This is a genomic window from uncultured Roseobacter sp. (assembly GCF_947493125.1).
In the GTDB taxonomy this organism is placed as follows: Bacteria; Pseudomonadota; Alphaproteobacteria; order Rhodobacterales; family Rhodobacteraceae; genus Roseobacter.
In genome coordinates this window covers 443,993-498,601 of sequence record NZ_CANLQB010000003.1, presented here as the reverse complement: position 1 = coordinate 498,601, position 54,609 = coordinate 443,993, and the positions used below count along the sequence as shown (strand labels likewise).

Below are 54,609 nucleotides of genomic sequence, written 5' to 3'. Positions count from 1 at the left end.
CATCATCCTTTTCGCCCATACCCCGGGAAATTTCTTCACCTCTTGGATCCCCGCCCGCTGGGGCTTTTCCGACGCGACGGAAATCTTCGTCTTCTGCTCCGGCATGGCCTCGGCCATCGCCTTTGGGCGCGCCTACGACACCGTCGGCTGGCGGCTCGGCTCGGCCCGGGTAAGCTTCCGCGTCTGGCAGGTGTACTGGGCGCACATCGGGCTCTTCTTCGCCATCGCCACCTTCCTCGCGGCCATCGACATGACCGGGCTTTACGAGAAGGAATACATCGGCACGCTCAACCTGTGGAAATTCTTCGAGGACCCGGGCCCGCAGCTCGTCGGGTTGCTGACGCTCACCTATGTGCCCAACTACTTCGACATCCTGCCGATGTATATGGTTGTGCTGGTGATGATGCCGCTGATCATGGCACTCTCGCGCATCCACCTCGGCCTCGTCGCCGCCTTCATCGGGCTGACCTGGCTCTTTGCGCAGGAAGGCCTGCTGGAGATCTTCTGGGCCGGACATCTGCATTTTGCCCTGCCCGCCGAGCCGTGGTCCGACCGGGACTGGTTCTTCAACCCCTTCGGCTGGCAGCTCATCTTCTTCACCGGGTTCGCCTTCATGCGCGGCTGGCTGCCCAAGCCGCCCGTGCATCCCGTCCTGATCGGGATCGCCCTGGCGCTGGTGCTCGCCAACATCCCGCTGTCGCACATCGGCATGCGCGAGCTGGGCTTTGACTGGGCCCGCGACTGGCGCATCGCCAACAACTGGCTGATCAACAAATCCGACTTCGGCCTGCTGCGCTATGCGCATTTCCTTGCGCTCGCCTACCTCTGCTGGGTGGCCGCGGGCGACAAGGGCGCGCGGCTCATCTCCGAAGGTGCGACGGTTCTGGGCCGCCTCTGGCAACGCATCCTCGCGATCATCCTGAAGGTGGGCCAGCAGTCGCTCGCCGTCTTCATCACCAGCATGTTCATCGCCCGCGTCAGCGGCTTTGTCATGGACAACATCGGGCGCGACACCTGGACCGTCGTCGCCGTCAACGTCGCGGGCATGGGCGTGCTTGTGCTCGTGGCCTACGGGGCCGGCTGGTACAAATCCCAACCCTGGCGCAGAAAGGCGGTGCCGTAATGCTGCGTCGCGATGTCCTGAAGTCCCTGGCGGCCCTCGCCGCCGTCCCAACCGCCACGTTCGCGGAGGAACCCGGCCTGCAACTGGGCGATGCCCAGCCCTTTGACGCCACGACCGTGCGCGCCCGTGCGAAAGCGCTCGCCGAGGTCGATTACACGCCGCGCCCGATGATCCCCGAGAGCTGGCGCAACCTCACCTATGACCAGTACCGCAAGATCTGGTTCGACGGGCGCAATGCGCTCTGGCAGGGCACGGACAGGCCTCAGCGCGTCGATGTCTTCCCACCGGGCCTCTACTTCCCGCAAGCGGTGGAGATCAACGTGGTCGAAGGCGGCACCGCCCGCCCGCTCGCCTTCGACATGGATGTCTTCGACAGCACCGACAAATTCCCCGAGGTGGAGATCGACGCCACGCTCGGCTACTCCGGCCTGCGCCTGCGCGCCGAGCTGGAACAGCCCGGCATCTTCCAGGAATACGCGGTTTTTCAGGGCGCAAGCTATTTCCGCGGCATCGGCACCGGCGAAATCTACGGGCTGTCGGCGCGTGGTCTGGCCCTGAAAACCGCCGACCCGATGGGCGAGGAATTCCCCGATTTCACCGGCTTCTGGCTGGAAACACCCCAGCCGGGTGCGGGCTCGGTGGTGCTGCACGCGCTGCTCGACAGCCCCAGCTGCACCGGCGCCTATCGCTTTGACATCACGCCCGGCGATACGCTGCGCATGGCGGTCTCGGCCGAGATTTTCGCCCGCACCGATCTGGAGCATGTGGGCATCGCGCCGCTCACCTCCATGTTCCTCTTTGACGAGACCATGCGACAGCGGTTCGACGACTTCCGCCCTGCGGTGCACGACAGCGACGGTCTCCTGATCTACAACGGCAATGGCGAGACCATCTGGCGCCCGCTTGCCAACCCGCTGACCCTGCAAGTCAGCGCCTTCTCCGACGAGAACCCCAAAGGCTTTGGCCTGATGCAGCGCCCGCGCAACTTCCGCGATTTCGCCGATCTCGAGGCCCTCTATCACGACCGTCCGTCGCTCTGGATCACCCCGCAGGAGGATTGGGGCAAGGGGGCGGTCACACTGGTCGAAATCCCCGCCGACCTAGAGATCTACGACAATATCGTCGCCTTCTGGCGCCCGTCCGAGGTCATCCCCGCCGGGCAAAGCCATACGATGCGCTACCTGATGGACTGGGGCCACGACCCCGCACCACACACCGGCAGGCCCCTGCGCGTGCTCGGCACCGCCCTCGGCGGGCGGCCCGAGGGCGGCAAGGTCGTGACCATCGATTTCGAGGATGGCGCGCTGGTGCCCCAGGATCTCTCGCGCCTCGACATCGTGCTGCGCAGCAGCGACGGATCGCTCACGCCCGGCCTGGTGCAAAGAAATCCGGAAACCAATGGGCCCCGGCTGGCGTTTACCTTCCAGCCTGATGAGGCGCGGTACATCGAATTCCGGGCGCAGCTGCGCCTCGATGGCGCGCCGCTCAGCGAGGTATGGCTCTACAGGTGGACAACTGGGTGACGACAACCGACAACATCATTTCCGACGCCGGGCGCAGCTTGATGCCGCCGCGCGCGCCCCTGCAGATGCAGGTGCAGGACCTAACCGCCTCGCCCGAGGCGCCGGTTGCCCCCACCCAGGGCCTCGCCCGCACCACCATCTGGCGCATGGCGCTCTTCATTCCCGCACTTCTCGGCACCGGCCTGCTGGTGTCAGCCATGTACGGCTGGCTCTCCGCGACCGGCATGACCCATCTGGAGTGGATCCTGCTGGTGCTCATCGGCATGACCTTCGTCTGGGTCACCCTCTCGGTCAGCACCGTGGGTGTGGCCATCGCAGGCCTTCTGGCGCGGGAAAAGGCCGACAGCCGCAGCCCGCGTGACGTGCCGCCCATGGACGTGGCTCTGCTGGTGCCAATCTACAACGAGGTGCCTAGCGACGTCTTTGGCAACGCCACGGCAATGCTCGACGACCTCGCCCGCCGTCACAGCCAGCACCGCTATACGCTCTTCGTGCTCTCCGACACCCGCGATCCGCAGATCGCCGAAGATGAGATGCGCGCCTACGCGGCCCTTGCGGCGCAGGCGCCCGAAGGCTTCGCCGTGCACTACCGCCGCCGCGATGCCAACACCGACAAGAAGGTCGGCAACCTGGTCGACTGGATCACCGGCTGGGGCGCGGCCTATGAGGCCATGGTCGTGCTCGACGCAGACAGCCTGATGACGGGGCGCGCCATCGACCGCATGGCCGATGAGCTGAGCGTCGATCCACAGGCGGGCCTGATCCAGACCTTCCCGATGCTGATCGGCGCCAAGACCGTCTTCGCCCGGCTGCAACAGTTCTCCAACATCGCCTACGGCTGGCTGCTCGCCGAAGGACTCGCCAAATGGGCCCGTACCGAGGGCAACTATTGGGGCCACAACGCGATCATCCGCACCCGCGCCTTTGCGGAGTCCGCCGGGCTGCCCTATCTCCAGGGCCGCAAGGGCAAGGCCGAGCTGATCCTGAGCCATGATTTCGTGGAGGCAGGCCTCTTGCGCCGCGCCGGCTGGCAGGTGCGCTTCCTGCCGCGCGTCTCTGGCAGCTTCGAAGAGACCCCCGGCACCCTCATCGACTACGTGCTGCGCGACCAGCGCTGGTGCCGCGGCAACCTGCAGCATCTGCGCCTGCTGGGCACCAAGGGGCTGCACCCGGTGTCTCGCTACCACCTCTTTCACGGCGCCGTCGCCTATCTGCTCTCGCCGGCGTGGTTCATCCTGCTGGTGATCTGGGCGTTGCTCGGAGTGGATTCCGAGACAAATGTGGTGCGCTATTTCAACGAGGCGAACCCGCTCTTCCCCGACTGGCCGCCCGAGATGAGCCACATCGACAGCGCGGTCTTCCTGATCATCATGTATGCGATGCTGCTGACGCCCAAGCTCGTTGGTGCGGGCATCATCGCGCTGCACCCCAAGGCGACGCGCGTCTATGGCGGGCGGGGTGCGTTCCTCACGTCCTTTCTGGTCGAAATCGTCCTCTCGATCGCCTATGCGCCGATCCTGATGATCCAGCAAACCCGCGCAGTGCTGCGCGCCCTGCTCGGCCGGTCCGACACCTGGGCCGCCCAGGCGCGCCACGCGAAGACCTATCCGCTGAGCACGCTGCTCCGCTTTCACTGGGTCGAAACGCTGCTGGGTCACATCCTCCTGATCGGGCTCAGCGCCGGGCTTGTGTCCCTGTGGCTGATCCCGATCATCGCGAGCCTCTGTCTCGCGGTGCCGCTCTCCGCGCTCAGCGGCTGGGCCATGCCACAGAGTCTGCCGCGCGGGCTCCTGATGCACTGCCCACAGACGGTGCGCGAACCCGCCATCGTGGGCCGCGCGCGCATGGAACGTCTGCGTTTGCAGCAGCTTCTGGGTGGGCCTCACGTTCCGGCAGAGTAAGGTCTCGTCCTGACATGGGAGAAGCGCCCTCACTCCCATCGAGGGAGTTCGGGCGCTGCCCGGCTTGTCAGCCGGGCCGGCTCCAGCAGATCGACGTAGCGCTCGGGCTCAAAGCCCCTCGTACCAGTCGAGCATCATCTCCGCCCATCCCTCAGGCACCACATGCCCGCCGGGAAACAGCGCAAACTCCAGCGCCGAGCCTTCGGCGCAACGGTCCCACGCCCGGCGCAGGAAGGGCCCTTCGGTCACAAAGCGATCCGCCCGCAGTTGGTTGCACGCATTCACCTCACGCCACATCCGCAGAGTGTAGAAGATATCCCCCTGCATCAGCGCCTCGGGGGTCGTGGCATCCCCACCCCGCAACACCCGGCCTTCCAGCGGCACCGTGCCATCGGTCCAGCCGTGCGTATGCAGCAGGCGCACGGGGCCGCTGCACCCTGTCGGATGCGGGCGCCAGAACCCGCCCGCCACCGGCGCATAGGCGGCAAAGCTGCCCGGCGCGTCACAGGCCATGTAGGACGTCATCGAGCCTCCAATGGAAAACCCGCTCAGGATCATCTGGTCGGCGTCAAACCCGAACCGCGCCGCCGCATCATCGCGCACCGATGTGAGAAAGGCTTCCTCGTCGCGCAACACTGGACGACCCGGGATGAACGACCAGCCACGCCCGCGCCCTTCGGCGTAGGGCAACCCATCCGGCGCCACCAGCACATAGCCGCGCGCCAGCGCCGTATTCACCCAGTCCCGTGAGGCCCGCAAGGCCCCTTCACCGGTGCCACCAAAGCCATGCAGATAGAGGATCGCGCCCTTGATCTCGCCCTCGGGCACCCGCGCGTGATAGCTGCCGAGGTCCACCTCGCAAGCCGCTTCTTCCGCACCGCAACCCGCCCAGGCCGTCTCGGCGCCCAGCATCAGCGCCAGCGCCGCCAGTGCCTGTCTCATCTCAGCTCACCTCTTGCACCGGCAGCCCGCGTTTGACCCAACCGGGCCCGGCGCCCGAGCCCAGCATGCCCTCCGGCACATCAATGATCCGGGTGAACCCCGCCTCGACCAGCCGCGCACCCAGATGCCGCGAGCGCACGCCGCGCGCGCAGATCAGCGCCACCGGACGGCTGGTGTCATTCTCCACCTGCGCCAGAAGCGCCACAACAAAGTCCTCGCGCCGCATGTCCAGCGGCACCGCCCCCTCGCCCACGCCCGTCCGCGCCCATTCATCGGGCCTGCGAATATCCACCAACAGGATGTCGCCCGCGAGCGCCGCCGCATACGCATCCGGCGCACTCAGCGCATTCTCGCCCGTGTCCGCCCAGATGTTGAACCAGCGCGTGGCAAAGGCACCCGCCGTGACCACGCCAATCCCGCCCAGTGCCAAAAGACCCCGGCGCGTCATCCGTGCCGGGGCCTCGCTGGAAGGGCCTGCCTTCTCAGCCATGATCAGTTGACCGGAGCAGGGCTCTCGAACTGCGGGATCGCGCGGTCAGAGGCCGGATCGTCCTCGATGTCGACCCAATTCGCTTCCGACAGCTGCAGGTTGCCGGGGATGTCCTCTTCCCAGAAGCCCACCACATTCTCGGTGATGTTGAGATAGAGCTTACCGTCGAGGATCCGCCACAGATGCGGGTTGCCCGGCACCTTGCCGCCCTTGGCCACGCCATAGGCACAGTGGCCATCGTATTGCGGCAGGTAAGCGTCAGGATTGGCATCGAACTTGGCCTTGTTTTCCTCGGACGAGAACGCAAACGTCGCACCATTGTAGGTCGAGGTGATGTCCTTGTCACCCGGAACCGCCTGCGGCTGGGCCGTGCCCACCGGGTTCTGCGCGAGGTCGAAATAGGCCACCACGTCATAGCCCGAAACGGCATAGCCCGTCGGGTCCACGTATTGGTCACCGGCAAAGGCGGAGGAGGCCATGGTCAGCGCAACTGCGATACCTGCGATTTTCAGAGGGAAGCGGTTCATAGGGGAAAACTCCAGTTCTTCAAGAGGATCGTAAGGGGCGGGCGTTCAGCTCCGGCACCGATGTAGACGCGAAACCGGCGCCTGTGCACCCCATGTGTCAGCGTCTCTCGCCCTTGTGAAAATCGCAGCTGTGTCCGTGAAGGGATCGTGAAGATCGCCCCCGATGTGTTTCAGCGCAGGCGCGGCGGTTTGTCCGGCTCGCTGCCCGGCGGTACAACCGGCTCTGCGCGGGGCGCCTGAGGTTGCGGCAGGTCGAACCGCAGCCCCACCTTGCGCAAACGCGCCACAATCGGATCGTTGCCGCGAAAAAAGCCCACGTCCATCGCCCCGGCCGCGATGCCCGAGAAGGTCAGCGCTTCGGAGGCCGCCCGCGCCAGCGCGCCTTCCGCCTCGGGCACCGCACCCACAAAGCCCAGCAGATGCCCGCGCGCGCCTGTCTCATAGGTCACGCCGACCAGATAGGCGCTCTCCGCCAGCCCCATCGCCGTGGCGAGCTTGCCGTCGAGCGCGGTGATCAGCGCCTCGGGCAGCCCCGTGGGCGCCTGTACCTGCGAGATCGCCGCCTCGACCTCGCGCGGGTCATGCCCCAGCGTCTCGTTCAGCCAGTCCACCGCCGCCTCGGGCAGAAGGATCGCCGAAGGCGCCACCTCCAGGTTCACGCCGAGCCCGATGCCCTGCCCGGCCAGCATCCCCGCAATCGCCCGCCCCGAGAGCGCCACATAGGGCACCTGCCGCCCGGCAAACGCCGCCAGCCGCTCTTCGCGGTCAAACACAAGCACATATTGCGCCTCGCCCACCTCAAAAAGCTCCGGAGTGATCTGGTCGCCCTCGCCCGCCTCCTCCTTCAGCATCAGAAAAAGCTCGCAATGTGCCAGCCGATCGTAAAACCGCAGCCGCGCGGCATCCTCCTCGGGGGCGGCCTGCATGGCAGCATGGGCCTGATCCAGCGCGGTCACCTCATCCATGTGGCCCCTCCTCTGCCCCGTGACCCGCATGACCCGCCGGTGCGTCGAGAAGGCGCCGGACGGTCGCCTGAATACGCGGCACAACCGTCTCCTCGAACCACGCATTCTGCCGCAGCCAGCGATTGTTGCGCGGGCTGGGATGCGGCAGCACAAAGACCTTGTCCTGTCCTTCGGCGGCACTCTGCACCGCCTGCACGACGGACTTGCCCTTCAGGTGCGGCAGATGCCAGGCGATGGCATAGGCCCCCAGAACGAGCGTCAGCTCAACCTTCGGCAGCCGGTCCAGAACCGGTTGCCGCCAGGTCCGCGCGCAGATCTCCGGAGGCGGCTTGTCGCCACCCGGACCGCCGCCGGGAAAACACAGGCCCATCGGGAAAATCCCGATCCGGGGGTCGGTGTAGAAGGTCTCACGGTCGAGCGCCAGCCACGCCCGCAACCGGTCTCCCGACGGATCATCGAAGGGCCGCCCCTTGCCATGGGTGATCCGCCCCGGCGCCTGTCCCACGATCAGCATCCGCGCGGCTGCACTGATCTGAAAGATCGGGTTCGGTCCGAGGGGCAGGTCCGTGCACAGCGCGCAGGCGCGCATCTCCGAGGTCAATGTTTGCAGGTCCACCGGCAAGCTGCCTCCCTCAAGGTCCGCGATCACGGGACTGCCCCGCCGTCTTGATTTCAACTTTTGCGCAGATCGGCAAGCCATCTGCAATCCACGCCTGCCGCGCTCGACCTGCGCGGCCCTTGCCCCCGGTGGCGTGACGGCCTCGGCCAATGCCAGATCCAAACACCGCGCGACCATCGCCACCGCGTCGCGACTGTCATCGCCGATCTTCGGCGCAGGAAGAGCGGCTTCGGGCATGAAAGCAGGACAGGCGCAGCCCGATTGACCCGGCCGCCCGATCGGCCTCGCAGGACCGGATGGCCCGCAGATCGTCGTTCATCAGTCTGCAAGCGAGGCGATGCCCCACCGGTCCCGCCGACCCTCGTCCGATGGCACGCGCCCCAATCCTTCGCCCCGCCAGCCATGTCTCCCAGAGCGACCAGGTGGGGGCGACGGCCCGAGTATTTGTTGCACTTGCAACGATCTGCAGCTACCTGTTTCTCATGCACAGAATACCGCGCCGCACCGATCTGGAGGCCCGATGACAGCCCCCCTGCCCGCCTTCGATCTGGAACGCTACCTGCCCTACCGGCTCACCGTGATCGCCAGCCAACTCAGCGCTGATCTGGCCACGCACTACAAGACCCAGTTCGGGATTTCGATGCCGGAATGGCGGGTGTTGCTGAATGTCGGCTACACCCAATCGCTGTCGGTCCGCGATATCGAAAAGCGGGTCAGCCTCGAGAAATCCAAGGTCAGCCGCGCCGCCTCCCGGCTCGAGGCGAAAGGCTACCTGATCAAGACCACCGACACCCGCGACAAGCGCCTGCTGAACCTCACGCTGACCGACAAGGGCCGGGAGCTGCTCCAGGCGCTGATCCCTCTGGCACAGGCGTTTCAGACCGAGCTCGAACAGACCCTGGGCGAGACACACGACGGGCTGCAGGACGCGCTGGACCGGCTGATGGAGCACGGCAAATGATCACCCTGCACCACGATCTGCGCTCCTCGGCGAGCTACCGGGTCCGGATCGCCCTGGGGCTTGCCGACGCGCCCTGGCAGAGCGTCATCGTCGATCTGAAGTCCGGCACGCAAAGGACGCCCGAACACCTGGCGCGCAACCCGCAGGGCCTCGTCCCCGTGCTCGAGATCGACGGCAATCGCCTGACGCAATCGCTGGCGATCATCGAATATCTGGACGAGACGCGCCACCTCGGCCTGCTGCACCGGGCCGCCCCGGCCCGCGCACGGGTGCGCGCGCTCTCCTACGCCATCGCCATGGAAATCCAGCCCATCTGCAACCTCAGCGTGGCGCAATGGGTGGCGCAGGCCAGTGACGGCGCGATCGCCACGCAACCCTGGATGCAGCGCTTCATCACCTCGGGCCTCACCGCCTACGAAGCGATGCTGGACGACGCCCCCTTCTCATACGGCGAGCGGATCAGCCTCGCCGACATCTGCCTGGTGCCGCAAGTCTATAACGCCGCGCGCTGGGGCGTGGATCTGGCGCAGTTCCCCAGGATCCGGCGCGTCCACGAGACCCTGCAGAGCCTTCCGGCCGTGCGCAGCGCCCACCCGGACAACACGCCGCCCGCCTCCTAAAGCAGCCCCACCCGGCGGTAGGCCCGCGGGCTCATCCCGAACCGCTTGCGGAACTGGGTCGAGAAACTCTGCAGATTGGAAAACCCGTAGCGAAAGGCGATCTGACCGATGGACAGCACCTGACAGCGCGGGTCCCGCAGATCGCGCGCCACAGCCTCCAGCCGCATGTGCCGGATGACCCGCGACAACGACCCGCCGTCCTTGGCGAAAATCCCGTTCAGCCGCCGCACCGACATGCCCAAGGCCTGCGCCACCATGGTACGGTCAAGGTCGGGGTGCCCGAGGTGCTCCGCAATCAGCGCCCTGGCGCGCAGCAGAATCTGCTGTTCGGGCGAGGAGAGCTCCAGCGCCGCTGCACTTTCAGCGGCCAGACCCGTGGCGATCAGGTCGATCAGCGTCTCCTGCACCATCTCTCTCAGCACCGGGCCCGCCGCTTCCAGATGCTCCGAGAAGGCCAGAATGTTGCGGCGCACCAGCTGGCCCAGCCCGGTGCTGCCATCCACACGCCGCGCAGTCAGCACCCGCGCGTTGGGCAGACGGTCCAGCAGCGTCTGCGCGGGCAGTTGCACCACCATCTGGCTGAAGTCGTCCGACAGATCCAGCCGGTAGGGCTCGGTGCTGGAGTAGAGCGCCATGTCCCCCGCCTTCAGCACCGCCGACTGCCCGAACTGCGACACCCGCGAGGTCTGCGCCGTCTGCAGGCTCAGCAGAAAGTAGGGCTCGGTGGCCGCGCGAATATCCCGCCTGCGCCGCGTCACCCGATGCGCCAGCCCCGACACCCGCGAAATGGAGAGGCTGCGATGCCGGGCGATGTCGATGGCGCCGCGGAAATTCAGCGGCGCATCCGTCTCACAGCCCAGTTGCACATAGCTGTCACAGACCGCATCGCGCCAGAAGGCAAACCGCTCGCGCGCCGCGACCGTCTCCGTGTCATAGCGGGTCCGCTGGTCCACGTTTCACCCCTCTCTTTGGCCCCCATTCTGCCCCCGCGCCCCAAAAAGACAAGTTTTTCCGCCCAAACGCGAAAGACGCGAGGCCCCGCATGGCGCAGACTGCGAGGATCAGCCGAGGAGCATCCCATGTCCCAGTTCAAAGTCGCCGCGGTGCAGGCCGCACCGTCCTTTCTCGATGTCGAGGCCGGCGTCGCCCGCGCCGTGGCCTTCATCGAGCAGGCCGCACAAAAGGGCGCCAGGCTGGTTGTCTTTCCCGAAACCTGGCTGCCCGGTTACCCCAACCACATCTGGCTCGGCCCCGTCGCCTGGCAGATGCAGTTCGTCGGGCGCTACTTCGAAAACTCGATCGAAGCCGGAAGCGCACATGACCAAGCCATCGCCCAGGCCGCCGCGGACAACAACATCCAGGTGTCGCTGGGCCTGTCTGAGCGCGCGGGCGGCAGCCTCTACATCGCGCAATGGCACTATGACGCCACCGGCGCCGTGATCAAACGCCGCCGCAAGCTGAAGCCCACCCATGTGGAACGCACCGTCTTCGGCGAAGGCGACGGCTCGGACCTGGTGGTCAACGACACGGCCCTTGGCCGGATCGGCCAGCTCTCCTGCTGGGAGCACCTGCAGCCGCTCTCGAAATACGCCATGTATGCGCAGGACGAGCAGATCCACTGCGCCGCCTGGCCCAACCTCAAGCTCTACGAGGGCGGCGCCTATGCGCTCGGGCATCAGGTGAACACCGCGGCCTCGATGATCTACGCCGTCGAAGGCGGCTGCTTCGTCATCGCCGCCTGTGCCTTGGTCAGCAAGGAGCAGCAGGACATCCTCTGCGAGGGCGATCCGCAGAAGGAGACGCTCTGCCCGGTGGGTGGCGGCTACACCCGCATCTATGCGCCCGACGGCCAGTCCATCGGCTCCGACCTCCCGGACACCGAAGAGGGGCTGGTGATGGCCGACATCGACCTGAGCATGATCGCCTACGCCAAGGCCGCCGCCGACCCCGCCGGCCACTACGCCCGGCCCGACGTCACGCGGCTGATGCTGAACAGCGCGCCGCAGCGCCCGGTCATGGCCTTCGATGACACCGCAGGCCTTGTCGCCGAGCCCACTCCGGCGGAGCCTGAGGCGCCCGCGCCCAACGAGCCCGCCGCCGCGGAGTAAACGCGCCCCCAACCCCGGAGCCCAGAGATGCCGACCCCTGATGAGTTCTACACCCCCGCCCAGCGCGCCCTGCAAAAGGAAGGCAAACACGAAGGCCTGTCCGAGGTGGTCGTGCACGCCATCGTCCGCGACGCGCTGGAGGAGATCCACACCGACTACATCCGCAACCGCGACTATTTCTTTCTCTCCACGGTGAACGGCAAGGGCGAGCCCACCGTCTCCTACAAGGGCGGCGACGTGGGCTTTGTGAAAGTGCTCTCGCCGAACCGGCTGATCTTTCCGAATTACGACGGCAACGGCATGTGGCTCTCCATGGGCAACATTGACGAGGCGGCCAAGGTCGGGATGCTCTTCATCGACATGGTCACACCCTGGCGCATCCGCGTCCAGGGCACCGCCACGCTCACCCGCGATCCCGAGAGGGTCGCACAGTTTCCCGGCGCCAATATGGTGGTGGATGTGGCCGTGGACGTGGTGTTCCAGAACTGCGCGCGCTACATCCACAAACACACCCGCGTCGAGACCTCGCCCTACGTGCCGGACAGCGCGGGCAACCAGCCCTATCCCGCCTGGAAACGTATTGAGCCGATCCAGCCCTTCCTGCACCCCGACGATCAGGGCCGCGCCGCGCAGGAAGGCGGCACCATCACCGAAGAGGAATATCTGGAGAAGGTGACGCAGGGCACCTCCTGACCCCGCGCGCCCGACCGGGCGGCCCAGACAGGCCCGCCCGCAAACCTGACGCGCGGCGCGTGAACGGCTCTGTCCGCCCCCACCAGAGGCTCCCCACCCTCACGCGGTCCAGGGCCTGCCCCCCCCCAAACGGCACGGCGGTCGATCACCTTTATTTCGATAATTATCGAAATAAAGCTTGCACGCGCCCTGAGCATTTCATATTTCTAGAATCATGGAAATGTCATCGACCCCACCCGATCTCACCGTCGCCGCCGCTCAGTTTGCGGCCCTCGGCTCCGAACAGCGGCTCGGCGTGCTGCGCACCCTGGTGCGCGCCGGGCCGGAGGGGCTGAGCATCGGCGAGCTGGGCGCGCGCTCCGGGGTCACTGGCTCGACACTCACCCACCATATGAAGATCCTCGCCTCCGCCGGGCTCGTCACCCAGGCCAAACAGGGGCGCAGCGTCATCTGCGCTGCGGTCGCCTATAAAGACGTGCAGGCGCTCTCGGACTTCCTGCTCAATGAATGCTGCGCCGACAGCGTCGCGCCAAACGGAGACCACGACCATGGCTGAGACCACCCAAAGCGCGCCGTCCCCCCGCAGGCTGCCCAAGCCGGGCGCCTGGGGTGCCGCCATCCTGCTGCTGGTGCTGATCGCAGTCTTCGACCTGCCCCAGCTCTGGCCCACCGTGGTCTTCGCCGCCAACGCCTTGCTGCATACGGCGCCCTTCATCCTCTTCGCGGTCGGCGCCGTGGCCTATCTCAAGGCCAGCGGGGCCGAGACCCTGCTCGCCCGCGCCTTTTCCGGCAATCCCGCCCGGATGATCGTGATGGCCGCGCTGCTCGGCGGCCTCTCCCCCTTCTGCAGCTGTGAAGTCATCCCCTTCATCGCCGCACTGCTGGCCGTCGGCGCACCGCTGAGCGCGGTCATGGCCTTCTGGCTGGCCTCCCCGCTGATGGACCCGGCGATGTTCGCTATCACCTCCGGCACGCTGGGGTGGGAATTCGCGGTGGCCAAGGCCGCCTTCGCGGTCGCGCTCGGCCTGCTGGGCGGCTTCGGCACTCTGCTCTTCGCCAAGACCCCCGTCTTCACCGACCCGCTGCGCGCGCGCCCCGCCGTGGGCGGCTGCTGTGGCGCGCAAAAGCCCTTCAGCGGCGCGCCCGTCTGGCGCTTCTGGCAGGACGACGCCCGCCGCCGCACCTTCCGCGACACCGGGGTCGAAAACGCCGTCTTCCTGCTGAAATGGCTCACGCTCGCCTATGTGATCGAAGCCATGATGCTCGCTTATGTCCCGGCGGAGCTGATTGCAGGGCTGCTCGGCGGCACCGGTGTCTGGCCCATCTTCCTCGGCGCGCTCGTCGGTGCCCCGGCTTATCTCAACGGCTATGCCGCGGTCCCACTCGTCGATGCGCTGCTGGCGCAAGGTATGGCACCGGGGGCCGCCATGTCCTTCGTCATCGCCGGGGGGGTCAGCAGCATTCCCGCCGCCATCGCGGTCTGGGCGCTGGTCAAACCGCGCGTCTTCGCCGCCTATCTGACCTACGCGCTGATCGGTGCGGTGCTGGCCGGGCTCGCCTGGCAGAGCATGGCATAGGCGCCACCGCAACAAGCTCCCGCCGGGGTTGAAACACCCCTCTTCCAGCCTCCTGGCGCCATGACATCTGTGGCAGAACGGCAAGTTTCTGCCCTTGTCCGCGCCCCAGCCGCCCCGTGCATGTTGTGCTTTTGTTTCCAATTAAGACATAATTATGCCGAGGGCGGTAAAATATTCCGCTGAGACACCCAGAACCCAGGCCTGGAAAACCCTGTCGGGGTCGAAGCAACCGGAGCGCAGATGCTGTCTTTCGAGAACGTGTCGAAGTCTTTTTGGACGGGATCCCAGCACAAGGTGATCCTCGACCGTGTCTCGTTCAAGGTCGAGCTGGGCAATTCACTCGGCGTGCTGGCGCCAAACGGCACCGGCAAGACGACGCTAATCAACATGATCGCCGGGCTCGAGAAACCGGATGAGGGCGAGATCCGCCGCGGCTGCAACATCTCCTTTCCGCTGGGGTTCATGGGCGGCGTGGTCAACAAGGTCTCGGCGATGGAGAACGCGCGCTACATCGCGCGGCTCTACGGGCTCGATCCCGACTATGTGGAAAGCTTCTGCCGCTGGCTCTGCGGTCTGGGTGAATACTTCGACCAGCCCATCGGCACCTATTCCGCCGGCATGCGCTCGCGGTTCTCCTTCGCGCTGATGCTGGCACTCGACTTCGACATGTACCTCATCGACGAGGGCATGCCCGGAACCACGGATGTGGAGTTTAACCGCAAGGCCGGTGAAATCCTGCAGGAACGCCTGCGCACCACCACCATCATTATCGTATCGCACCAGGCCCGGACGCTGGAGAAGTTCGCCCGCTCCGCCGCCGTCATGCTGAACGGCAAGGTGCATATGTTCGACACATTGGAAGAAGCGAAGCGGCTTTATGACTACGAAACCGACAGCTAGGAGGTTCCGCATCAAACGCGCGGGCCAGGCCTCGGGTGCGACGGACAAAAAGCCCGCCGACCGGGCGGAGGCGCCCCGGACGGAGGCGCCCGCCAAGGCCGCGCCGTCCCGCCAAGAGCCGCCCCGCGACACCGGCGACACCCGGGGGCCAGACGCCGCCCGCACCGAGCTCGACACCATCCGGAAGGAGGGCCTGACCGGCCGGCAGCTGCGCATGGCCCGCCGCGTGGCGCATAAGAACGGGCTCGAGCCCACCTCGGATTTCGATGCCGTGCGCCTCCTGCGTCAGCGCGGGATCGACCCCTTCCAGCGGTCCAACATGCTGGAACTGGTGGTGCCGAAAAACCCGGGCGACCCCGCAAGCGGCGGGTCGGCCGGCGGCGAGATCGGCGCGCAGGCCGGGCGCATCCAGCTGCCCCAGACCACGCCGCTCGACCGCGAAACGCTGCCCGCCACCGAGCACCTCAGCCCTGCGGAGCTGCGCGACCGTCAGATCTCCGAGATCCAGCAGGACATCACCCGCCGCAGGCGGCGCAAACTGGCGATGCTGCTCACCCGGCTGAGCTTTTTCGTCTTCCTGCCGACAATTCTGGCGGGCTGGTACTTCTACGCGGTGGCCACGCCGATGTATGCGACAAAGTCGGAATTCCTGATCCTGCAGGCCGACAGCGCAGGCTCGGGCAGCGGCCTCGGCGGGCTGCTCTCGGGCACCCAGTTCGCCACCTCACAGGACAGCATCGCGGTGCAGTCCTACCTGCAGTCCAAAGATGCGATGCTGCGCCTCGATGACGAGGTGGGCTTCAAATCCCACTTCACGCAGGACAGCATCGACCCGATCCAGCGGCTCACCGCCGATCCCTCGAACGAACAGGCCTACCGCACCTACCAGAAGAACGTGAAGGTCGGCTATGACCCGACCGAAGGTGTGTTGCGCATGGAGGTCATCGCCGCCGACCCGGGCGTCAGCGCCAATATCAGCCGCGCGCTCATCGGCTATGCCGAAGAGCGGGTCAACTCGCTCAGCGCGGAAAAGCGCGACGACCAGATGTCCGATGCGCAGGAGAGCTTTGAAAACGCTGCCGCCGAACGGCGCCAGGCGCAGGAGGCGCTCGTGACGCTGCAGCTGCAGGGCGACACGCTCGATCCCGAGGCGGTGATCGCGGGCCTGCGCGCCCAGATCAATCAGGTGGAACTGTTGCTGCTGGAGAAGGAGCTGGAACTGGCGGCACTTCTCGACAATGCCCGCCCGAACCAGAGCCGGGTCGATGGCGCGCGCGGCGATGTGCGGCGGCTCAACGACCAGCTGGACGAGTTGAATGCGCGCATGACCGATGCCAGCCAGGGCGAGAACTCACTGGCGCAGCTCAACGTCCGCATCCAGATGGCGCAGGCCGACCTCGCCACGCGCGACATGCTGCTGCAATCGGCGCTGCAACAGATGGAGCAGACCCGGATGGAGGCGAACCGCCAGGTCCGGTATCTCACCGTGAGCGTGAAACCCGTCCCTTCGGAGGAACCGAGCTATCCGCGCAAATTCGAAAACACCCTGGTGGCCTTTCTCGTCTTTGCCGGTATATATCTGATGGTCTCACTGACTGCGTCCATCCTCCGAGAACAGGTGACCTCCTGATATGACCCATGTGTCCGTCGCCGATCTGACGATCGGCAATGACCGCCCGCTGACCGTGATCGCCGGCCCCTGCCAGCTGGAAGGCGAAGACCACGCGCAGATGATCGCGGGCAGGATGAAAGAGGCCTGCGACGCCGCTGGTGCGCAATATGTCTTCAAGGCCTCCTACGACAAGGCCAACCGCACCTCGCTCGACGGCGCGCGCGGGCTCGGCATCGACGACGGGTTGAAGGTGCTGCAATCGGTGGGCCACGCCAACGGCGTGCCGGTCATCACCGATGTGCATTCCGAGGCGCAATGCGCGCTGGCCGCCGAGGCCGTGGACATCATCCAGATCCCCGCCTTCCTGTGCCGCCAGACCGACATGCTGCTCGCCGCCGGCAATACCGGCGCCGCGATCAATGTAAAGAAAGGCCAGTTCCTGGCGCCGTGGGAGATGGAGAACATCGTCGACAAGATCGAGTCCACCGGCAACCACCGCATTCTGCTGACCGAGCGTGGCACCACCTTCGGCTACAACACCCTCGTGGCCGACATGCGCGCGCTGCCGCAGATGGCGCAGACCGGCTACCCGGTGGTGATGGACGCCACCCATTCGGTGCAACAGCCCGGTGGGCGCGGCGGCTCCTCCGGCGGCCAACGCGAATTCGCCCCGGTGATGGCCCGCGCCGCGGTTGCTGTGGGCGTCGCCGCCGTCTTCATCGAGACCCATCAGGACCCCGACAATGCGCCCAGCGACGGCCCCAACATGATCTACCTCGAGCAGATGCCCCAGCTCATCGATACGCTGATGGCCTTCGACCGGCTCGCGAAAGAGCGCCCGCTCACCTTCTGACCGGTCACGAGAGGTGGCCTGAAAGCCCACCTCACCTGCCGGTGGCGGGCCTCTGGGCTGGCAGGTGGGGTGGGCTTTCAGGCCACCCCGGGTCACAGCAGCGCTCAGTCGAAAAGCTTGCGCAACAGCCGGTCCTTCACCGCATCTTCGACCGACTGGCCCTCCTCCCCGGAGATGCCCAAACGCTCGCCGATCTTCTCCTTGGCCTTCTGCTCCAGCTCATCCACCTTGGCATCCGCCTCGGCCTTCAGCGCCGCCTCCACGTCGGGCCGGATCGAGATGTCCGACCAAGGCCCCACAAACCGCACGGGGATCGACACGCCCTGCCCGCTGTTCGCGCGCAGCGCCACCGGCGTGACGGTATAATCCACCGTTTGCGCCCCCAGGCCCACCACGCCTTCGCCGCTTGCCCGGTAATTCGCCAGCTGCAGCAGCAGATCGCGGTTGCTCAGCACACCACCCGCAATCGTCCAGGTCCCGCCGAGGCTGTCGAACACCGTGGTGCCCGGCGAGGTATCCCCCGAACGCATCAACCGGTCCAGATCAATGCCCAGGATTGTCCCGCGCCCGATCTGCAGGGATCCGTCGCCCGAGAGCGATTTCATGATCGCATCGACCGAATTGCCCGAGCCCAGAAACGACAGGCGCGCCTCCCCCTGCCCGGTCAGCCGGTCGAGCCCCGCCGCATCAGCCAGCAAGGGCTGCATCTGGATGGCCGTCGCCGCCAGCTGCCCGCCCACCGACAGGCCGGAGCGGTTGTTGATCACGAATTCCCCCGTGACCCCGCCGCTATAGGCCGCCACCTCGCGCAGCTCGAAGACCATGCGCGACGTCTCATTGCGCAAGAGCGCCCGCGTGGCTCCCAGATCGAACTGCCCCAGATCAATACTCCGCGCCGTCAGCGCGATCTCACCGTTGAAGGCCGCCAGCCCGCTGGCATCAATCGGGTCGGTGGGCCAACCGCCGCCTGCGGACCCGCCTCCCCCTCCGCCGGAGCCACCCGACGCCGATGCGTCACCGCCTGACAGATCCAGATCACCCACATCGAGCTGCGCATTCACCTGCGGCACCCCATTGAGCCCTATATCCGCCGCCCCGGTGACCCGGTTGGCACCGAGACCTACCACCAGATCCCGCAGCGCCAACTGCCGGTCGGGCGTCAGCGTCAGCGTGGTCGACAGATCAATGCTGCGCCCGAGGTCAGGCGGCAAATCTGCACCAGGCAGCCCCAGCGCTTGCAGAAACGCTCCCGTGTTCGCCGTCTTCACCGTCAGCGCCCCAGCCACAGCCCCGGCGGTGCTCGCCCGCCCGTCAAAGCCAATGGCCCCGGCTTCTGTGTCAATTGACGCGCGCAGCGTGTGGGTCTCGCCAGTGATGAAGCCCGCAAACCCGTCGATGGTCGCCGCCACCTCCACCGGGTTCGCCGTCGGGCGCAGGGTCGCCGCGATCTCGGCAGGCCCCAGCCGCTCCGGCCAGTCGAGCGACAGGTCGACACCCTCGTAAGACACCAGATCGCTGCCCTCAGCGTCATAGATCAGCGTTGCATCGGTGACCTGCAGCCGCTCAATGCTGACCGACCGCGCGGGGCGATCAGGCGCCGTTTCGGTCTCGATCTGTGCCGTGCCACTGGCATCGGTGAACTGCCAGCTTGCCCGCCCGTCAGCCTTTTGCTCAAGACGAATGGTGGGGCTCTCGGCTTCGATGTTGGTGATCCGGATGTCACCGCTCAGAAGCGCCATGGCATCGACACCAATCGCCGTATTGGTCGCCTGCAGCATCGGGCCGTCGCTGGCCCACTCCGCATTGCCGACCTCCAGCCCGCCGACGCGTGCGCCCAAGACCGGCCAGAGCGTCAGCGACACATCCCCGGTGATCGCCACATCGCGCCCCGTGAGCCCGCGCAGCTGATCCGCGGCGATCTTCGCCACACGCTCCGCGGGCAGGAACAGCACCGAGACCACCGCCACCCCGATCAGCACCACCACGACACCCAGCAGTCGCACAACCCATTTCATCAGCGCACCTCGCCCTTTGCTCACGGCCCCTTTTCCGGGCCCCTCACTTCCACTATAGCGCAGATCATGAGCACAAACCCACCCAATCTGCGCCCCGATCTCGCACCGGGGGTGCGGCTGGACCGCACGCCGAACGCGACAGGGCGGGACACCGCGCGCCCCGGCCAGCCGACCATCGGCATGGTGTCCCTCGGATGCCCCAAGGCGCTGGTCGATAGCGAGCGTATCCTGACCCGGCTGCGCGCCGAAGGCTATGGCATCTCGCCCGATTACGCGGGCGCGCAGGCGGTGATCGTGAACACCTGCGGCTTTCTCGACAGCGCCAAGGCGGAAAGCCTCGCAGCCATCGGTGAGGCGCTGCAGGAGAACGGGCGCGTGATCGTGACGGGCTGTCTCGGGGCCGAGCCCGCGTATATCACCGGCGCGCACCCCTCCGTGCTCGCCGTGACGGGCCCGCATCAGTATGAACAGGTGCTCGAAGCGGTGCATGCCGCCGTCCCGCCCGATCCGGACCCCTTCGTCGATCTGCTGCCCGCCTCCGGCGTCAGCCTCACACCGCGACACTTCAGTTATCTCAAGATTTCAGAGGGTTGTAACCACAAGTGCAAGTTCTGCATTATCCCCGATATGCGCGGGCGTTTGCAGTCCCGGCCTGCCCATGCGGTGCTGCGCGAGGCGGAAAAACTGGTGGACAGCGGTGTGAAGGAACTGCTGGTGATCAGCCAGGACACCTCCGCCTATGGGGTCGATATCAAACACGCCGAAGACCGCAACCACCGCGCGCATATCACCGATCTGGCGCGCGATCTCGGCAAGCTGGGGGCTTGGGTGCGCCTGCATTACGTCTACCCCTATCCGCATGTGCGCCAGCTGATCCCGCTCATGGCGGAAGGCCTTGTGCTGCCCTACCTCGACATTCCCTTCCAGCACGCGCACCCGGCGGTGCTGCGGCGCATGGCGCGGCCCGCCGCAGCCGCCAGGACCCTGGACGAGATCGCCGCCTGGCGGGAAATCTGCCCGGATCTGACCCTGCGCTCGACGTTTATCGTCGGCTATCCGGGCGAGACGGACGACGAGTTCCAGACTCTGCTCGACTGGATGGATGAAGCCCGGCTCGACCGGGTGGGATGCTTTCAATACGAGAACGTCGCCGGCGCGCGCTCCAACGCCCTGCCCGGCCATGTGCCCGAGGATGTGAAACAAGATCGCTGGGATCGATTTATGGCAAAGGCGCAGGCCATTTCTGAGGATAAGCTGGCCCAAAAGGTCGGGTCCCGGCAAGAGGTGATCATCGACGACATCGATGAAGACGGCATCGCCACCTGCCGCACCAAGGCCGATGCGCCGGAGATTGACGGCAACCTGTTCATCGACGAGGGCACCGAGGGCCTGACCGTCGGCGATATCGTCACTGTCGAGGTCGATGAGGCGGGAGAGTACGATCTCTGGGGACGCCTGCGCGCCTAGAAACGCGCTTGCGCCCGTTTCTAGGCGCGCAGGCCCGCACAGCTCACAGGGCGTCGTCACACATCTCTCCCGGTGGTCAGCAGCGCGGTCCGAGCTAGAGTCTTGGCGGGCCATACAAAGGCCCGCTGACGACCAGCCATTCGCGTCGCCACTCTGTCAGAGAAAGCCCGAGCCCATGACCACACCTCCGAAAATCGCCCAGAAGGCCCCCTATCCCGTCGAAGTGACTGCCGGCAAAACCTACTTCTGGTGCACCTGCGGCCAATCCTCGAACCAGCCCTTCTGCGATGGGTCACACAAAGACACCGCATTCAACCCGATGCAATACGAAGCAACAGCCGACAAGACCCTGTTCTTCTGCGGCTGCAAGGCGACGTCGAAACCGCCGCTCTGCGATGGGAGCCACAACGCCCTCTGACCAGCAGGTCTTGAAAATGTTCTCTTTATGTTCTATTTTACCTGAACAGGGAAGGGAGCGCTCATGTCCGTTGAACCGCAATTGCCACACCTCGATGCCCCCAGACAGGGTGTGTTGCCGCTCGCGCCGCCTCAGGCGCCCAGCGCGAAGCAATTGCAATACGCCCACGCCATCGCCGCCAAGACCGGCGCCGTGATCCCGCGGGACCGCCGGCGCAACAGCACGGCGCTCTCCGCCTGGATCGACGCACACAAAGCGCGGGCCGACACCAGCCGCTTTGCGAACTACCCCTCCTCCAAGCAGGTGGCCTTCGCCGAACGGATCGCACGCATCAAACATCGCGACATCCCGCAGGAATGCTTTCGCGACAAACGGCTGATGGCCCGCTGGATCGACGGCAACAAGCCACGCTGATCTGCGACACTCTGGCCGCTGGGCACGCCGCAACAACAGCCTATCTCTGGCGCATGTCAAAGACAGATGTGCTTTACAACGCCGAGTGCCCCGTCTGCAGCCGCGAGATCGACCACTACGCCCGGCTGACCGAGGCGCAGGCCCTGCCGCTCAGCTACGACGACCTGAACGACGCACCGACGCTTGCGCGCTGGGGCGTCACCGCCGACGACGCGGCGCGGCGGCTGCATGTCCGCCGGAACGGTGCGCTCTACGTCGGTGTGCCGGCCTTCATCGTGCTGTGGCAAAGCCTGCCGCGCTACCGCTGGCTGGCGCGGCTCGTCAGCCTGCCGGGCCTTTACCGGCTCGCCCACTGGATATACGAAGGCGTGCTCGCCCCCCTGCTCTACCGCAGCCATCTCAGACGACAGGCGAAAAGGGCCTAGAGCCCCGCTGCCGTCCGCCGCACGATATCGATGCGCTGCGCGTTGGGCGGGTGCGTGCCGAGGAAGCGGTCGCCGGGATCGGGGATGCGGTTGAAAAATTCCGCCCCGCGCAGGGGGTCAAACCCGGCCCGCGCCGTAATGACCGTGCCCAGCGCATCGGCCTCCAGCTCGAACTCCTTCGAAAACGCGCGGGCGTTGATCCGGGCGCCCTGCCGCTGCGCGTTCTGCACAGCCTCGGCGTTGCCCCCCAACAGCACCGCGCCAAGGCCTCCGATCACCGCACCGGCCACCGCATTCTGCTGCTGGCGCGGAATATGCCCGGCGATGTGATGCGCCGCCTCATGCCCCATGACAAAGGCCAGCTCGTCCACGTTGCGCGCGTCATCAATCAGCGCCTGGGTGAAGGCAATGATCGGGCGGCCCGACCTGTCGAGCGTCTGGAAGGCGTTGGGAGGCTGGCCCGGGCGGTCGTCCACCAGCACCTTGAAATCGCAGTTCACGCCCGAGGTACGCGCCCGGCATTCGCGCTCGGCCACCGGCTCCACAATCCGCACGACCTGCGCGAAATTCTGTGCAGACGCGCGCGGGACAGTCCCGATGGGCTCAACCGTCAGCGGCGCAGAGGGCGCGCTCACGTCACAGGCTGCCAGGGTGATCGCGGCCATCACCGCAAGTAGGGTTTTCCAGGCCATAAAGACGCCTCCGCACTGATACTCGATCCGTATCTTAGCAGGTTCCCCGGCGGCGACCACCCCGCTCACGGTGCTTTGTCCCCCTTGCATCGGGACGCCTGAGCCGTAAGGTGACGCCATGTTTACCATCGAGCATGAATTCGACGCCACCGTGGTCACGCTGGTGGACGACGGCACCACCCCCTTGCAGGAAGATGTGACGGTCCACGCCACGGAAAGCGCGATCCTGCTCAACCAGTACGATCCGCGCACCGACAAGGTGGTGTCGATCACCCTCTCGCCGGAGCAATGGCGCGATCTGAACGCGGCGCTGAACCTGCCCGAAGGCGTCTATCGCGCCAAGTAACCTTCCCTGTCGGAGACGGATCCATGAGCGTCGGCACCCATATTCACACCTACCATGACGGACGCTGGCACGCGGGCGACCTTGCGGTGATCGGGGCGGCCGACCACGGCGCCTGGCTCGGCACCACGGTGTTCGACGGGGCGCGCTTCTTCGACGGGCGCGCGCCGGATCTGGTGGCGCATTGCGCGCGGGTGAACCGCTCCGCCGAAGCGCTCATGATCACGCCCACCGTCACCGTGGACGACATGGTCGAGATCATCCGCGAGGGGCTCGCCCATTACGGGCCGGAGGATGCGGTCTACATCCGCCCGATGTACTGGGCGATCCACGGCGATGCGACCGCGATCGTGCCACGAGAGGGGGCGACCGGCTTCGCCGTCAGCCTCGAGCAGATCCCCATGGCGCCCGCGGATGCCGCCGTCACGCTCGGGCGCACGCGGTTCCGCCGCCCGGTGATGGAGGATGCGGTGGTGAACGCCAAGGCAGGCTGCCTCTATCCCAACAACGCGCGCATGCTGACCGAAGTGCGGGCGCGCGGGTTCCAGAACGCGCTGGTGGCGGACGCCATAGGCAATGTGGCCGAAACCGCCACCGCCAACATCTTCATGACCCGCGATGGCGAGGTCTTCACGCCCGTCCCCAACGGCACCTTCCTCTCCGGCATCACCCGCGCCCGCCACATCGCACATCTCAAGGCGGAGGGGGTGCGCGTGCATGAATGCGTGCTGACCTTCGAGGATTTCGAGCGCGCCGACGAGGTGTTCATGACCGGCAACATGTCGAAGGTCACGCCGGTCACCGGCTTCGAGGACACCGCCTATCAGATCGGGCCCATCGCCCGGCGCCTGCGTGAGATGTACTGGGACTGGGCCGCGACCCAGCCCCTATGACACCGCCGATCTGACGAAGATCTCCCGGATGGCCAGCGCCGAGGCGGACTGCAGCGCGCCCATATGTACCTCGACGGGCGACCACATCCAGGAGACGGCGGGGTCGTGCTTCATGGCCCAATCCGGAAACAGCCGGTCCGGCACGTCCTCGGCGACCAGCTGCGTGACCTCCACATGCCGGTCGTCGTCGCAGATCCGCTCATAGGTGGCCTGCACCTTGCCTTTGGGCCCTTCGAGCAGTTGCAAGAACACATCGGCACGGCAGATCAGCGCGCCGGTGATGTCGTCCCGGGCATTGCGGCTGCGCGAGGTGGCCAGGATGTTGGCCAGCACGTTCAGATCGTAACCGAAGGGGCGCGATGTATAGATCAGTTGAAAGACACCCATCCCGGAGCCTCATGTCCCACCTGCTCTCTAGCATCGCTCCAGATCCCCGGTCTGTCCAGTCGCGCGGGCGGAGATTGCGATTGCGCCGCCCTGCAACTGAGGTCATGATCCGCGCAAAGAGGGGGACATCGGAAGATGCGGAAGTTTCTCGTCGTGCTTGATGACAGTCGTGAATGCCTCAACGCCATGCGGTTTGCGGCGATGCGGGCGGCGAACACCGGCGGCGGGGTCGAGATCCTCTCCGTGATCCCCCCGGACGAGTTCAACCACTGGATCGGCGTGGGTGCGGTCATGCGCGAAGAGGCGCGCGAGCGAATCGAGGTGCATTACGAGGTCTTCGCCAAGTGGATGCGCGACCGCCAGGGGATCGACCCCGAACTGGTGATCCGCGAAGGCCGCCCGGTCGATGAGATCCTCGCCCAGATCCATGAAGACCCCGAGATCGGCGTGCTGGTGCTGGGCGCCGGGACCGACAAGAAGGGCCCCGGCCCGCTGGTCACGGAGCTGACCAAGAGCGCAGGCACTTTGCCCATCCCCATGACCATCGTGCCGGGTGATCTGAGCAAGGAAAAGCTCGAAGCGATCACCTGAGGCACACGCAGGCCCGGCGGGCCGTTTGGCCCGCGCAGGCCAGGCGTGCGCCGCCGAGCGGCCCCCTTAAGCCTTTGGCAACCTTTGCGCCGAGCGGTCGGTTAACGGGGGGGGAGACCGACACCGGCACCGACGCAATACCGACGTGATACCGACACGATACCGACGCGGGTTTGACCAGGAAAACAGGCGTTAACCCTTGATTCGGGCCGCCCCACCGTACGCAGGCCACCGACCGTTGCGCGCCGCGGCCAATTTAGAACGATTCCAAACCTTGACTTGTGCCGGGCCGATCCGCATATCTGGAACAGCCTCAGGAGAGACCCGATGTTCATCCAGACAGAATCGACCCCAAACCCCGCCACCCTGAAATTCCTGCCCGGTCAGACCGTGCTGGAGATGGGGACCGCCGATTTCCCGACGGCGGACACCGCTGACAAATCACCACTGGCGACCCGGATCTTCGCGGTCGAGGGTGTGACCGGGGTCTTCTTCGGCACCGACTTCGTCACCGTGACCAAGGCCGATGCGGTCGATTGGGATCATATCAAGCCTGCGCTTCTGGGCGCGATCATGGAGCACTTCCAGTCCGGCCAGCCGGTGATGGCGGGGGATCACGCGCCTGCGTCGGGTCACGCCGAGCACGACGGTGAGGACGGCCCCATCGTCGATCAGATCAAGGAATTGCTCGACAGCCGGGTGCGCCCTGCGGTGGCCCAGGACGGCGGTGACATCACCTTCCACGGCTTTGACCGCGGTGTGGTCTACCTGCATATGCAGGGCGCCTGCGCGGGCTGCCCCTCCTCGACGCTCACGCTGAAGATGGGCATCGAGAACCTGCTGCGCCACTACATCCCGGAAGTGACCGAGGTGCGCCCGGTCGCCACCTGACCGTCCGCAAGTGCCCAGTCTCCAGACGATCACGGGCCGCTGCTATTGCGGCAAGGTGCAGCTGATTGCAGATGCGCTGCCGGAGGGTGTAAGTTATTGTCATTGCAGAGATTGTCGACGTCTCTCAGGTGCGCCGGTTGCTGCCTTTGCCGGGTTTGTTAAGGGCGTCATCAGCTTCGATCCCGACCCCGGGCCGCCCGTCACACACACCGCCGGCGTCACGCGCTGGTTCTGCCGCGCCTGCGGCTCACCGCTTGCCGCGACATACGACTACCTCCCCGGTCAGACCTACGTCCCGCTGGGGTTGCTTGATCAGGCTGCGGACCTGCCCCCCAGCCTGCATTCGCACGCAACCTCCCGCTTGCCTTGGCTGCACATCACGGATGATCTGCCCCGCGAAGACAAGAGCGCCCGCGACGCGCTGCAAAGCAAGTGACTGCGCCCGTGGCTCCGACGATCCTGGCCTTCGACACCGCCGCACCCTGCTGCGCGGCTGCCGTTCTTGTCGGCGGTGACGTCGTCGCACAGGCGGACGAGCAGATGCAGACAGGACAGGCCGAGCGGCTCATGGGGCTCTGTGACGAGTTGCTCAGACACGCCGGTCTGACATTCCAGGATCTCACGGCCATCGGGGTTGGCATCGGGCCGGGCAATTTCACCGGCATCCGCATCTCGGTTTCCGCTGCGCGCGGGCTTGCTCTGGGGCTGGGCGTGCCCGCGATTGGAGTGTCGGGCTTCGACGCGCTGCGCTTTGGCCATCAGGGGCCCTGCACCACCGCAGTTGCCGCGAGACGGGGGCACCTCTACCTGCAAGCCTTTGATGGCACTGAAACATCTCCGCCCATCATGGTCCCGGAGGACGCACTCCCCGAACACCCGACGCCGCTGATCGGAGCGACCGGCATCGTCCCGGCGCACCCAACCGCGGTTGCCATTGCATACCTCGCATCCGAACGCCATGGCACGCCTCAGCCTCGGCCCGCGCCACTCTACCTGCGCCCCGCCGACGCGGCACCGGCGCGGGACGTGGCGCCTGTCATCCTGCCGTGACGCCCCAGGATCTGGCCGCGCTGCACCGGCTGGCCTTCACGGCAGAGCGCCCCTGGTCCGCGGCTGAATTTGCAGACCTGCTGGCCGAACCCCATGTGAGCCTGCTGCAGCGTCCACAGGGCTTTGCGCTGAGCCGCACGGTCGCACAGGAGAGCGAACTCTTGACCCTCGCAGTGCACCCAGACCACCGCCGCCGGCACATCGCCGACGCGCTCCTGACCGAGTGGATGCAGACGGCGCAGGCAGATCATGCCTTCCTCGAGGTCGCCGCCGACAACCACGCCGCCCTCGCGCTCTACCGCAAACACGGATTCGCCGAAACGGGGCGCCGCACAGCCTATTACCGGCGCGCAGATGCACCACTGGCCGATGCGGTGCTGATGACAGCAGCATTGCCCCGTCGTCAGGCAGTGGAATCCCCCGGCATCCCCTCAAAAACCGGTTGACCCGGCCTGCGGCCTGGGTCCTAATTTGTGGGTATTGGACGGCGGTGGGCAGCAAGATGCTGATCGCACGTCCCAAAATCACAATCTGGGAGACCCCTGAATGACATTCCTGCACAAATTTCTCGGCGCGACCGCGGCCCTTGGCCTGTCAAGCGCAGCAGCGCTGGCCGAACCGGCTGTGATCTTCGACTTGGGTGGCAAGTTCGACAAATCCTTCAATGAAGCGGCTCACAACGGCGCCAGCCGCTGGGCCGAAGAGACGGGCAGCACCTACCGCGAGATCGAGCTGCAGTCCGAAGCGCAGCGTGAACAGGCCCTGCGCCGCTTTGCCGAGGCCGGTGCGAACCCGATCATCACCATGGGCTTTGCCATGGCCGATCCGCTCTCGACCGTGGCGCCCGACTACCCGGACACCAAGTTCGTCGCCATCGACGTGACCTGGCTCGATGCGCCCAACGTGCGCCAGATCGGCTTTGCCGAACATGAGGGCTCTTACCTTGTGGGCATGCTGGCCGGCATGGCCTCGGAGAGCGGCACCGTTGGTTTTATCGGCGGCATGGACATCCCGCTGATCCGTCACTTCGGCTGCGGCTATGCGCAGGGCGTGAAGGCGGTGAACCCGGATGCAACCGTGGTTGCCAATATGACCGGCACGACGCCTGCGGCCTGGAATGACCCCGTGAAGGGGTCCGAGTTGACCAAGGCGCAGATCAGCCAGGGCGCTGACGTGATCTATGCCGCTGCGGGCGGCACCGGCGTTGGCGTGCTGCAAACCGCTGCGGATGAGAACATCCTCTCCATCGGCGTGGACAGCAACCAGAACCATCTGCACCCGGGCAAGGTGCTGACCTCCATGCTCAAACGCGTGGACGTAGCGGTCTATGACGCGCTGACGGCTGGCACTGATCTGGAAACCGGTGTCTTCACCCTCGGCCTCGCCGAAGAAGGCGTGGGCTATGCTCTGGATGACAACAACGCGCCGCTCGTCTCCGACGAGATGAAAGCTGCCGTCGATGAGGCCCGCGAGAAGATCATCTCAGGCGATCTGGAGGTTGCCTCCTACTACGCCACAGACAGCTGCCCCGCGCTGGACTTCTAAGGCAAAACATCCGCAGGCCGCACCCGTGGGAGGTGCGGCCTGTGCAATACGAATAAGGGGGGTGCATGGGCGAGCAAGCACCAGCGATTGAGCTCAAGGGCATTTCCAAGGCCTTCGGGCCGGTTCAGGCCAACAAGGACATTTCGATCCGTGTGATGCCTGGCACGATCCACGGGATCATCGGCGAAAACGGCGCGGGCAAATCGACGCTCATGTCGATCCTCTATGGCTTTTATAAGGCCGATAAGGGTGAAATTTTCATCAGCGGCCAAAAGACCGAGATCCCAGACAGCCAAGCCGCGATTGCCGCGGGCATCGGCATGGTCTTCCAGCATTTCAAGCTGGTCGAGAATTTCACCGTGCTGGAGAACATTATTCTTGGCGCTGAAGATGGCGGCCTGCTGACGCCGTCGCTCGCCAAGGCCCGCAAGACATTGCTGGAGCTTGAGCACGAGTATGGGCTGAACGTCGATCCCGACGCGGTGATCGAAGAGCTGGGCGTGGGAATGCAGCAGCGGGTGGAGATCCTCAAGGCGCTCTACCGGCAAGCGGATATTCTGATCCTCGACGAGCCCACCGGCGTGCTGACGCCTGCCGAGGCCGACCAGCTCTTCCGTATTCTCGACCGGCTGCGCGAGGAGGGCAAAACGATCATCCTGATCACGCACAAGCTGCGCGAGATCATGGAAGCCACCGATACGGTGAGCGTCATGCGGCGCGGTGAAATGACGGCAACTGTAAAGACCGCCGACACCTCCCCGGCAGAGCTGGCGGAGCTGATGGTGGGCCGTAAGGTCTTGCTGCGCGTGGATAAAACATCTGCACAGCCGGGCGATGTGGTGCTCGACATCAAGGACCTCCGCGTGGTCGATGACAAAGGTGTTGAGCGCATCAAAGGCATTGATCTGCAAGTACGCGCTGGGGAAATCGTGGGCATTGCAGGCGTGGCGGGCAACGGCCAATCCGAACTGCTCGAAGTGCTGGGCGGTTATGCGGATGCCACAGGCGAGGTCCGGGTAAACGGCCAGCCGCTGGAGCTCAGCGGCAAACGCTCGGACGGGCGCGCGCGCCGGGCGCGGGGCATTGCCCATGTGCCCGAGGACCGCCAGCGCGAAGGGCTGATCATGGATTTCTCAGCCTGGGAGAACACCGCCTTCGGCTATCACCGCGACCCGGACTACCAGTCCGGCGTGCTTCTGAACAACACCGCGATACGCGCCGATACGGAAGAGAAAATGGGCCGCTTCGACGTGCGGCCTCCAAACCCGGCACTGGCGGCCAAGAACTTCTCCGGCGGCAACCAGCAAAAGATCGTCCTGGCCCGCGAGATCGAGCGCAACCCGGATCTGCTGCTCGTCGGTCAGCCCACCCGGGGGGTGGATATCGGCGCCATCGAGTTCATCCACCAGCAAATCGTCGCGCTACGCGACAAGGGCAAGGCCGTGCTGCTCGTCTCGGTGGAGTTGGAGGAAATCCTGGCCCTCTCCGACCGCGTCGCCGTGATGTTCGACGGCCACATCATGGGCGAACGGCTGTCCGCCGAAACGGATGAAAAAGAGCTTGGGCTGCTGATGGCCGGGGTCAACGCATGACCCCTTCTTCACCCTTCCCAAAATACTCTGGGGGAGGCGCGGCAGCGCCGGGGGTGAAACCCCCAAGCCCCTCACGTCTGCGCAGCAGGCCTTCAACGAAAGGAGCGTGCGCGTGGACATGATGCCAAAATGGGCCGAGGTCACCCTCGTCCCGCTGATCTCGCTGGTGCTCGCCGCGATCCTCTCCGCGCTTGTGATCCTTGCCATCGGCGAAGACCCGGTCGAGGCCGTCAACCTCATGGTCACCGGCGCCTTGGGCAGCACCTATGGCTGGGGCTACACACTTTACTACGCGACAAATTTCCTCTTCACCGGTCTGGCCGTCTCGGTGGCCTTCCACGCCGGGTTGTTCAATATCGGCGGTGAGGGCCAAGCGATGCTGGGCGGACTTGGCGTGGCACTGGCCTGTCTGCTGATCCCCTGGCCGCATTGGACATTGGCGCTGCTGGGTGCCGCAGGCGCGGCCGCTCTCTTTGGCGCTGCCTGGGCCGCAATCCCGGCCTTTCTGCAAGCCAAACGCGGCAGCCACATCGTGATCACCACGATCATGTTCAACTTCATCGGGGCAGCAGTTCTCAACTACGTGCTCGTGAACCTGATGCGACCGCCAGGCAGCATGGATCCGGCCACCGCCCGTTTCCCCGAGGCCACACATCTACCGACATTGCATGATATTTTACTGCCCCTCGGCATCAACTTCTCGAAATCTGCACCCGCCAACGTGACCTTCCTGATAGCGCTTCTCGCCTGCGTTCTGGTGTGGTTTCTGCTCTGGCGCACCTGGCTGGGCTATGAAATCCGCAGCTACGGCAAGTCCGAGCCCGGCGCGAAATACGCAGGCATCTCGCCCGTGGCCATCACCATGATCGCGATGCTGATCTCGGGCGCGCTGGCCGGGCTGATGGCAATCAACAACGTCATGGGCGAGGCGGAGCGGCTGGTGCTGAACGCAGTCGAGGGCGCTGGCTTCATCGGCATCGCCGTGGCGCTCATGGGCCGCAGCCACCCCTTTGGCGTACTGCTCGCGGCCATCCTTTTCGGGTTCCTCTACCAAGGCGGCGCGGAACTGGCACTGTGGACGTCGATCCCGCGCGAACTCATCGTGGTGATCCAGGCTCTGGTCATCCTCTTCACCGGCGCGCTCGACAATATGGTGCGCATGCCGCTGGAACGGCTGTTCCTGATGCTGCGTCGGGGGCGTGCCTGATGGATTTCCTGACGTTCATCCAACTGCTTGACAGCACGGTCCGTTTGGCGACGCCGCTCCTTTTGGCCTGCCTCGCGGGGCTCTTCTCCGAGCGCGCGGGCATCTTCGACATCGGCCTCGAAGGCAAAATGCTGGCTGCGGCGTTCTTCTCGGCGGCGATCGCGGCTGTGACCGGATCCGTCTGGCTGGGCCTGCTCGCCGGGATCGCCTCATCGATGGCGTTCAGCCTGCTGCACGGCGTGGCCTCGATCACCTTCCGGGGCAACCAGTTGATCTCCGGCGTGGCAATCAACTTCCTCGCCGCAGGTCTTACTGTGCTGATCGCTCAGGACTGGTTCAGCCAAGGGGGCCGCACCCCGTCGCTCATGGGCGGCGCCCGGTTCGAGCCCATCATCCTGCCCTTCGCAGACAGCCTTGGGGGTATTCCGGTCTTCGGCCCAATCTATAGAGAGTTGATCTCCGGCCATTCGATTCTCGTCTATGTCGCCTTTGCGATGGTGCCCCTGACCTGGTGGATCCTGTTCCGCACCCGGTTCGGCCTGCGCCTGCGCGCCGTGGGCGAGAACCCGGCGGCAGTCGATACGGCAGGTGTGTCGGTCGTGGGGCTGCGGTATGCCGCGGTCATCATCTGCGGTGTGCTCTGCGGGATCGCCGGCGCCTATCTGTCCACCGCACTGCAGGCTGGCTTCGTCAAGGATATGTCGGCGGGTCGCGGATTTATCGCGCTCGCCGCCCTGATCTTCGCGAAATGGCGGCCCTGGTACGCGCTCTATGCGACATTGCTTTTCGGCCTCTTCGGCGCGCTCGAAACCCGGCCCGACGTGATAGAAGCGCTCTTCGGTCTCAAGGTCCAAGGGGCCCTGCTCGGCGCGCTGCCCTATGTGATGACGGTGATCATCCTCGCGGGATTCGTGGGCAAAGCCATCCCACCTCGCGCAGGAGGCGAACCCTACGTCAAAGAACGTTGAACGCATAAGGCCAGTTGACCGAATTGTGTCAGTCCTGATTGCTGCACAGCAGCAACGCCCATTGATTTTGCAACACCCTTTGCTCTAACAGAGGACATGCAAATCTACCTCCCCATCGCCGAAGTCTCGGTCAACGCCTTCCTGTTGCTGGGCCTCGGTGGGATCGTGGGCATCCTGTCGGGTATGTTCGGCGTGGGCGGTGGGTTTCTGATGACGCCGCTGCTCTTCTTCATCGGCATTCCGCCCGCCGTGGCCGTGGCGACCGAGGCCAATCAGATTGTCGCCTCTTCCTTCTCGGGCGTTCTCGCACACCTCAAGCGAAAGACGGTCGACCTCAGGATGGGCACCGTGCTGCTCATCGGGGGGCTCATCGGCGCGGCACTCGGCGTGGTGGTCTTCAACTACCTCAAAGCGCTGGGTCAGGTCGATCTGCTGGTCAAGCTCTGCTACGTGGTCTTCCTCGGCGTGATCGGCGGGCTGATGTTCATCGAAAGCCTCAATGCCATCCGCAAGACGAAGTCCGGCAAACCGCCCGCGCGGAAGAAACACAACTGGATCCACGGGCTGCCCTTCAAGATGCGCTTCCGGGTCTCGGGGCTCTACATCTCGGTGATCCCGCCGCTGCTGGTCGGTGTTTCGGTGGGCATCCTCGCGGCGATCATGGGTGTGGGCGGTGGTTTCATCATGGTCCCCGCCATGATCTATCTGTTGGGCATGCCAACCAAGGTGGTTGTCGGCACCTCGCTCTTCCAGATCATCTTCGTGACCGCTTTCACGACCCTTTTGCACGCCACGACGAACTTCACGGTGGATATCGTGCTGGCGGTTCTGCTGCTGATCGGCGGCGTGATCGGCGCCCAGATCGGAACGCGGATCGGTGTGAAGATGAAGGCCGAACAACTGCGTATCCTGCTTGCCATCATGGTACTGGCGGTCTGCGGCAAGCTGGCGCTCGATTTGTTGTTGATGCCGTCAGAGCTCTACTCGGTCGGCGCGGCAGGCGGTCACTGATGCGTGCGCTGGCTTTTGTTCTCACACTGCTGCTCGCCCTGCCCGCTGCGGCCGAGGACATCGTGCTGGGGCTGAGCAAGGACACCGTCTCGATCAATACCAGCTTTGACGGCTCGGAAATCCTGGTCTTCGGGGCCGTCAAGCGCGAGGCCCCGATCCCGGATGACCCGCGGCTGCAGGTGATCGTGACAGTGGCTGGTCCTCACGAGACCTTCACCGTAAGGCGCAAGGAAAAAGTCCTGGGGATTTGGGTCAACACCGACGCGGTAGAGATCGACAGCGCGCCCAGCTTTTACGCCGTGTCGACCAGCACGGCACTGGGCCTCTCGCTGAGCGATACCGAGGATCTGCGCCACCGGGTGTCCATCCCCCGCGCCATCCGCTCGGTCGGTGCGCCGGACACCATCGAAGATGCGACCCGGTTCACCGAAGCACTCATCCGGATCAAGTCGCGCTCCAATCAGTACCAGCTCAACGAAGGCACGGTCAGCGTGGACGAGCAAACCCTCTTCCGCACTGCAATCGAGTTGCCCGCAGCGCTGACCGAGGGCGACTACCAGACCCGCATTTTCCTCACCCGCGGTGGTGAGGTGATCTCGAAGTACGAGACCAGCATCTATGTGCGCAAAGTCGGGCTGGAGCGCTGGCTCTTCAAGTTATCGCGCGAAAATGCGCTGCTCTACGGGATCATGTCCATTGCGATTGCAATTGCTGCCGGCTGGACCGCCTCTGCCGTCTTCCGTATTTTCCGGGCCTGACACAGGGGTGGCCTGAAAGCCCACCCTACCTGCCGGTACAGACGGTTTGGACAGGCAGGTGAGGTGGGCTTTCAGGCCACCTTTGGTCACCCTCTCCCGATATAGGGCATGGTCGTCGCCATCACCGTCATGAACTGCACGTTGGCCTCCGCTGGCATCTCCGCCATATGCAGAACCGACCGGGCCGCATTGCCGACATCCATGGTCATCGTGCCCGGCTGAGTCTTCTTCAACTGCGCCAGCAGATCCGTCTCTGCATTGCCGATGTCGATCTGGCCACACGCGATGCCGAAGGGTCGCCCATCCAGGGACAGCGTCTTGGTCAAACCCGTCACGGCGTGCTTGGTCGTCGTGTAGCAGACCGAATTCGGGCGCGGCACATAGGCCGAGAGAGAGCCGTTGTTGATGATCCGGCCACCCTGCGGCTCCTGCGCGCGCATCGTCGCAAAGGCCAGACGCGCGGCGATGAACATCCCGCCTATGTTCACCTGCATGACCTGTGTCCAGTCTTCGAGATCAACCTCGTCGATGGTTGCAGCCGGACCGAAGAGACCGGCGTTGTTGAAGAGCACATCGAGATGGCCGAAGGTTTCAAAGGCCGCGGCCATACCCTCTGCATCGGTGACATCGGCAGGCAGCGGCACGGCGGTCTCGTAGCGATCCGCCAACGCCTCCAACCGGTCCACCCGACGGGCGATCAGGCCAACACGCCAGCCCGCGTCAAGAAACAGTTCTGCGGTGGCATGACCGATTCCGGAACTCGCGCCGGTGATGATGATCGACTTCATAAGAACTCCTCCGGTTGGTCTTCTGCGAGGCTGAGAGGGGCTGCGGGCAGAGCACGCAGATCGTCGACCACAAGCGGTCCGGTCGGCACCGCCAGGCGATTGCGCACAACCCAGATCAAACGCTCCTGGGCTCGGGTGATTGCCACATAGGCCAAGCGCTTCCACAGCGGCTGGCCGGCCTCAGAGCGGCCCATGCGCGCGGCGGCATAGAGATCGGGGGCAAAGACCTGCACCGTGTCCCACTGGCTGCCCTGCGCCTTGTGAATTGTCACCGCAGCCCCGTGCAGGAACGTAGCCCCCATGCGCGCGGCGAAGGGGATGAACGGCTCTTCCTCGTCGGGCTTCTCAATCTTCACAATCGAGGCGGCTGAGACTTGCGGATCCTCGGCGCCCATCACATGCAACCGGCTGAAGCCGGGCTTGCGCCCAGCCCCGAGATAGATCACCTGCGCGCCTTTGATGAGCCCGCGCGCCTCCAGATCCAGTCGTTTCTTGCGGTGCTTCAGCGGCAGCTCCAACCCGTCACAAATGAGCGGTTCCCCTTCGAGCAGCGCATCCTCAGGCGCGCCGTGCACCTGACGGAACGCGTTGATCAGACGGATGCGCGTGGCGTTGCGCCAGACCAGCACCGGGCTGCGCGCCATCAAATCCACCTCGACCCGTTGGCCCCAGACCACCCGTTCATCCTTGGCCGCGGCCTGCTCCACCATGCGCTCGAATTGCTCGAACCCGATGTCCGGATCGCCGAGCGCGTGGGCGAGGTCGAGAATCGGATTATCCGCTTCCTGGCGGTGAATGCGGCTCAGCGACAGCGCACGCCGTTCGGGCAGTTTGTCGAAGACCATGGCACCCGACTGGTTGACAGGCGCCAGCTGCGCCGGGTCGCCAAAGAGCAGCAGCGTCGGGAAAATCTCGCGCAGGTCCTCGTATTGCTTGTCATCCAGCATCGAGGATTCGTCGACAAACCCGATGTCGAGCGGCTCCTCCCGCCGCTTCCAACCGGTGATGAAATCCGACCCGCGCAGCCCCGCCGCGGCCAGGGCGCCCGGAATGGACTTATTCGTCGCATAGAAGGCTGCCGCGCGGTCGAGCGCCTGCTCGGTCAGGCCCTCGATTTCAGGCCGCTGACCGTTGGCCGCAAGCCACTCGGCAATGCGCTCGTATTCCGGATCGTAAACCGGCGTGTAGAGAATGCGGTGAATGGTGGTTGCAGGCACCCCCCGCAACCGCAGGACACTGGCGGCCTTGTTCGTCGGCGCAAGGATCGCCAGGGTCCGTTTGTCACGCCGTTTCCGGGATTCGTAGTCGCCGGAGACGACCTCGACACCTGCCGCCTGCAATGCTTTGTAGAGCTCGGCCAGCAGCAGCGTCTTCCCCGATCCCGCCTTGCCGGTGATGGCCATGACCGTGGTGGCAGAACTCTTGGGTGGTGTCAGCAGCCGATCGTCAAGGTCGACCCCCGCCCCGCGCAAGGCCTCCGTCACGCTATCGTAAGCGGTGGCCTGATCATCGGAAAACGTAAGTGCGGAGACGGACATGGCGCGACCCTACAGGGGCCGCGCCGCAGGTGCCAGATATGGGGGGCGCGATTTATCCGACGCAGGCCAGTTGGCGCGCAACACCGCGCCCGAACGCGCGGTCGAACCACAGGCGGGACAGTTCCAGCGAGACCCCCGCCCGCGCTGCCACCTTGGCCTGGGCCTCCGGCGCGAATTCCCAGAGACCGACGCTGATCTTGTCGCGGCCTTTACCCTGGCTGCCCAGAACCTCCGGCGAGGAGCCGATCATGCGGTAGATCCGCACCATGCGGGCGTCAAAGACACCGACGAAGTGTTTGACCCCAAAGCCGTTCATGATTTCACCACCTCCCAGCATCAAGGCGGCGGCCACGCGGCTGAGGGCATCGCGATTGAGGCAAAAGCGTGTGCATTCCCAGATCAGCGGGCTGGTGATCGTCCCCCCGCCCATCAGGTCGGTGAAATGATCGTTCACCATGGTGCGCTCGGTGGTGGGCAGAAAGCGCATGGACCCTCCGTGCGTGCCGTCGGGCAGCTCCCAGATCACGTAAAGCGGGTTCATGTGATCATATTCGTCGCGCTCCGCGCCCGTCGCATCGACATTTACATCCCAGCCCAGCCGTGTCTTGAACTGATCCGCACGGTCCCTGAACATAGAAGCGGCAAGTTTTGGGTGACGGGACAGCTGGTCTGCGTAGATGTAGCGAAGCATGTGTTTTCCTTTGATCTGAGCAAGGCGTGACCAAAGGATTAGCGAGAGGATGTTTAACGACGCCGGACCAAGGCGTGCGTGACGTTAACGGATAGCCGCCCAAAATCGCGCCGTTTCAGACGACGATCAAACCTCGGCTGAGGGCGCGCGCGACGGCATGCGTTGTGTTGGACGCGCCCAATTTGAACCGCGCGCTTTCGATATAAACCCGGAGCGTGTGCTCGGAAATCGAAAGCGTTTCAGCCACTTGCGCCCGGCTGTATCCGATGGCCAGCAAGGTCATCGCATCGATCTCGCGCGGAGAAAGCGGTTGTGATTCCTCCGGCGCCCGGTTCGGTTCGAACTCGAGCGCCTTTTGGTTAAAATAATGCGCGATCAGGATCAGCTCGCGCCGGTTCTTCTCGGTAAAGGCTTCCCATTCCTCATCTTCACAGGTGTGATTCACGGTAAACAAGGCGAACTGCCCGTTAGGCCCGCGAATCGGAATGGAATATCCCTGATTGCCTATGCCGTATTCAACTGCCTCTGCCTTAAAGGCCCGAACCGCCTTGCCTGACCAGTCCAGCTTCTTCCAATCCACCGGGTGGAACCGCTTGTAGCAGCCCGCGATAACCGGATCGATCCTGATGTAGTTCTGCTCTTGATATCGTGCGGCCCACTCCAGAGGGTAGGTGCCATAGCCATACTGCTCTCCGGCACTGTCGACCCAGTGATAGACCATGTTCTGAACTTGAAAATGCTCCCTCAGCTTGAAGATGGCATGGTCGATGGATTCAAGCGTGTCCGCCTGCTCCAGCTCCGCCAAAACCTCCTCCACCATCGTGTTCGCTACCATGTGCCGTGCCCTGCGTCCTCTCGTGAAGGGCGGCGATCTCGGCAAGAGCAACAATTGCGGTATCATCCAACTGCTCGGCCAGCACCGGCAAGTCGTTTGCAGTCGCAAAAGTCTTCAAGTCCGTGAGAACGTCCAAAATCCAATCACTTCGCATAGCAGACTCGCCCCTTAAAGGTTAATGAAAGATTAACACAACTCTAACATGTATGAACGGCTGCTGAAAATTCGCGGGTTTGTACTCCCCAGAAATAGGGAGACCCAAAATTGTAAGTTGTTGATACTAAAGAGCGTCACAACCATAACGGGAAACGCTCGCGTAATACTTACGTGATTCGCGAGCGTTCGTCTTGTGTAAATGGTCTGATCGGCGGTTAACGGCCAGCCTCAAGCGCGTCCTCGAAGGTGCGCAGCCCGGTCGTCGGCGCCTGTACCAGCACCGACATATTGCCGGGCTTGTGCTCGTTGCGCATCATCTTCATGTGCGCCTGCGGCAGGTCGGCCCATGAGAAAACCTCGGACATGCAGGGATCAAGCCGCCGTTCCAGCATCAGCTTGTTCGCCGCGGAGGCTTGGGCAAGATGCGCGAAGTGGCTGCCCTGCAGGCGCTTCTGGTGCATCCACATGTAACGGACGTCGAATGTCAGGTTGAATCCGGTAGTGCCAGCGCAGATCACCACCATGCCGCCCTTCTTCACCACGAAGGTCGAAACCGGAAAGGTCGCCTCGCCCGGGTGCTCGAAGACCATATCGACATTCACGCCTTTGCCCGTGATATCCCAGATGGCCTTGCCGAACTTGCGGGCCTCCTTGAACCACTCGCCGTATTCGGGTGTGTTCACCGTCGGCAGTTGACCCCAACAGTTATAATCCTTGCGGTTCAGCACGCCCTTCGCCCCCAGATCTATGACGAACTGGCGTTTGCTCTCATCCGAGATCACACCAATCGCGTTGGCCCCGGCCGTATTGATGAGCTGGATCGCATAAGACCCAAGTCCACCCGAGGCACCCCAGACCAGGACGTTCTGACCGGGCTTGAGGTCATGGGGCTCATGGCCGAACAACATCCGGTAAGCGGTTGCCAGCGTCAGCGTGTAGCAGGCCGCCTCTTCCCAGGTCAGGTGCTTGGGGCGTGGCATCAGTTGCTGACTTTGCACGCGGGTGAATTGGCCGAAGGACCCATCGGGCGTCTCATAACCCCAGATCCTCTGAGTGGGTGAGTACATCGGATCGCCGCCATTGCAATGCTCGTCGTCACCATCGTCCTGGTTGCAATGGATGACCACCTCATCGCCCACTTTCCAACGCGTGACCTTGTCACCCACCGCCCAGACGATACCGGAGGCATCGGAGCCCGCGATATGATAGGGCTGCTTGTGCCCGTCAAATGGGCTGATCGGAACGCCAAGTGCCGCCCAGACGCCGTTGTAGTTCACACCTGCCGCCATAACGAGCACCAGCACATCCTGGCTGTCGAGTTCCGGCACCTCCACCACTTCCTGAACCATCGCCGTATCCGGGTCGCCATGCCGTTCGCGGCGGATCGCCCAAGCATACATCTGCTTGGGCACATAGCCCATGGGAGGCATTTCTCCCATTTCATAGAGGTCTTTCTCTGGCGCCTCATAGTGCGCGATGCTTGTGTCCAGTGCCATGTGAGCCTCCTGCTGAACGACATACCAATCAACCATGCCGCGATGCAGAATCGCGGCGTCTGGAGCTTGGATATGCAGAGTTGCGCAACATTGCAACATCTAGAGCGGCATTTTTGTAATTTTATGACTTCGCGAGCGCAGAAATTTATGCCGCGGATGCACTGCTGCCAAAGCGATGCGCGATGGAATTGGCGTAGTAGTCAATCACCGCCTCCTGATCCGGGCGGACCCGCCAACCCTCAGAGGTCTTTTCGACCACACCATGTTTGTCCAACTGGACCAGCGCGTCGCACACGGTCTCCGACACCGTCTCCAGATCCGCCGACGGCATGGTGTCCGAGAGGGGCCCGGTGAGGTCGCGCACGGCTTCGGTCAACGCAGCCTCGGAGACCGGGAGAGCCCGGTCGCGCAGCAGGTGGCAGACGACCGGAACAACAAGCACCGGCATCGCATCGGCGATCCGGTGCATAAGAGTGTCTGCCAGCTCTTCCACAGGGCGGTCTGCGCCGAACTCCCGCAGCGACAGCGGCTCGCCAAAGGCCATGGCCGCCATCCCAAAGCGGGTCACGCGCCCCCGCAAGCCCTGCCAGAACTTGCCGAGGATGAACTTCACCACCACGGAAATCCGCGCGCCAAAGCGCCTGTCTCCCCGCTGTCCCGCGGCGATCAGCACCCTGTCTTCCAGCACCCGATCATAGTTGATCGCAACCGGAACGAAGACGACATCCCGCGCCTCCGGATCATACCCCTCGCGCACATAGGTGAGCAGCCCGAGGCGCGGTGGCATGAGGCGCCCGTTGAGACTGAGCCCTCCTTCGGGGAAAATCCCCTGCGCCACGCCGCCGGCAATCGCCATCTGCACATAGCGGGCCAGGACCTTGCGGTAGAGACCGCCCCGAGACTTGCGACGGATGAAATAGGCGCCCATCATTCGGATCAACCGGCTGAGCGGCCAGACCCGTGCCCATTCCCCCACCGCGTAAGACAGCGCAGAGGTCTGCGCCGCCAGATAGGTCATCAGCACATAGTCCATATTTGAGCGGTGATTCATGATAAACACCACGGTCGCATCCTTCGGGATCGACTGGATCACCTCATTGTTGCGGGGCCCGGTCCAGACCGAATAGACCGAGCGCACCAACAGACGCGCCATCCGCGTCCCGAGACCGAAATAGGTGAAGGCACTGAAACTCGGCACGATCTCGCGGGCATAGGCACGGGCGCGTTCAAACGCCACATTCTCGGGCACATTGTTGGAACGGGCGTGGTTTGCGATTTCCCGGCTGACCTCCGGATCATAGATCAGCCTCTGGATCATATCGTAGCGCCGAGCCAGCTTGAACGGTTCGATGGGCCGGGTCAGCCGTTCATTGAGCCGCCTGACCGCGCGCTCCAGCCGGCGCCGAAAGAACCAGCGGACCGACGGAAAGAGGAAGTGCGACGCAAAGGTGACGGCGGCAAAGAGCACGATCAGCACAAAGAGCCACAGCGGTATTTCAACGACTTGCGTCATGGGCCGACCCTTGCAGGAGCCGGGACCAAGGACAATATCAAATCCATGAATGCCCGCATATCCACCAGGTTTGTGGCCGCCGAGCGGTTCCGCTGTCGCTGCACTCTACTGGCGGGCCTTGGTCAAAAACTGGGTGCCTAGGCGCGCTGCGCGGTTTCTTGAAGCACTCCTTGACCCGACGTGCGCCCCGGTTGCTCGTGACAGAAGTGGGCGGCTTCGTGACGTTGCCAGCTTCAAGACAGAAGGTGGCGCGATGATTGGGGCGCGATCTGCCAGATCTGCAGAGGGCCTATGGATGGGTCGGCGGGCTGTGGCGCCGGCCATTGCTGTCGAAGATTGAGAGGGACGTGGCCCCAGACCTGTCGCTGAGGGACGGCATCTGCATGTCAGAAGAGGCGCGCGGCTTGGGTCTCGGCAGCGCGCTGCGCGAGGCCATCAAGGTCGAGGCCGCGCAACGCGGCAAGCGAGTATTGCGGCTTGATGTGATTGACGCAGGTCCGCGGGCCAGAGCGCTCCATGAGCGGTAAGGCTTCATCTCCTCCAGCGCCGAGCACACCGGAATCTCAAAGATCACTTTTCGCCTTCAATCCGTGACGCAGATGCTCTGACATGCCCGGACGAATAGATCGGATTGCCGCAACGCAGCGAATTGACAAAGCCATAATATTCCAGATATCTACCTCTTAACGTAATAAAATTGCTTTGAACGATTCACGAGGTCCCCATGTCCGACGTCAAGAAAGACCGCCCCTGGTTGATCCGCACCTACGCCGGGCATTCGACGGCCAAGGCCTCGAACGCACTTTACCGCGGGAACCTCGCCAAAGGTCAGACGGGCCTGTCCGTGGCCTTCGACCTGCCGACGCAGACGGGGTATGACAGCGATCACGTGCTGGCACGCGGTGAGGTGGGCAAGGTCGGCGTGCCGGTCAGCCATCTGGGCGACATGCGCGCGCTCTTCGACCAGATCCCGCTGGAACAGATGAACACCTCGATGACGATCAATGCGACGGCGCCCTGGCTGCTTGCGCTCTATATCGCCGTGGCCGAGGAACAGGGCGCCGATGTCTCAAAGCTGCAGGGCACGGTGCAGAACGATCTGATCAAGGAGTACCTGAGCCGTGGCACCTATATCTGCCCGCCTGCGCCCAGCTTGAAAATGATCGCGGATGTGGCCGAGTATTGCTATACCAGCGTGCCCAAATGGAACCCGATGAACGTCTGTTCCTACCACCTGCAGGAGGCGGGCGCGACGCCGGAGCAAGAGCTGGCCTTTGCGCTGGCCACGGCGACGGCGGTTCTGGATGCGCTGAAGCCGCGTGTTCCTGCGGAAGATTTCCCGGTCTTGGTCGGGCGCATTTCCTTCTTCGTGAACGCAGGCATCCGGTTCGTGACCGAGATGTGCAAGATGCGCGCCTTCGTCGATCTCTGGGATGAAATCTGCGCCGAGCGCTACGGAGTCGAAGATCCGAAGTTCCGCCGCTTCCGCTATGGGGTGCAGGTGAACTCGCTCGGCCTGACCGAGCAACAGCCCGAGAACAACGTCTACCGCATCCTGATCGAGATGCTGGCGGTGACGCTCTCCAAAAGAGCCCGCGCTCGGGCCGTGCAGCTGCCCGCGTGGAACGAAGCACTCGGCCTGCCTCGCCCGTGGGACCAGCAGTGGTCCATGCGGATGCAGCAAATCATGGCCTACGAAACTGATCTTTTGGAATTTGACGACCTTTTTGACGGCAACCCAGCGGTCGATGCAAAGGTCGAGGCCCTGAAAGAGGGCGCGCGCCACGAATTGGCAAACCTCGACGGGATGGGCGGTGCTATTGAGGCGATAGACTATATGAAAGCGCGGCTGGTCGACAGCAATTCAGATCGGTTGGGCCGAATTGAAGCGGGTGAGACCGTCGTGGTTGGCGTGAACAAATGGCAGCAGGGCGAGCCATCGCCGCTGATGACCGGCGACGGCGGCATCATGGTGGTCGATCCGGCTGTGGAGGCGGACCAGATCGCACGCCTTGAGGCCTGGCGTGCGGAACGAAACGAGGCCGCCGTGACGCGGGCCCTTTCCGATCTGCGCGCGGCTGCTGCAGAGGGCCGCAACGTCATGCAGCCCTCCATTGCTGCGGCCAAGGCCGGGGTGACCACCGGTGAGTGGGCGGCCCAGATGCGTCAGGTGCACGGCGAATACCGTGGGCCGACCGGTGTGTCCGGCTCCCGCTCGAACAAGACCGAAGGTTTGGATGAATTGCGCAATGCGGTCGATGCTGTCAGCGACAAATTGGGCCGGCGTCTGAAATTCCTGGTTGGCAAACCAGGCCTCGATGGCCATTCCAATGGCGCCGAACAAATTTCCGTCCGGGCCCGCGATTGCGGAATGGAAATTGCCTATGAGGGCATTCGCCTGACACCGTCGGAAATTGTTGCAGCCGCCCAAGAGGACGCTGCCCACGTTGTTGGTCTTTCGATCCTCTCCGGCAGTCATATTCCATTGGTCGAAGACTTGATGGCGCAAATGCGCGAGACAGGACTGGGTCATATTCCGGTTATCGTCGGCGGTATTATTCCGGACGACGACGCGGAGCGATTGCGTGCCATGGGTGTGGCGCGGGTCTATACGCCAAAAGACTTCGAATTGAATACCATCATGATGGACATCATCACCCTGGCAGACCCACAGGCCGTGGCCGCGGAATAGACCAAAACTCGCTGAAACCGAGTAGACACAAATTGTCACCTTTGCTTTTGGTGGCAATTCATCTATGGACGGCGGCATTCAATTCCAATGAGAAAGCAGAATGTCCCAAAATCTGAAGTCTATGACGAAGAAGCAGTTGGAAAAGCTGCAGAAAGACGTGGAGAAAGCGCTGCAAACTCTGCGCAACAAAGAGTTGCGCGACGCGCGCAAGGCCGCCGAGCAGGCTGCGCAGAAATTCGGATATTCGCTGTCTGAATTGGCGGGCACTCAACCGGCAAAACGGTCGAGCAAAAGGAAGGCGCCAAAGCCGATTGGCGTCCCCAAATATGCGAATCCGGCCAACCCCGCACAGACCTGGACGGGAAAAGGCCGTCAGCCCAAATGGTTCAAGGAGGCGGTGGACGCGGGGAAAGACCCCAAATCCATGGCGATCTGAACACCGACCCTTATTGGGGTCGAAAAGGTGAGGAAACCGGTGCGTGCAACGCTCCGGTTTTTGGTGTGATTAGCCATGATCCAATGTCAAATAAATTTGCTGCGGCGACAGGAAGGATAGCCCAATGACCACGCATATCGGAGCCAAGCCCGGCGACATCGCGGAAACCGTGCTGATGCCCGGCGATCCCTATCGCGCAAAATGGGCGGCGGAGACGTTTTTGCAGGACGCGGTTTGCATCAATGAAGTGCGTGGGATGCTGGGATTCACCGGCACCTGGAAAGGTCATCGCGTCAGCATCCAGGGCTCTGGCATGGGAATGCCGTCTCTGTCGATTTACGCCAATGAACTGATCCGCGACTATGGGGCCAAGACCCTGATCCGAATTGGGTCCTGCGGCGCCATGCAGGAAAACGTTGCAATTCGCGATGTCATTCTTGCCATGACCGCGAGCACGATTTCGACGCCCTCCACCCATATCTTCCAGACGCTGAACTTCGCTCCATGCGCGAATTACGCGTTGTTGAACGCAGCGGCACAGGCGGCGGCGCACCGCGAGGTCGCAACCCATATCGGCGGCATCTATTCCTCGGATGTGTTTTATTCCGAGCATCCGCATCTCGATCAGGAAATGACGCGCCATGGTGTCCTGGCCGTCGAAATGGAAGCGGCGGAACTTTACACGGTCGCGGCGCGATACGGCTGTCGGGCGCTCGCCGTGCTTACGGTTTCGGATCATCTTCAAACCGGAGAAGCCCTGCCCGCTGAAGACCGCGAACGCAGCTTCGGCGATATGGTCGAGATCGCGCTGGAGGCGGCCTTTACCTGATCGTTAGGCCTGCGCGCGGTGCCGCGACGGCCGCCTTTCGGCCATTCCTGCTTAACTTATTGAAACCAAAAAAAATGCCATGTCGGTATTACGTCGGTATCGTGTCGGTATTGCGTCGGTGCGATGATCGGTGGAACGCCTTGGGACGATGAGTATTTGGGAAGAATGAAGTCAGAGGCCGTGGCTGCGGTCGTACCCGTTCGACGGCGGGGAGCGCCAGCCGGCAAGGGCGTCGGGGTCCGGTGCGAAAACCTCGACCAGCAGCGGGGCACAGCGCGCCACATCGCTTGAATGCTCCGACCCGCAATCGCCACCGGGACAGGCAGAAAGATTGCCGAGCAGGTCGATCTCGGCGAAGAACTCCAGATAATCGCCCGGGCGGACGGGGCTGGCTTTCATGAAATACTGCCCGGTGTCGCGGGTGAAGCCGGTGCACATGAAGACATTCAGCACGTCATGTACCAGCGGTTCCGCCTCGGCGCGCGGGATATCCAGATGCGCGGCCAAGGACCGCGTGAGGTTCGAATGGCAACAGTGGTGGTATTGCCCGCCCCCGGACAACAACGCATGGGTGTAGGGATCGCAGCGGGTGCCGATCACGTCATGCACCGACCCGCCGAACCCGTCGATGCCATACCAGCCGAGCGTATCATGGCTGATCGTCGCCATGGGGCGCAGATGCGGGAAGGAGGACCACATGCGGTCTCCGGTGGTCAGGTGGGTGCCGTGCAGCGCGCGGGCCTTGCCGGAGTAGAAGCGCTCGGTGGGGTCGGCGGCGCTGTGCAGATTCAGATCGCCCACCTGCGGGGCCTCGATGCTGGTGACGCGGAAGAAATGCCCGGCGGGCACCTCGAAACAGCGCGCCTTGCGCGGCGGGACCGTGACCTCATCGGTCTTTGTCAGCGTCTCGCGTGCGACTGCGAGCAGCGGCATGTCAGGCTGGGGCAGCGTCTCGGTCGGGTAGCAGATCACGGGCGCGATGGCACGGCGCACCTCCGCATCCGCGGGAGCATCGGTGGGGGCGTCGGGCATCACGGGTCTCCTCACTCAGGTTTTTGGAAGGTTGGCCTTACAGCTGTCGGGCGGGCCCTTGGTGGCGGTGAAGGCCTCGGCCCCGCAGGCCGCACATTTGTACTTGCGCAAGGCCCCGCGGTTGCCGGTGCGGTCCTCGCGCCAACGGCAGCGGCGGGTACCTCGGTTGCGGCGCGCAAAGAAGGCGACGAGAACGAAGGCGATGATCAGGCCGATGACAATGTGCATGAGCGCCCCCTACCCTTCGGCCGGGCAGCGCAGCGTGCCGCCCGCGCCCCCTGCCGCGATATCCTTGGGCAGCTCATACCAACCCATCGCACTGTAGCTCCACCCATAACGCGTGCCATCCACCTCGGCGAGCGCGTGGATCGTGCTGTGCGACGGGCCGCCGGTGCGGTTGCCGATGCTCCACGCAAGCGGGCTGCGCGCGATCTCTGTCACACCAAACGCGCGAGCCTCGGTGCACATGGCGGTTTGGCTGATGCGTTCACCTGCGACGAGCGTGACACTCCCCAGTGTCGCCAACCCAACACCCGCGGCAATGACCCGCAGCGGAGGAAAAGCGACGCAAAGCAGCGCGGCGACCACAGCCGCAGGCACGGCGATGACAGCAATCTGTCCGAGAAACCCGGAGACATGCCCGAGGAACAAGGCGTCGAACAGCACAAGCGGCGGAAAGCTCGCAAGCAGCACGGCATATTTCCACGGGTAAACAGTCAGCCCTAGGGCCAGCACCACAAGCGAGATCTGCAGCGGCACCCATGCGTACCATGACGGGCGCGTGCCGCGGTAAAGGCGCCACATAGGGCGCAGCGCCAGCCAGAGCCAGACGCCGATGAGAATGGCGGCAAGGAGCATCCATGCCAGAGCGGCTAAAAAAAACCTCATACGCCGCCTTATCTGGCCGATTTAGTGGGCGCGTTCCACCATCATTTTCTTGATGTTTGCGATCGCTTCCGCCGGGTTCAACCCCTTGGGGCAGGTCTTAGCGCAATTCATGATGGTGTGGCAGCGGTAGAGCTTGAACGGGTCTTCCAGATCGTCGAGCCGTTCGCCCGTGGCCTCGTCGCGTGAATCGATGATCCAGCGGTAGGCGTGCAGCAGCGCAGCCGGCCCGAGGTAGCGGTCGCCGTTCCACCAGTAGCTGGGGCAGGACGTCGAGCAGGACGCACACATCACGCATTCATAAAGCCCGTCGAGCTTCTTGCGGTCTTCGATCGACTGCTTCCACTCCTTCGCGGGCCGGTTCGTCTTGGTCTCGAGCCATGGCATGATGCTGGCATGCTGAGCATAGAAGTGGGTCAGGTCCGGGATCAGGTCCTTGACCACCGGCATATGCGGCAGCGGGTAGATCTTCACATCGCCCTTCACCTCATCCATGCCGTAGATGCAGGCCAGCGTGTTGATCCCGTCGATGTTCATGGCGCAGGAGCCGCAAATCCCTTCACGGCACGAGCGGCGGAAGGTCAGCGTCGGGTCGATCTCGTTCTTGATCTTGATCAGCGCGTCCAGGATCATCGGGCCGCAGCTGTCCAGATCGACGAAATAAGTGTCGACCCGGGGGTTTTCACCGTCATCCGGGTTCCAGCGGTAGATCTGGAACTTCTTGAGGTTGTTCGCCCCCTCCGGCTTGGGCCAGGTCTTGCCCTTGGTCATGCGGGAGTTTTTCGGCAGGGTCAGTTGAACCATGTCTCTGGTCTCCTGTTCGGTCTAGAGCGTGCCAAGCGCCGTCGGAGCGGCGGCACGCAGGCAGTTTTGGGTCTCCGGGCGGGCGAGCACGGTGCGGATCGTATCCGCGGTGCCCTGATCGACGCCAACGACCGCATCGGCGGCCAGTGATTGCACCTCGCTGGCATCGGCATTGTCGACCACGCAATTGGTGAAGGGGGTGAACAGCGCCTTGGGCACCTGCGGGAAGTAGATCGCCAGCGCCTCGGGCAGGATCGTCTTGGCCGCCTGACGGCCCGCCAGATCGGTTTGCTGCTGCACGGCGACGCAGGCAGATAGTGCCACGGTTGCGCTCAGCGCGAGGCCCGTCAGTCTATGTCCCATTCAAAACTCTCTCCCTGTAGCCCTGTCGTGCGGTCTGAAGCGCCGCTGATCGTCCGGGCAGTGTGGTGCGGGTGCGCCCTAGCAATAGCCGCTGCCTCCGTGCAGAACACTGGCACCGCGCGGGCAGCCTGCGGTGATTTGCGCGGTCGGCGCTCCGTGCGATGCGGGCTGGTCCAGAGCTACAGGGCTGCCGGGCCCGGATGTGCTGCGACGTTGTGCCGTGATCGCGTCGATGTCGTCCTGTGTGCCGCCAAAGCGGGCGACGCACTGATTGAGCCGCCGCTTGTTGCTGTTGTAGGACGCCGATGTGCCGATCAGGTTCCCCACCAGGCTGGCGAGAATGAGCTCCGACGATCCTGTGTTGACCGGTGCGGAGGCCGCGCTGGCCCGGCGCCGCTTCTGTTCTGCGACGGCAAAGCTGTAGCATTGGTCCATGGATTGGGCCTTGGGGTAGGCATTGTCCGGGTTCACTGCGCAGCCCGACAGGATGATGCTACTCATGGCGGCACCAATGAGGATGTTCTTCGGCATGACAGGTCCTTGGATCGTTGGGTTCAACTGACCCTCTGTCATAGGTGGAAGAAGTGAAGCGCATCTTAAAAGGTCCGCTTCTTGGGCGCGATCTTCTTGGGGTCGATCCCGCCGTCGTTGTGGCTGGTGAGCGGCTGTTCGTGCACGCCGCGATAGCCGAGCGACGCCTTGTTGCCCTTGAACCAGATCAGCGAGTGCTTGCGCCAGTTCTGGTCGTCACGCTCGGGAAAGTCTTCATGCGCGTGGGCACCACGGCTTTCCTTGCGCGCCTCAGCCCCGGTAATGGTGGCCACGGCGTTGGGAATGAGGTTGGCCAGCTCCAGCGTCTCCATCAGGTCGGAGTTCCAGACCAGGCTGCGGTCGGTCACGCCCACGTCGGCCCATTTGTCCGCCACCTCTTCCATGGCTTTCTTGCCTTCGGCGAGCGTGTCATTGGCGCGGAAGACGGCGGCGTCTTTCTGCATGCACTGCTGCATCTCGAGGCGCAGCTCGGCGGTCGGAGTATGACCCTTGGCGTGCCGCGTGTTGTCGAAGCGGTCGAGCGCGGCCTCGATGGAGGTCTTGTTGGGCGTGGGCACGGGCGCTTCCGGATCGACGACCTTGCCCGCACGGATCGCAGCCGCACGACCAAAGACCACAAGGTCGATGAGCGAATTGGAGCCCAGACGGTTGGCGCCGTGCACGGACGCGCAGCCCGCCTCGCCCACTGCCATCAGGCCGGGCGACACGCGGTCGGGGTCGTCCTTGGTGGGCGCCAGCACCTCGCCCCAGTAGTTCGTCGGGATGCCGCCCATGTTGTAGTGCACCGTGGGCAGCACGGGGATCGGTTCCTTGTTCAGGTTCACGCCCGCAAAAATGCGCGCGCTCTCCGAAATGCCCGGCAGGCGCAGTTTCAGCGTCTCGGGCGGCAGGTGGTTGAGGTTGAGGTGAATATGGTCGCCGTTCTTCCCGACGCCCCGACCCTCGCGGATCTCCATGGTCATGCAGCGACTGACGTAGTCTCGCGGCGCGAGGTCTTTATACTGCGGCGCATAGCGTTCCATGAAACGCTCGCCCTCGGCATTGGTCAGATACCCACCTTCGCCGCGTGCGCCCTCGGTGATGAGACAGCCCGCGCCGTAGATACCAGTGGGGTGGAATTGCACGAACTCCATATCCTGCAGCGGCAGACCGGCGCGCGCGGTCATTCCGCCGCCGTCGCCGGTGCAGGTATGCGCGGAGGTGGCGGAGAAATAGGCGCGGCCATAGCCGCCCGTGGCCAACACCACCATCTTGGAGGCAAAGAGGTGCAGCGTGCCGTCATCCAGCTTCCAGCAGAGCACGCCCTGGCAGACGCCATCTTCGGACATGATGAGGTCGATGGCGAAATATTCGATGTAGAATTCTGCGTTGTTCTTGAGCGACTGCCCGTAAAGTGTGTGCAGGATCGCATGGCCGGTGCGGTCGGCAGCCGCGCAGGTCCGCTGCACCGCGGGACCTTCGCCAAATTCGGTGGTGTGGCCGCCGAAGGGGCGCTGGTAAATCTTGCCCTCTTCGGTGCGCGAGAACGGCACGCCGTAATGTTCGAGCTCGTAGACCGCCTTGGGCGCCTCGCGGGCGAGATACTCCATCGCGTCCGTGTCACCCAACCAGTCAGAGCCCTTCACCGTGTCGTACATATGCCATTGCCAGTGGTCCGGGCCCATGTTCGAAAGCGAGGCGGCGATGCCACCCTGAGCGGCCACGGTGTGCGAGCGGGTTGGGAAAACCTTGGTCACGCAGGCTGTGCGCAGACCCTGCTCCGCCATGCCGAGGGTTGCACGCAGGCCCGCACCCCCCGCGCCCACAACCACCACGTCATATTCATGTGTTTCGTATTCGTATTCAGCCATGGATCAGTCTCCTGGGTCTCATGCAGCGCGCGCGGCTGCACGGTCATTGGGGTCAGAGCGCGAGGCGCACAACGGCATAAAGGCCAACGGCCATGGCCGCGTAAGAAAGGCAGGTCATCGCGATGATCGCGATCTTCTGCGCCAACCCATGAACGTAGTCTTCGAGCAGCGCCTGCACACCGCCTGCAAAGTGCTTGAAGGTCACGATGATCGTGAGGCCTGCGACAACCGCAGGGAACGGGCGGTTGAAATAGGCGGTGACGTCTTCATAGGAAGCGCCCAGCATCGGGCCGAAGGTGAAGACAAAGAGCGGGATCAGGATCAGCAGCGCGCCGGAGCTGACGGTCATCGACCAGTGATGCGCCGTGCCCGATTTCGCCGAGCCCATGCCCACGGCGCGTTTGCGGTCTGTCAGATAGCTCATGACGGCCTCCTCACACGATCACGATGGTCAACAGTGTCAGCAGCACCGAGCCGCCGATCACCGCGTAGCCCAGCTTGTAGGCCGTCTCCAGATCGAGGCCGATGCCCTGATCCCAGATCAGATGCCGCAGACCCGCCAAGGTGTGATACCACAGCCCCCAGACCGAGAGCGTCATGACAAGATCGCCGAACCAACTGGTCAGCACCCCGTCGGCGATGGCGAAGTATTCAGGCGAACTCGCAGCTGCGAGGAACCACCAGACCACCAACAGGGCCGAGATCAGCAGCGCGTTGCCGGTGATCCGCGTCAGGATCGAGGTGATCGACGTGAGCTGTGGGCGATAAATCGTCAGATGCGGCGACAAGGGGCGATTGCCCCGATTGACATCGGCCATGGCAGATTCCTTTTGGTTCCCTGGCGCTTTTATTACCTCTTATTACGGGTTTGTCACGCGCGCGAAGGGGTCAGAGGCGCGGTTATTTGGCGCGGTTTGTCGGAAAAACCTTAATCTTTCGGTATTTGTGATCACACGCGAAAGCGGCGTGATCACAAATCTGGTGGTGGCTCAGCGGCCGCGTGATCTCGCGCTGCAGTTTGCGCCTGATCTGGTGCGGGTAATCCGCGAACCCATTGGCGGTCATGACAAAAGCGCCCTCGCCGCGGATCAGGTTCTCATAGAACCAGCCGGTGAGGTCCTCCTCATCGGTCTCGATGGCAAGGCCGTTCACGGTCACGTCCATCTCCGCCAGAGCGGGATGCCGCTCGCGCGGGTGGATGCCTTCGTTGGAGATGCCATCACCCGAGACGTCGATCACCTTGCGGGTACACTGGGGCGCCGCGCGCAGGGCATCCTCGGCTGCCACCAGCGCCTCGCCGATGGCGGTGGAGTAGTTGCGCCAGACGCGACGGTTCTTGCCCACCTGATCGGCGAGCCGCACCACGTCCTCGGCGGTGCGGATGGCGGTCCAGGGGATGGTCTGGCGTTGCCGCGACGAGCCGGTCCATTGGATCAGGGTGACCTGGGCCTCCTGTTCGATCAACGCATCAATGATCACGCCCTCGCGCAGGGCCGCCGCAAGGCCCTGCATCTGGATGTCGTATTCCCGGCTGTCGACCGAGCCGGAGACGTCCACCGCCAGCACCAGCGCCAGTTGGCAGGCCAACACAGGAGGGCCTCCGAAAAGGCCGCAGAGCAGGGGCAGGAGCAGACGTCTCATTGCGCCAGATTACGCAATCGGGCCCGATATGATACGGAGAATCTCGGAGCCCGTCAGAAATCTGCCAGACTGCGCAGATAGGCGTCCAACTCGCTGCAAATGATGATCTCGCGGGTGTCGAGATCATAGAACCCGTTGGCCTCGCCGCAAGCCTCCACACGGAAGGTGAGCGGGACCGGCAGAACAAAATCCTCGTTCAGCGCCGCCACCTCATCGGCCATCAGAACGCCGATCACATCGTCCCCGGCCCCGGCGAGTGTCATGGAGTTGCCCGGCTGCTCGGCGGTGATCTCATACAGCACCGGGCCCCAGCTGTCGTAGGCGAGCTGGAACTCCTCGGGGCAGGTCTCGGCGCGCTCTTCCGGCAGCTCCAACTCGACCGCGAGATCCTCGCGGGCCTCGGGGTTGGCGCCGTAGAAGAGGCAGATCATCGTGTAGTAGCGCTGCAGGTCGGGGCCGTGCACCCCCCAGTAGACGGGCGCGTTGTCCTCCGCCTCTCCCAGAAAGCCGAAGGCGGCGTCATAGATGATGCCTGCCGCGGCCTCTTCGTCATAGAGATCGTGGATGAGCAGCACGCTGAGCACATCGGCGGCGTCTTCCTCCTGCCCGAAGACGGGCAATTGCAGGATGTCGATCAGCGCGTGGCCCATCTCGTGGTAAAGGATGGCGAGCACATTGGCCTCGACAAAAGCATCCTCGCGGGTTTGCGCCTGCAGCGGGCTGGCCAGCGCCGCACAGGTAAGGAGGAGGCTCAGCAGGGTGTTCCGCATGATCGGACCTTTCGCTCAGACGGGCACCAGCGCCCAATAGTCGAGGTCGAGCAGGACCTCAGGCAGGTATTTGCCATCTTCGTCCTTGAGCCGGAAGGGGTCACCCCCCTTCGTCGCCACCAGCCGCAACCGCAGCGCGCCAACACCCGGCGCCCCGGTTTCAGCTTTGTCGAGCACCTCGGACCAGGCGCGGATCGTGTCGCCCGCAAGGCAGGGGTTGGCGTGGGCGCCACCGTTCAGCCCCACCACCATCTGCGCATTGGCAAGCCCGTTGAAGCTTAAGCTACGCGCCATGGAGATGACGTGGCCGCCGTAGATCAGACGGGAGCCATCCGGCCGGGCGGAGGTGTCGAAATGCACTTTCGCCGTGTTCTGCCAGAGCCGCGTGGCCATCATGTGTTCGGCCTCTTCGACCGTGACGCCGTCCACGTGGTCGATCTGCTCGCCCACCTCATAGTCCCCCAAGCGGTGCGGCTCGCCCGCCAGTGTGAAGTCGTAATTGGTGAAGTCGAGGCCCTGCGGGATCACCAGGTCTTCGGCGGCCACCGCCTTGGGCAGGTCAGGCGCCACCGTCTCGGGCGCAGGCGCCTCAGGGTCGCGTTTGCGCACCATGACCCAGCGGACATACTCCAGCACCGTCTCGTCATGCTGGTTCAGCCCGGTGGTGCGCACCCAGACCACACCGGTCTTGCCGTTGGAATTCTGTTTGAGACCGATCACCTCGGAGACCGACCGCAGCGTGTCGCCCGGCCAGACCGGATTGATCCAGCGGCCCTGCGCATAGCCGAGGTTGGCCACGGCATTCAGCGAGACATCGGGAACTGTCTTGCCGAAGACCACATGGAAGGCGACCATATCGTCGAGCGGCGAGAACGGCAGCCCGCAGCTCTGCGCGAACTGGTCCGAAGAATAAAGCGCATGGCGCGCGGGATAGAGCATGTGGTAAAGCGCGCGCTCCCCCATCTTGACCGTGCGCGGCACGGCATGGCGGATCATCTGCCCGACCGTATAGTCCTCGAAGAACCGGCCCGCGTTGGTCTTCACCGCCATCAGTGGTCTCCCAGCTTTGTCTCGGGCGTGTAGGTGCCGGGGGCCTCCTTCGTCACCGTCTGCCCGCAGCGCATCACACCCGCCGCGTGGTCCCAGGTCTGCGTCGGGCTGCCATGAAGCGCCCAGCCGTTATTGAGCGCAGCGGTCACCTTGTGGCAGAAGGCCGAGGTGTCCTCTTCGGACAGGAAGCGGTAGAGTTTCATTCAAGGTCTCCGAGGGTCAGACGGGGAAGGGCCAGACACCCAGCCAATTGTGGATGGCCGCAACGAGGCCAAAGAGCACCAGGCTGATGACGGCGAGCCGCACATAGGTAGCGGCACCTGCGGGCTCGGGCGGGGTCCAGTCAGGCTCCGCCCTGTTGATTAAGATCACCTCGCCCACGGCCCAACCCAGCAGCCCGCCAAAGAGCAGGATCGAGGCCAGATCGCCATTCACCAGCAGATGCGCAGTCGCCCAGATCTTGAACCCGGTCAGCTGCGGGTGGCGGATCTTATAGGCGGGCCAGGCCTTCGCCGTCTTGGCTGCACTGGAGCCATAGACCCAGAAGGCCAGCAGCATCAGCGTGTTGTTCACATGCACCATGAAGCTGGGCGGCTGCCAGATGTAG

General features: G+C 64.2%; 62 protein-coding genes (2 of these 62 only partly in view). 33 read left to right on the top strand and 29 right to left on the bottom strand.

The annotated features are described in order from the left end of the window. The 3 genes in view from Q1A71_RS08925 to mdoH are tightly spaced (each overlapping or abutting the next) and all read left to right on the top strand, a layout consistent with a single transcriptional unit that may run on beyond the window. A protein-coding gene (locus tag Q1A71_RS08925) for an OpgC domain-containing protein (protein WP_299674197.1) crosses the window boundary here: on the top strand, positions 1–1,123 show its 3' portion. The gene continues 119 nt to the left of window position 1, outside the view; the window shows 1,123 of its 1,242 coding nt (coding positions 120–1,242); its start codon lies off the left edge, out of view; its stop codon occupies positions 1,121–1,123. Beyond that, positions 1,123–2,646 (top strand): glucan biosynthesis protein G, encoded by a 1,524-nt coding sequence (locus Q1A71_RS08920; protein WP_299674194.1) that lies wholly within the window; start codon positions 1,123–1,125, stop codon positions 2,644–2,646. The genes Q1A71_RS08925 and Q1A71_RS08920 overlap by 1 nt, the downstream gene beginning before the upstream one ends. Further along, the gene (gene mdoH / locus Q1A71_RS08915) at positions 2,643–4,547 is read left to right on the top strand and encodes a glucans biosynthesis glucosyltransferase MdoH (protein ID WP_299674190.1); all 1,905 of its coding nucleotides are present in this window, start codon (positions 2,643–2,645) and stop codon (positions 4,545–4,547) included. Before Q1A71_RS08920 ends, mdoH begins: the two co-directional genes overlap by 4 nt. A gap of 108 nt (positions 4,548–4,655) precedes the next feature. On the opposite strand, the gene Q1A71_RS08910 is transcribed toward mdoH, so the two are convergent. The 5 genes from Q1A71_RS08910 to Q1A71_RS08890 form a co-directional block, all read right to left on the bottom strand. Next, the gene (locus Q1A71_RS08910; protein ID WP_299674187.1) at positions 4,656–5,489 is read right to left on the bottom strand and encodes a polyhydroxybutyrate depolymerase; all 834 of its coding nucleotides are present in this window, start codon (positions 5,487–5,489) and stop codon (positions 4,656–4,658) included. Position 5,490: 1 nt separating this feature from the next. Next, complete coding sequence (locus Q1A71_RS08905; RefSeq protein ID WP_299674184.1) at positions 5,491–5,979, bottom strand: rhodanese-like domain-containing protein; 489 nt, start codon at positions 5,977–5,979, stop codon at positions 5,491–5,493. Between the two features lie 2 nt (positions 5,980–5,981). Beyond that, positions 5,982–6,506 carry a YHS domain-containing (seleno)protein gene (locus Q1A71_RS08900; RefSeq protein ID WP_299674181.1) on the bottom strand — a complete coding sequence of 175 codons (525 nt, stop codon included), beginning with the start codon at positions 6,504–6,506 and terminating at the stop codon, positions 5,982–5,984. 170 nt (positions 6,507–6,676) lie between these two features. Then, positions 6,677–7,471, bottom strand: coding sequence for an SseB family protein (locus Q1A71_RS08895; protein WP_299674178.1), 795 nt, complete (start codon positions 7,469–7,471; stop codon positions 6,677–6,679). Further along, positions 7,464–8,120, bottom strand: a complete 657-nt coding sequence (locus tag Q1A71_RS08890) for a uracil-DNA glycosylase family protein (protein WP_299674175.1) — start codon at positions 8,118–8,120, stop codon at positions 7,464–7,466. The genes Q1A71_RS08895 and Q1A71_RS08890 overlap by 8 nt, the downstream gene beginning before the upstream one ends. Positions 8,121–8,610: 490 nt before the next feature. Between Q1A71_RS08890 and Q1A71_RS08885 the strand changes: the two genes are divergently transcribed. Together Q1A71_RS08885 and maiA are read left to right on the top strand one after the other, a co-directional pair. After that, a complete protein-coding gene (locus Q1A71_RS08885; protein WP_299674172.1) occupies positions 8,611–9,051 on the top strand; it encodes a MarR family transcriptional regulator in 441 nt (146 codons plus the stop codon). Continuing rightward, positions 9,048–9,671 (top strand): maleylacetoacetate isomerase, encoded by a 624-nt coding sequence (gene maiA / locus Q1A71_RS08880; protein ID WP_299674169.1) that lies wholly within the window; start codon positions 9,048–9,050, stop codon positions 9,669–9,671. Before Q1A71_RS08885 ends, maiA begins: the two co-directional genes overlap by 4 nt. Here maiA and Q1A71_RS08875 read toward each other — a convergent pair. Then, positions 9,668–10,624: a helix-turn-helix domain-containing protein gene (locus tag Q1A71_RS08875; RefSeq protein WP_299674167.1), complete on the bottom strand. Its 957-nt coding sequence runs from the start codon at positions 10,622–10,624 to the stop codon at positions 9,668–9,670. The two genes, maiA and Q1A71_RS08875, sit on opposite strands and share 4 nt — an antisense overlap. Before the next feature lie 126 nt (positions 10,625–10,750). On the opposite strand from Q1A71_RS08875, the gene Q1A71_RS08870 reads away from it, so the two are divergent. The 7 genes from Q1A71_RS08870 (at position 10,751) to kdsA (ending at position 17,414) form a co-directional block, all read left to right on the top strand. After that, the gene (locus Q1A71_RS08870; RefSeq protein ID WP_299674165.1) at positions 10,751–11,779 is read left to right on the top strand and encodes a carbon-nitrogen hydrolase family protein; all 1,029 of its coding nucleotides are present in this window, start codon (positions 10,751–10,753) and stop codon (positions 11,777–11,779) included. Positions 11,780–11,806: 27 nt separating this feature from the next. Next, the gene (locus tag Q1A71_RS08865) at positions 11,807–12,472 is read left to right on the top strand and encodes a pyridoxamine 5'-phosphate oxidase family protein (protein WP_299674163.1); all 666 of its coding nucleotides are present in this window, start codon (positions 11,807–11,809) and stop codon (positions 12,470–12,472) included. Positions 12,473–12,686: 214 nt separating this feature from the next. Beyond that, positions 12,687–13,028: a metalloregulator ArsR/SmtB family transcription factor gene (locus tag Q1A71_RS08860; protein ID WP_299674160.1), complete on the top strand. Its 342-nt coding sequence runs from the start codon at positions 12,687–12,689 to the stop codon at positions 13,026–13,028. Next, complete coding sequence (locus Q1A71_RS08855) at positions 13,021–14,049, top strand: permease (protein ID WP_299674155.1); 1,029 nt, start codon at positions 13,021–13,023, stop codon at positions 14,047–14,049. Before Q1A71_RS08860 ends, Q1A71_RS08855 begins: the two co-directional genes overlap by 8 nt. 240 nt (positions 14,050–14,289) lie before the next feature. Then, complete coding sequence (locus tag Q1A71_RS08850; protein ID WP_299674153.1) at positions 14,290–14,949, top strand: ATP-binding cassette domain-containing protein; 660 nt, start codon at positions 14,290–14,292, stop codon at positions 14,947–14,949. Further along, the gene (locus Q1A71_RS08845) at positions 14,927–16,579 is read left to right on the top strand and encodes a capsule biosynthesis protein (RefSeq protein ID WP_299674150.1); all 1,653 of its coding nucleotides are present in this window, start codon (positions 14,927–14,929) and stop codon (positions 16,577–16,579) included. Before Q1A71_RS08850 ends, Q1A71_RS08845 begins: the two co-directional genes overlap by 23 nt. 1 nt (position 16,580) lies before the next feature. Continuing rightward, positions 16,581–17,414, top strand: a complete 834-nt coding sequence (gene kdsA / locus Q1A71_RS08840; RefSeq protein WP_299674147.1) for a 3-deoxy-8-phosphooctulonate synthase — start codon at positions 16,581–16,583, stop codon at positions 17,412–17,414. 104 nt (positions 17,415–17,518) lie between these two features. Here kdsA and Q1A71_RS08835 read toward each other — a convergent pair whose 3' ends face one another. After that, positions 17,519–19,429, bottom strand: coding sequence for an AsmA family protein (locus Q1A71_RS08835; RefSeq protein WP_299674144.1), 1,911 nt, complete (start codon positions 19,427–19,429; stop codon positions 17,519–17,521). A 66-nt stretch (positions 19,430–19,495) separates the two neighbouring features. On the opposite strand from Q1A71_RS08835, the gene rimO reads away from it, so the two are divergent. From rimO to Q1A71_RS08815, 4 genes are all read left to right on the top strand, one after another. Further along, positions 19,496–20,896: a 30S ribosomal protein S12 methylthiotransferase RimO gene (rimO, locus tag Q1A71_RS08830; protein ID WP_299674141.1), complete on the top strand. Its 1,401-nt coding sequence runs from the start codon at positions 19,496–19,498 to the stop codon at positions 20,894–20,896. 175 nt (positions 20,897–21,071) lie between these two features. Next, complete coding sequence (locus tag Q1A71_RS08825; RefSeq protein WP_299674138.1) at positions 21,072–21,314, top strand: CDGSH iron-sulfur domain-containing protein; 243 nt, start codon at positions 21,072–21,074, stop codon at positions 21,312–21,314. A gap of 63 nt (positions 21,315–21,377) precedes the next feature. Then, positions 21,378–21,728, top strand: coding sequence for a hypothetical protein (locus tag Q1A71_RS08820; protein WP_299674135.1), 351 nt, complete (start codon positions 21,378–21,380; stop codon positions 21,726–21,728). Positions 21,729–21,781: 53 nt separating this feature from the next. Beyond that, on the top strand, positions 21,782–22,153 hold the full coding sequence (locus tag Q1A71_RS08815) for a thiol-disulfide oxidoreductase DCC family protein (RefSeq protein ID WP_299674132.1): 372 nt from the start codon (positions 21,782–21,784) through the stop codon (positions 22,151–22,153). On the opposite strand, the gene Q1A71_RS08810 is transcribed toward Q1A71_RS08815, so the two are convergent. Continuing rightward, a complete protein-coding gene (locus Q1A71_RS08810; RefSeq protein WP_299674129.1) occupies positions 22,150–22,845 on the bottom strand; it encodes a M48 family metallopeptidase in 696 nt (231 codons plus the stop codon). The two genes, Q1A71_RS08815 and Q1A71_RS08810, sit on opposite strands and share 4 nt — an antisense overlap. A 118-nt stretch (positions 22,846–22,963) precedes the next feature. On the opposite strand from Q1A71_RS08810, the gene Q1A71_RS08805 reads away from it, so the two are divergent. Both Q1A71_RS08805 and Q1A71_RS08800 read left to right on the top strand, forming a co-directional pair. Then, the gene (locus Q1A71_RS08805) at positions 22,964–23,191 is read left to right on the top strand and encodes a hypothetical protein (RefSeq protein WP_299674126.1); all 228 of its coding nucleotides are present in this window, start codon (positions 22,964–22,966) and stop codon (positions 23,189–23,191) included. A gap of 23 nt (positions 23,192–23,214) precedes the next feature. After that, the gene (locus tag Q1A71_RS08800; protein WP_299674123.1) at positions 23,215–24,081 is read left to right on the top strand and encodes a branched-chain amino acid aminotransferase; all 867 of its coding nucleotides are present in this window, start codon (positions 23,215–23,217) and stop codon (positions 24,079–24,081) included. On the opposite strand, the gene Q1A71_RS08795 is transcribed toward Q1A71_RS08800, so the two are convergent. Next, on the bottom strand, positions 24,076–24,468 hold the full coding sequence (locus tag Q1A71_RS08795) for a BLUF domain-containing protein (RefSeq protein ID WP_299674121.1): 393 nt from the start codon (positions 24,466–24,468) through the stop codon (positions 24,076–24,078). The two genes, Q1A71_RS08800 and Q1A71_RS08795, sit on opposite strands and share 6 nt — an antisense overlap. A gap of 135 nt (positions 24,469–24,603) precedes the next feature. On the opposite strand from Q1A71_RS08795, the gene Q1A71_RS08790 reads away from it, so the two are divergent. From Q1A71_RS08790 to Q1A71_RS08740, 11 genes are all read left to right on the top strand, one after another. Then, a complete protein-coding gene (locus tag Q1A71_RS08790) occupies positions 24,604–25,059 on the top strand; it encodes a universal stress protein (RefSeq protein WP_299674118.1) in 456 nt (151 codons plus the stop codon). 327 nt (positions 25,060–25,386) lie between these two features. Beyond that, the gene (locus Q1A71_RS08785; RefSeq protein ID WP_299674115.1) at positions 25,387–25,950 is read left to right on the top strand and encodes a NifU family protein; all 564 of its coding nucleotides are present in this window, start codon (positions 25,387–25,389) and stop codon (positions 25,948–25,950) included. Between the two features lie 10 nt (positions 25,951–25,960). Next, positions 25,961–26,386 carry a GFA family protein gene (locus Q1A71_RS08780; protein WP_299674112.1) on the top strand — a complete coding sequence of 142 codons (426 nt, stop codon included), beginning with the start codon at positions 25,961–25,963 and terminating at the stop codon, positions 26,384–26,386. Between the two features lie 8 nt (positions 26,387–26,394). After that, positions 26,395–27,000: a tRNA (adenosine(37)-N6)-threonylcarbamoyltransferase complex dimerization subunit type 1 TsaB gene (tsaB, locus tag Q1A71_RS08775; RefSeq protein WP_299674109.1), complete on the top strand. Its 606-nt coding sequence runs from the start codon at positions 26,395–26,397 to the stop codon at positions 26,998–27,000. Next, entirely contained in the window at positions 26,997–27,446 is a 450-nt protein-coding gene (locus Q1A71_RS08770; protein WP_299674106.1) for a GNAT family N-acetyltransferase, read from the top strand. Before tsaB ends, Q1A71_RS08770 begins: the two co-directional genes overlap by 4 nt. Before the next feature lie 100 nt (positions 27,447–27,546). Continuing rightward, on the top strand, positions 27,547–28,545 hold the full coding sequence (locus Q1A71_RS08765) for a BMP family ABC transporter substrate-binding protein (protein ID WP_299674104.1): 999 nt from the start codon (positions 27,547–27,549) through the stop codon (positions 28,543–28,545). Positions 28,546–28,610: 65 nt separating this feature from the next. Next, on the top strand, positions 28,611–30,137 hold the full coding sequence (locus tag Q1A71_RS08760; RefSeq protein WP_299674102.1) for an ABC transporter ATP-binding protein: 1,527 nt from the start codon (positions 28,611–28,613) through the stop codon (positions 30,135–30,137). Positions 30,138–30,249: 112 nt separating this feature from the next. After that, positions 30,250–31,344, top strand: a complete 1,095-nt coding sequence (locus tag Q1A71_RS08755) for an ABC transporter permease (RefSeq protein WP_299674100.1) — start codon at positions 30,250–30,252, stop codon at positions 31,342–31,344. Further along, positions 31,344–32,312, top strand: a complete 969-nt coding sequence (locus tag Q1A71_RS08750; RefSeq protein WP_299674098.1) for an ABC transporter permease — start codon at positions 31,344–31,346, stop codon at positions 32,310–32,312. Before Q1A71_RS08755 ends, Q1A71_RS08750 begins: the two co-directional genes overlap by 1 nt. Positions 32,313–32,408: 96 nt before the next feature. After that, positions 32,409–33,323: a sulfite exporter TauE/SafE family protein gene (locus Q1A71_RS08745; RefSeq protein WP_299674096.1), complete on the top strand. Its 915-nt coding sequence runs from the start codon at positions 32,409–32,411 to the stop codon at positions 33,321–33,323. Beyond that, complete coding sequence (locus tag Q1A71_RS08740; protein ID WP_299674094.1) at positions 33,323–34,081, top strand: TIGR02186 family protein; 759 nt, start codon at positions 33,323–33,325, stop codon at positions 34,079–34,081. The genes Q1A71_RS08745 and Q1A71_RS08740 overlap by 1 nt, the downstream gene beginning before the upstream one ends. An 86-nt stretch (positions 34,082–34,167) precedes the next feature. On the opposite strand, the gene Q1A71_RS08735 is transcribed toward Q1A71_RS08740, so the two are convergent. From Q1A71_RS08735 to Q1A71_RS08710, 6 genes are all read right to left on the bottom strand, one after another. Then, entirely contained in the window at positions 34,168–34,869 is a 702-nt protein-coding gene (locus Q1A71_RS08735) for an SDR family oxidoreductase (RefSeq protein WP_299674092.1), read from the bottom strand. Further along, positions 34,866–36,407 carry an AAA family ATPase gene (locus Q1A71_RS08730; RefSeq protein WP_299674090.1) on the bottom strand — a complete coding sequence of 514 codons (1,542 nt, stop codon included), beginning with the start codon at positions 36,405–36,407 and terminating at the stop codon, positions 34,866–34,868. Before Q1A71_RS08730 ends, Q1A71_RS08735 begins: the two co-directional genes overlap by 4 nt. Positions 36,408–36,459: 52 nt before the next feature. Next, complete coding sequence (locus Q1A71_RS08725) at positions 36,460–37,098, bottom strand: acyl-homoserine-lactone synthase (protein ID WP_299674088.1); 639 nt, start codon at positions 37,096–37,098, stop codon at positions 36,460–36,462. 115 nt (positions 37,099–37,213) lie between these two features. Beyond that, entirely contained in the window at positions 37,214–37,933 is a 720-nt protein-coding gene (locus Q1A71_RS08720) for a LuxR family transcriptional regulator (protein WP_299674086.1), read from the bottom strand. A 371-nt stretch (positions 37,934–38,304) separates the two neighbouring features. Continuing rightward, positions 38,305–39,585, bottom strand: coding sequence for a crotonyl-CoA carboxylase/reductase (gene ccrA / locus Q1A71_RS08715; RefSeq protein ID WP_299674084.1), 1,281 nt, complete (start codon positions 39,583–39,585; stop codon positions 38,305–38,307). Positions 39,586–39,730: 145 nt separating this feature from the next. Next, positions 39,731–41,098: a 1-acyl-sn-glycerol-3-phosphate acyltransferase gene (locus tag Q1A71_RS08710; protein ID WP_299674082.1), complete on the bottom strand. Its 1,368-nt coding sequence runs from the start codon at positions 41,096–41,098 to the stop codon at positions 39,731–39,733. Between the two features lie 257 nt (positions 41,099–41,355). Between Q1A71_RS08710 and Q1A71_RS08705 the strand changes: the two genes are divergently transcribed. The 4 genes from Q1A71_RS08705 (at position 41,356) to deoD (ending at position 45,055) form a co-directional block, all read left to right on the top strand. Next, on the top strand, positions 41,356–41,625 hold the full coding sequence (locus Q1A71_RS08705; protein WP_299674080.1) for a GNAT family N-acetyltransferase: 270 nt from the start codon (positions 41,356–41,358) through the stop codon (positions 41,623–41,625). Between the two features lie 197 nt (positions 41,626–41,822). Beyond that, complete coding sequence (locus Q1A71_RS08700; protein WP_299674078.1) at positions 41,823–43,790, top strand: protein meaA; 1,968 nt, start codon at positions 41,823–41,825, stop codon at positions 43,788–43,790. A 100-nt stretch (positions 43,791–43,890) separates the two neighbouring features. Then, positions 43,891–44,226, top strand: coding sequence for an H-NS histone family protein (locus Q1A71_RS08695; protein ID WP_299674076.1), 336 nt, complete (start codon positions 43,891–43,893; stop codon positions 44,224–44,226). A 124-nt stretch (positions 44,227–44,350) separates the two neighbouring features. After that, a complete protein-coding gene (deoD, locus tag Q1A71_RS08690; RefSeq protein WP_299674074.1) occupies positions 44,351–45,055 on the top strand; it encodes a purine-nucleoside phosphorylase in 705 nt (234 codons plus the stop codon). Positions 45,056–45,226: 171 nt separating this feature from the next. Here deoD and Q1A71_RS08685 read toward each other — a convergent pair whose 3' ends face one another. The 14 genes from Q1A71_RS08685 to Q1A71_RS08620 form a co-directional block, all read right to left on the bottom strand. Beyond that, entirely contained in the window at positions 45,227–46,087 is an 861-nt protein-coding gene (locus tag Q1A71_RS08685) for a DUF1989 domain-containing protein (RefSeq protein ID WP_299674072.1), read from the bottom strand. Positions 46,088–46,102: 15 nt separating this feature from the next. Beyond that, positions 46,103–46,315 (bottom strand): hypothetical protein, encoded by a 213-nt coding sequence (locus Q1A71_RS08680; protein WP_299674070.1) that lies wholly within the window; start codon positions 46,313–46,315, stop codon positions 46,103–46,105. A gap of 9 nt (positions 46,316–46,324) precedes the next feature. Next, entirely contained in the window at positions 46,325–46,975 is a 651-nt protein-coding gene (locus tag Q1A71_RS08675; RefSeq protein WP_299674068.1) for a hypothetical protein, read from the bottom strand. Positions 46,976–46,996: 21 nt separating this feature from the next. Next, a complete protein-coding gene (locus Q1A71_RS08670) occupies positions 46,997–47,776 on the bottom strand; it encodes a succinate dehydrogenase iron-sulfur subunit (RefSeq protein ID WP_299674066.1) in 780 nt (259 codons plus the stop codon). A gap of 21 nt (positions 47,777–47,797) precedes the next feature. Further along, the gene (locus tag Q1A71_RS08665) at positions 47,798–48,139 is read right to left on the bottom strand and encodes a hypothetical protein (RefSeq protein WP_299674064.1); all 342 of its coding nucleotides are present in this window, start codon (positions 48,137–48,139) and stop codon (positions 47,798–47,800) included. Between the two features lie 78 nt (positions 48,140–48,217). Then, positions 48,218–48,670: a hypothetical protein gene (locus Q1A71_RS08660; protein WP_299674062.1), complete on the bottom strand. Its 453-nt coding sequence runs from the start codon at positions 48,668–48,670 to the stop codon at positions 48,218–48,220. Positions 48,671–48,735: 65 nt separating this feature from the next. Then, positions 48,736–50,541 (bottom strand): succinate dehydrogenase flavoprotein subunit, encoded by a 1,806-nt coding sequence (gene sdhA / locus Q1A71_RS08655; protein ID WP_299674060.1) that lies wholly within the window; start codon positions 50,539–50,541, stop codon positions 48,736–48,738. A gap of 52 nt (positions 50,542–50,593) precedes the next feature. Then, entirely contained in the window at positions 50,594–50,965 is a 372-nt protein-coding gene (gene sdhD, locus Q1A71_RS08650) for a succinate dehydrogenase, hydrophobic membrane anchor protein (protein WP_299674058.1), read from the bottom strand. A 10-nt stretch (positions 50,966–50,975) separates the two neighbouring features. Beyond that, positions 50,976–51,359, bottom strand: a complete 384-nt coding sequence (gene sdhC / locus Q1A71_RS08645; RefSeq protein ID WP_299674056.1) for a succinate dehydrogenase, cytochrome b556 subunit — start codon at positions 51,357–51,359, stop codon at positions 50,976–50,978. Between the two features lie 82 nt (positions 51,360–51,441). Continuing rightward, positions 51,442–52,182, bottom strand: coding sequence for a DUF1194 domain-containing protein (locus Q1A71_RS08640; protein WP_299674054.1), 741 nt, complete (start codon positions 52,180–52,182; stop codon positions 51,442–51,444). A gap of 53 nt (positions 52,183–52,235) precedes the next feature. Further along, positions 52,236–52,952, bottom strand: coding sequence for a DUF4344 domain-containing metallopeptidase (locus tag Q1A71_RS08635; protein WP_299674052.1), 717 nt, complete (start codon positions 52,950–52,952; stop codon positions 52,236–52,238). Between the two features lie 15 nt (positions 52,953–52,967). Beyond that, entirely contained in the window at positions 52,968–54,002 is a 1,035-nt protein-coding gene (locus Q1A71_RS08630; protein ID WP_299674050.1) for a MaoC family dehydratase, read from the bottom strand. Then, positions 54,002–54,205 (bottom strand): DUF1737 domain-containing protein, encoded by a 204-nt coding sequence (locus Q1A71_RS08625; protein WP_299674048.1) that lies wholly within the window; start codon positions 54,203–54,205, stop codon positions 54,002–54,004. Before Q1A71_RS08625 ends, Q1A71_RS08630 begins: the two co-directional genes overlap by 1 nt. Before the next feature lie 16 nt (positions 54,206–54,221). After that, a protein-coding gene (locus Q1A71_RS08620; protein ID WP_299674046.1) for an NnrU family protein crosses the window boundary here: on the bottom strand, positions 54,222–54,609 show its 3' portion. Its footprint extends 170 nt past the window's final position; the window shows 388 of its 558 coding nt (coding positions 171–558); its start codon lies off the right edge, out of view; it ends in the stop codon at positions 54,222–54,224.

What these genes read in the sequence shown, in the direction of transcription:
- Q1A71_RS08680 (WP_299674070.1), bottom strand. Translation starts at nt 46,315, where the DNA reads ATGCACATTGTCATCGGCCTGATCATCGCCTTCGTTCTCGTCGCCTTC.
- Q1A71_RS08630 (WP_299674050.1), bottom strand. Translation starts at nt 54,002, where the DNA reads ATGGCGGTGAAGACCAACGCGGGCCGGTTCTTCGAGGACTATACGGTC.
- Q1A71_RS08710 (WP_299674082.1), bottom strand. Translation starts at nt 41,098, where the DNA reads ATGACGCAAGTCGTTGAAATACCGCTGTGGCTCTTTGTGCTGATCGTG.
- Q1A71_RS08895 (WP_299674178.1), bottom strand. Translation starts at nt 7,471, where the DNA reads ATGGATGAGGTGACCGCGCTGGATCAGGCCCATGCTGCCATGCAGGCC.
- Q1A71_RS08870 (WP_299674165.1), top strand. Translation starts at nt 10,751, where the DNA reads ATGTCCCAGTTCAAAGTCGCCGCGGTGCAGGCCGCACCGTCCTTTCTC.
- Q1A71_RS08815 (WP_299674132.1), top strand. Translation starts at nt 21,782, where the DNA reads ATGTCAAAGACAGATGTGCTTTACAACGCCGAGTGCCCCGTCTGCAGC.
- Q1A71_RS08685 (WP_299674072.1), bottom strand. Translation starts at nt 46,087, where the DNA reads ATGCCCGACGCCCCCACCGATGCTCCCGCGGATGCGGAGGTGCGCCGT.
- Q1A71_RS08730 (WP_299674090.1), bottom strand. Translation starts at nt 36,407, where the DNA reads ATGTCCGTCTCCGCACTTACGTTTTCCGATGATCAGGCCACCGCTTAC.
- Q1A71_RS08865 (WP_299674163.1), top strand. Translation starts at nt 11,807, where the DNA reads ATGCCGACCCCTGATGAGTTCTACACCCCCGCCCAGCGCGCCCTGCAA.
- Q1A71_RS08795 (WP_299674121.1), bottom strand. Translation starts at nt 24,468, where the DNA reads ATGGGTGTCTTTCAACTGATCTATACATCGCGCCCCTTCGGTTACGAT.
- Q1A71_RS08660 (WP_299674062.1), bottom strand. Translation starts at nt 48,670, where the DNA reads ATGCCGAAGAACATCCTCATTGGTGCCGCCATGAGTAGCATCATCCTG.
- sdhD (WP_299674058.1), bottom strand. Translation starts at nt 50,965, where the DNA reads ATGAGCTATCTGACAGACCGCAAACGCGCCGTGGGCATGGGCTCGGCG.
- Q1A71_RS08695 (WP_299674076.1), top strand. Translation starts at nt 43,891, where the DNA reads ATGTCCCAAAATCTGAAGTCTATGACGAAGAAGCAGTTGGAAAAGCTG.
- Q1A71_RS08745 (WP_299674096.1), top strand. Translation starts at nt 32,409, where the DNA reads ATGCAAATCTACCTCCCCATCGCCGAAGTCTCGGTCAACGCCTTCCTG.
- Q1A71_RS08800 (WP_299674123.1), top strand. Translation starts at nt 23,215, where the DNA reads ATGAGCGTCGGCACCCATATTCACACCTACCATGACGGACGCTGGCAC.
- Q1A71_RS08750 (WP_299674098.1), top strand. Translation starts at nt 31,344, where the DNA reads ATGGATTTCCTGACGTTCATCCAACTGCTTGACAGCACGGTCCGTTTG.
- Q1A71_RS08625 (WP_299674048.1), bottom strand. Translation starts at nt 54,205, where the DNA reads ATGAAACTCTACCGCTTCCTGTCCGAAGAGGACACCTCGGCCTTCTGC.
- Q1A71_RS08835 (WP_299674144.1), bottom strand. Translation starts at nt 19,429, where the DNA reads ATGAAATGGGTTGTGCGACTGCTGGGTGTCGTGGTGGTGCTGATCGGG.
- Q1A71_RS08670 (WP_299674066.1), bottom strand. Translation starts at nt 47,776, where the DNA reads ATGGTTCAACTGACCCTGCCGAAAAACTCCCGCATGACCAAGGGCAAG.
- Q1A71_RS08720 (WP_299674086.1), bottom strand. Translation starts at nt 37,933, where the DNA reads ATGGTAGCGAACACGATGGTGGAGGAGGTTTTGGCGGAGCTGGAGCAG.
- Q1A71_RS08885 (WP_299674172.1), top strand. Translation starts at nt 8,611, where the DNA reads ATGACAGCCCCCCTGCCCGCCTTCGATCTGGAACGCTACCTGCCCTAC.
- sdhC (WP_299674056.1), bottom strand. Translation starts at nt 51,359, where the DNA reads ATGGCCGATGTCAATCGGGGCAATCGCCCCTTGTCGCCGCATCTGACG.
- Q1A71_RS08760 (WP_299674102.1), top strand. Translation starts at nt 28,611, where the DNA reads ATGGGCGAGCAAGCACCAGCGATTGAGCTCAAGGGCATTTCCAAGGCC.
- deoD (WP_299674074.1), top strand. Translation starts at nt 44,351, where the DNA reads ATGACCACGCATATCGGAGCCAAGCCCGGCGACATCGCGGAAACCGTG.
- Q1A71_RS08765 (WP_299674104.1), top strand. Translation starts at nt 27,547, where the DNA reads ATGACATTCCTGCACAAATTTCTCGGCGCGACCGCGGCCCTTGGCCTG.
- Q1A71_RS08665 (WP_299674064.1), bottom strand. Translation starts at nt 48,139, where the DNA reads ATGGGACATAGACTGACGGGCCTCGCGCTGAGCGCAACCGTGGCACTA.
- maiA (WP_299674169.1), top strand. Translation starts at nt 9,048, where the DNA reads ATGATCACCCTGCACCACGATCTGCGCTCCTCGGCGAGCTACCGGGTC.
- Q1A71_RS08905 (WP_299674184.1), bottom strand. Translation starts at nt 5,979, where the DNA reads ATGGCTGAGAAGGCAGGCCCTTCCAGCGAGGCCCCGGCACGGATGACG.
- Q1A71_RS08785 (WP_299674115.1), top strand. Translation starts at nt 25,387, where the DNA reads ATGTTCATCCAGACAGAATCGACCCCAAACCCCGCCACCCTGAAATTC.
- Q1A71_RS08805 (WP_299674126.1), top strand. Translation starts at nt 22,964, where the DNA reads ATGTTTACCATCGAGCATGAATTCGACGCCACCGTGGTCACGCTGGTG.
- Q1A71_RS08810 (WP_299674129.1), bottom strand. Translation starts at nt 22,845, where the DNA reads ATGGCCTGGAAAACCCTACTTGCGGTGATGGCCGCGATCACCCTGGCA.
- Q1A71_RS08740 (WP_299674094.1), top strand. Translation starts at nt 33,323, where the DNA reads ATGCGTGCGCTGGCTTTTGTTCTCACACTGCTGCTCGCCCTGCCCGCT.
- Q1A71_RS08855 (WP_299674155.1), top strand. Translation starts at nt 13,021, where the DNA reads ATGGCTGAGACCACCCAAAGCGCGCCGTCCCCCCGCAGGCTGCCCAAG.
- Q1A71_RS08675 (WP_299674068.1), bottom strand. Translation starts at nt 46,975, where the DNA reads ATGAGGTTTTTTTTAGCCGCTCTGGCATGGATGCTCCTTGCCGCCATT.
- Q1A71_RS08845 (WP_299674150.1), top strand. Translation starts at nt 14,927, where the DNA reads ATGACTACGAAACCGACAGCTAGGAGGTTCCGCATCAAACGCGCGGGC.
- Q1A71_RS08735 (WP_299674092.1), bottom strand. Translation starts at nt 34,869, where the DNA reads ATGAAGTCGATCATCATCACCGGCGCGAGTTCCGGAATCGGTCATGCC.
- Q1A71_RS08700 (WP_299674078.1), top strand. Translation starts at nt 41,823, where the DNA reads ATGTCCGACGTCAAGAAAGACCGCCCCTGGTTGATCCGCACCTACGCC.
- kdsA (WP_299674147.1), top strand. Translation starts at nt 16,581, where the DNA reads ATGACCCATGTGTCCGTCGCCGATCTGACGATCGGCAATGACCGCCCG.
- Q1A71_RS08900 (WP_299674181.1), bottom strand. Translation starts at nt 6,506, where the DNA reads ATGAACCGCTTCCCTCTGAAAATCGCAGGTATCGCAGTTGCGCTGACC.
- Q1A71_RS08635 (WP_299674052.1), bottom strand. Translation starts at nt 52,952, where the DNA reads ATGCGGAACACCCTGCTGAGCCTCCTCCTTACCTGTGCGGCGCTGGCC.
- ccrA (WP_299674084.1), bottom strand. Translation starts at nt 39,585, where the DNA reads ATGGCACTGGACACAAGCATCGCGCACTATGAGGCGCCAGAGAAAGAC.
- Q1A71_RS08825 (WP_299674138.1), top strand. Translation starts at nt 21,072, where the DNA reads ATGACCACACCTCCGAAAATCGCCCAGAAGGCCCCCTATCCCGTCGAA.
- Q1A71_RS08725 (WP_299674088.1), bottom strand. Translation starts at nt 37,098, where the DNA reads ATGCTTCGCTACATCTACGCAGACCAGCTGTCCCGTCACCCAAAACTT.
- sdhA (WP_299674060.1), bottom strand. Translation starts at nt 50,541, where the DNA reads ATGGCTGAATACGAATACGAAACACATGAATATGACGTGGTGGTTGTG.
- Q1A71_RS08820 (WP_299674135.1), top strand. Translation starts at nt 21,378, where the DNA reads ATGTCCGTTGAACCGCAATTGCCACACCTCGATGCCCCCAGACAGGGT.
- Q1A71_RS08850 (WP_299674153.1), top strand. Translation starts at nt 14,290, where the DNA reads ATGCTGTCTTTCGAGAACGTGTCGAAGTCTTTTTGGACGGGATCCCAG.
- Q1A71_RS08920 (WP_299674194.1), top strand. Translation starts at nt 1,123, where the DNA reads ATGCTGCGTCGCGATGTCCTGAAGTCCCTGGCGGCCCTCGCCGCCGTC.
- Q1A71_RS08860 (WP_299674160.1), top strand. Translation starts at nt 12,687, where the DNA reads ATGGAAATGTCATCGACCCCACCCGATCTCACCGTCGCCGCCGCTCAG.
- Q1A71_RS08910 (WP_299674187.1), bottom strand. Translation starts at nt 5,489, where the DNA reads ATGAGACAGGCACTGGCGGCGCTGGCGCTGATGCTGGGCGCCGAGACG.
- Q1A71_RS08790 (WP_299674118.1), top strand. Translation starts at nt 24,604, where the DNA reads ATGCGGAAGTTTCTCGTCGTGCTTGATGACAGTCGTGAATGCCTCAAC.
- rimO (WP_299674141.1), top strand. Translation starts at nt 19,496, where the DNA reads ATGAGCACAAACCCACCCAATCTGCGCCCCGATCTCGCACCGGGGGTG.
- Q1A71_RS08640 (WP_299674054.1), bottom strand. Translation starts at nt 52,182, where the DNA reads ATGAGACGTCTGCTCCTGCCCCTGCTCTGCGGCCTTTTCGGAGGCCCT.